This window comes from Streptomyces sp. NPDC031340 (genome assembly GCF_055569945.1).
In genome coordinates this window covers 112,129-169,799 of the sequence record NZ_JBVIIE010000014.1, presented here as the reverse complement: position 1 = coordinate 169,799, position 57,671 = coordinate 112,129, and the positions used below count along the sequence as shown (strand labels likewise).

The 57,671-nt window shown below is 71.9% G+C and carries 46 protein-coding genes and 1 pseudogene (2 of these 47 only partly in view); 12 read left to right on the top strand and 35 right to left on the bottom strand.

What is annotated here, in order from left to right; translation table 11 throughout:
- The 8 genes from ACZ5GT_RS13710 to rimP form a co-directional block, all read right to left on the bottom strand.
- On the bottom strand, positions 1-901 hold the 5' end (the start) of the coding sequence (locus tag ACZ5GT_RS13710) for a trypsin-like peptidase domain-containing protein (protein ID WP_469020772.1). It extends 2,894 nt beyond the left edge of the window; 901 of the gene's 3,795 nt are visible here — the first part of the coding sequence; the start codon lies at positions 899-901; its stop codon lies off the left edge, out of view.
- 258 nt (positions 902-1,159) lie between these two features.
- Complete coding sequence (gene truB / locus ACZ5GT_RS13705) at positions 1,160-2,065, bottom strand: tRNA pseudouridine(55) synthase TruB (protein ID WP_469020769.1); 906 nt, start codon at positions 2,063-2,065, stop codon at positions 1,160-1,162.
- Positions 2,062-2,508: a 30S ribosome-binding factor RbfA gene (gene rbfA / locus ACZ5GT_RS13700; protein WP_469020766.1), complete on the bottom strand. Its 447-nt coding sequence runs from the start codon at positions 2,506-2,508 to the stop codon at positions 2,062-2,064. Before rbfA ends, truB begins: the two co-directional genes overlap by 4 nt.
- A 38-nt stretch (positions 2,509-2,546) precedes the next feature.
- Positions 2,547-2,840 carry a DUF503 domain-containing protein gene (locus ACZ5GT_RS13695; protein ID WP_324790263.1) on the bottom strand — a complete coding sequence of 98 codons (294 nt, stop codon included), beginning with the start codon at positions 2,838-2,840 and terminating at the stop codon, positions 2,547-2,549.
- Between the two features lie 153 nt (positions 2,841-2,993).
- Positions 2,994-6,077 carry a translation initiation factor IF-2 gene (infB, locus tag ACZ5GT_RS13690; protein ID WP_469020756.1) on the bottom strand — a complete coding sequence of 1,028 codons (3,084 nt, stop codon included), beginning with the start codon at positions 6,075-6,077 and terminating at the stop codon, positions 2,994-2,996.
- Between the two features lie 145 nt (positions 6,078-6,222).
- Entirely contained in the window at positions 6,223-6,519 is a 297-nt protein-coding gene (locus ACZ5GT_RS13685; RefSeq protein ID WP_469020754.1) for a YlxR family protein, read from the bottom strand.
- A 101-nt stretch (positions 6,520-6,620) separates the two neighbouring features.
- Positions 6,621-7,610 (bottom strand): transcription termination factor NusA, encoded by a 990-nt coding sequence (gene nusA / locus ACZ5GT_RS13680; protein ID WP_469020751.1) that lies wholly within the window; start codon positions 7,608-7,610, stop codon positions 6,621-6,623.
- A 2-nt stretch (positions 7,611-7,612) separates the two neighbouring features.
- Positions 7,613-8,119, bottom strand: a complete 507-nt coding sequence (rimP, locus tag ACZ5GT_RS13675; RefSeq protein ID WP_469020748.1) for a ribosome maturation factor RimP — start codon at positions 8,117-8,119, stop codon at positions 7,613-7,615.
- 509 nt (positions 8,120-8,628) lie between these two features.
- On the opposite strand from rimP, the gene ACZ5GT_RS13670 reads away from it, so the two are divergent.
- From ACZ5GT_RS13670 to ACZ5GT_RS13660, 3 genes are read left to right on the top strand one after another with little or no spacing between them, the layout of a single operon-like run.
- Positions 8,629-9,180 carry a hypothetical protein gene (locus ACZ5GT_RS13670; protein WP_469020745.1) on the top strand — a complete coding sequence of 184 codons (552 nt, stop codon included), beginning with the start codon at positions 8,629-8,631 and terminating at the stop codon, positions 9,178-9,180.
- Positions 9,177-9,635 (top strand): ferritin-like domain-containing protein, encoded by a 459-nt coding sequence (locus tag ACZ5GT_RS13665; protein WP_469020742.1) that lies wholly within the window; start codon positions 9,177-9,179, stop codon positions 9,633-9,635. Before ACZ5GT_RS13670 ends, ACZ5GT_RS13665 begins: the two co-directional genes overlap by 4 nt.
- A 27-nt stretch (positions 9,636-9,662) precedes the next feature.
- A complete protein-coding gene (locus ACZ5GT_RS13660; protein WP_469020739.1) occupies positions 9,663-10,562 on the top strand; it encodes an aminoglycoside phosphotransferase family protein in 900 nt (299 codons plus the stop codon).
- A 702-nt stretch (positions 10,563-11,264) separates the two neighbouring features.
- Here ACZ5GT_RS13660 and ACZ5GT_RS13655 read toward each other — a convergent pair.
- From ACZ5GT_RS13655 to dxr, 6 genes are all read right to left on the bottom strand, one after another.
- Positions 11,265-12,965 (bottom strand): proline--tRNA ligase, encoded by a 1,701-nt coding sequence (locus ACZ5GT_RS13655; protein ID WP_469020736.1) that lies wholly within the window; start codon positions 12,963-12,965, stop codon positions 11,265-11,267.
- A gap of 76 nt (positions 12,966-13,041) precedes the next feature.
- Positions 13,042-13,614 (bottom strand): GNAT family N-acetyltransferase, encoded by a 573-nt coding sequence (locus ACZ5GT_RS13650; protein ID WP_469020733.1) that lies wholly within the window; start codon positions 13,612-13,614, stop codon positions 13,042-13,044.
- Positions 13,615-13,667: 53 nt separating this feature from the next.
- A complete protein-coding gene (locus ACZ5GT_RS13645; RefSeq protein WP_469020727.1) occupies positions 13,668-14,516 on the bottom strand; it encodes a GNAT family N-acetyltransferase in 849 nt (282 codons plus the stop codon).
- A 148-nt stretch (positions 14,517-14,664) separates the two neighbouring features.
- Positions 14,665-15,822, bottom strand: a complete 1,158-nt coding sequence (ispG, locus tag ACZ5GT_RS13640) for a flavodoxin-dependent (E)-4-hydroxy-3-methylbut-2-enyl-diphosphate synthase (protein WP_469020720.1) — start codon at positions 15,820-15,822, stop codon at positions 14,665-14,667.
- Positions 15,823-16,019: 197 nt separating this feature from the next.
- On the bottom strand, positions 16,020-17,312 hold the full coding sequence (locus ACZ5GT_RS13635; RefSeq protein ID WP_469020816.1) for a M50 family metallopeptidase: 1,293 nt from the start codon (positions 17,310-17,312) through the stop codon (positions 16,020-16,022).
- Between the two features lie 8 nt (positions 17,313-17,320).
- The gene (gene dxr / locus ACZ5GT_RS13630) at positions 17,321-18,577 is read right to left on the bottom strand and encodes a 1-deoxy-D-xylulose-5-phosphate reductoisomerase (protein ID WP_469020717.1); all 1,257 of its coding nucleotides are present in this window, start codon (positions 18,575-18,577) and stop codon (positions 17,321-17,323) included.
- A gap of 186 nt (positions 18,578-18,763) precedes the next feature.
- Between dxr and ACZ5GT_RS13625 the strand changes: the two genes are divergently transcribed.
- Positions 18,764-19,213 carry a lamin tail domain-containing protein gene (locus ACZ5GT_RS13625; RefSeq protein ID WP_469020714.1) on the top strand — a complete coding sequence of 150 codons (450 nt, stop codon included), beginning with the start codon at positions 18,764-18,766 and terminating at the stop codon, positions 19,211-19,213.
- 20 nt (positions 19,214-19,233) lie between these two features.
- Here the strand turns inward: ACZ5GT_RS13625 and ACZ5GT_RS13620 are convergent, their stop codons facing one another.
- Positions 19,234-21,168, bottom strand: a complete 1,935-nt coding sequence (locus ACZ5GT_RS13620) for an acyl-CoA dehydrogenase family protein (protein ID WP_469020711.1) — start codon at positions 21,166-21,168, stop codon at positions 19,234-19,236.
- A gap of 416 nt (positions 21,169-21,584) precedes the next feature.
- On the opposite strand from ACZ5GT_RS13620, the gene ACZ5GT_RS13615 reads away from it, so the two are divergent.
- Both ACZ5GT_RS13615 and ACZ5GT_RS13610 read left to right on the top strand, forming a co-directional pair.
- Positions 21,585-22,601: a LacI family DNA-binding transcriptional regulator gene (locus ACZ5GT_RS13615; protein ID WP_469020708.1), complete on the top strand. Its 1,017-nt coding sequence runs from the start codon at positions 21,585-21,587 to the stop codon at positions 22,599-22,601.
- Positions 22,602-22,654: 53 nt separating this feature from the next.
- A complete protein-coding gene (locus tag ACZ5GT_RS13610) occupies positions 22,655-24,694 on the top strand; it encodes a glycoside hydrolase family 31 protein (protein WP_469020705.1) in 2,040 nt (679 codons plus the stop codon).
- Positions 24,695-24,746: 52 nt separating this feature from the next.
- Here the strand turns inward: ACZ5GT_RS13610 and ACZ5GT_RS13605 are convergent, their stop codons facing one another.
- From ACZ5GT_RS13605 to ACZ5GT_RS13580, 6 genes are all read right to left on the bottom strand, one after another.
- Entirely contained in the window at positions 24,747-25,463 is a 717-nt protein-coding gene (locus ACZ5GT_RS13605; RefSeq protein WP_469020702.1) for a glycoside hydrolase family 12 protein, read from the bottom strand.
- Between the two features lie 35 nt (positions 25,464-25,498).
- A complete protein-coding gene (locus ACZ5GT_RS13600) occupies positions 25,499-27,685 on the bottom strand; it encodes a glycosyl hydrolase family 95 catalytic domain-containing protein (RefSeq protein WP_469020700.1) in 2,187 nt (728 codons plus the stop codon).
- Positions 27,682-29,673: a beta-galactosidase gene (locus ACZ5GT_RS13595; RefSeq protein WP_469020697.1), complete on the bottom strand. Its 1,992-nt coding sequence runs from the start codon at positions 29,671-29,673 to the stop codon at positions 27,682-27,684. The genes ACZ5GT_RS13600 and ACZ5GT_RS13595 overlap by 4 nt, the downstream gene beginning before the upstream one ends.
- Positions 29,674-29,834: 161 nt before the next feature.
- The gene (locus ACZ5GT_RS13590; RefSeq protein ID WP_469020694.1) at positions 29,835-30,761 is read right to left on the bottom strand and encodes a carbohydrate ABC transporter permease; all 927 of its coding nucleotides are present in this window, start codon (positions 30,759-30,761) and stop codon (positions 29,835-29,837) included.
- Positions 30,758-31,813: an ABC transporter permease gene (locus tag ACZ5GT_RS13585; RefSeq protein WP_469020691.1), complete on the bottom strand. Its 1,056-nt coding sequence runs from the start codon at positions 31,811-31,813 to the stop codon at positions 30,758-30,760. The genes ACZ5GT_RS13590 and ACZ5GT_RS13585 overlap by 4 nt, the downstream gene beginning before the upstream one ends.
- Complete coding sequence (locus ACZ5GT_RS13580; RefSeq protein WP_469020688.1) at positions 31,813-33,492, bottom strand: extracellular solute-binding protein; 1,680 nt, start codon at positions 33,490-33,492, stop codon at positions 31,813-31,815. The genes ACZ5GT_RS13585 and ACZ5GT_RS13580 overlap by 1 nt, the downstream gene beginning before the upstream one ends.
- 381 nt (positions 33,493-33,873) lie before the next feature.
- Here ACZ5GT_RS13580 and ACZ5GT_RS13575 point away from each other — a divergent pair, with 381 nt between their 5' ends.
- A complete protein-coding gene (locus ACZ5GT_RS13575) occupies positions 33,874-36,765 on the top strand; it encodes a glycoside hydrolase family 3 C-terminal domain-containing protein (protein ID WP_469020684.1) in 2,892 nt (963 codons plus the stop codon).
- Between the two features lie 88 nt (positions 36,766-36,853).
- Here ACZ5GT_RS13575 and ACZ5GT_RS13570 read toward each other — a convergent pair whose 3' ends face one another.
- The 3 genes and pseudogenes from ACZ5GT_RS13570 to ACZ5GT_RS13560 form a co-directional block, all read right to left on the bottom strand.
- Positions 36,854-38,299 (bottom strand): aldehyde dehydrogenase family protein, encoded by a 1,446-nt coding sequence (locus ACZ5GT_RS13570; RefSeq protein ID WP_469020680.1) that lies wholly within the window; start codon positions 38,297-38,299, stop codon positions 36,854-36,856.
- A 162-nt stretch (positions 38,300-38,461) separates the two neighbouring features.
- On the bottom strand, positions 38,462-38,647 hold the full coding sequence (locus ACZ5GT_RS13565; protein WP_469020677.1) for a DUF397 domain-containing protein: 186 nt from the start codon (positions 38,645-38,647) through the stop codon (positions 38,462-38,464).
- Positions 38,644-39,536, bottom strand: a pseudogene (locus ACZ5GT_RS13560) (helix-turn-helix domain-containing protein). The gene ACZ5GT_RS13565 and the pseudogene ACZ5GT_RS13560 overlap by 4 nt, the downstream one beginning before the upstream one ends.
- Before the next feature lie 168 nt (positions 39,537-39,704).
- On the opposite strand from ACZ5GT_RS13560, the gene ACZ5GT_RS13555 reads away from it, so the two are divergent.
- Positions 39,705-40,214 carry an ATP-binding protein gene (locus ACZ5GT_RS13555; protein ID WP_469020674.1) on the top strand — a complete coding sequence of 170 codons (510 nt, stop codon included), beginning with the start codon at positions 39,705-39,707 and terminating at the stop codon, positions 40,212-40,214.
- Positions 40,215-40,258: 44 nt separating this feature from the next.
- On the opposite strand, the gene ACZ5GT_RS13550 is transcribed toward ACZ5GT_RS13555, so the two are convergent.
- From ACZ5GT_RS13550 to ACZ5GT_RS13535, 4 genes are all read right to left on the bottom strand, one after another.
- Positions 40,259-40,744, bottom strand: a complete 486-nt coding sequence (locus ACZ5GT_RS13550; protein ID WP_469020671.1) for a hypothetical protein — start codon at positions 40,742-40,744, stop codon at positions 40,259-40,261.
- Positions 40,741-41,070: a plasmid mobilization protein gene (locus ACZ5GT_RS13545; RefSeq protein WP_469020669.1), complete on the bottom strand. Its 330-nt coding sequence runs from the start codon at positions 41,068-41,070 to the stop codon at positions 40,741-40,743. Before ACZ5GT_RS13545 ends, ACZ5GT_RS13550 begins: the two co-directional genes overlap by 4 nt.
- 64 nt (positions 41,071-41,134) lie before the next feature.
- Positions 41,135-42,814: a PucR family transcriptional regulator gene (locus ACZ5GT_RS13540; RefSeq protein ID WP_469020665.1), complete on the bottom strand. Its 1,680-nt coding sequence runs from the start codon at positions 42,812-42,814 to the stop codon at positions 41,135-41,137.
- Between the two features lie 146 nt (positions 42,815-42,960).
- On the bottom strand, positions 42,961-45,372 hold the full coding sequence (locus ACZ5GT_RS13535; protein ID WP_469020661.1) for an ATP/GTP-binding protein: 2,412 nt from the start codon (positions 45,370-45,372) through the stop codon (positions 42,961-42,963).
- 452 nt (positions 45,373-45,824) lie between these two features.
- Between ACZ5GT_RS13535 and gabT the strand changes: the two genes are divergently transcribed.
- Entirely contained in the window at positions 45,825-47,159 is a 1,335-nt protein-coding gene (gene gabT, locus ACZ5GT_RS13530; RefSeq protein WP_469020657.1) for a 4-aminobutyrate--2-oxoglutarate transaminase, read from the top strand.
- A 511-nt stretch (positions 47,160-47,670) separates the two neighbouring features.
- The gene (locus tag ACZ5GT_RS13525) at positions 47,671-48,234 is read left to right on the top strand and encodes a phosphatase PAP2 family protein (protein WP_469020654.1); all 564 of its coding nucleotides are present in this window, start codon (positions 47,671-47,673) and stop codon (positions 48,232-48,234) included.
- On the opposite strand, the gene ACZ5GT_RS13520 is transcribed toward ACZ5GT_RS13525, so the two are convergent.
- From ACZ5GT_RS13520 to ACZ5GT_RS13495, 6 genes are read right to left on the bottom strand one after another with little or no spacing between them, the layout of a single operon-like run.
- The gene (locus ACZ5GT_RS13520) at positions 48,231-49,649 is read right to left on the bottom strand and encodes an NAD(P)/FAD-dependent oxidoreductase (RefSeq protein ID WP_469020651.1); all 1,419 of its coding nucleotides are present in this window, start codon (positions 49,647-49,649) and stop codon (positions 48,231-48,233) included. The genes ACZ5GT_RS13525 and ACZ5GT_RS13520 overlap by 4 nt on opposite strands.
- Before the next feature lie 31 nt (positions 49,650-49,680).
- Positions 49,681-50,481, bottom strand: coding sequence for an ABC transporter permease (locus tag ACZ5GT_RS13515; RefSeq protein ID WP_469020646.1), 801 nt, complete (start codon positions 50,479-50,481; stop codon positions 49,681-49,683).
- Positions 50,482-51,417, bottom strand: coding sequence for an ABC transporter permease (locus ACZ5GT_RS13510; protein ID WP_469020641.1), 936 nt, complete (start codon positions 51,415-51,417; stop codon positions 50,482-50,484).
- Positions 51,417-52,571 (bottom strand): ABC transporter ATP-binding protein, encoded by a 1,155-nt coding sequence (locus ACZ5GT_RS13505; RefSeq protein WP_469020638.1) that lies wholly within the window; start codon positions 52,569-52,571, stop codon positions 51,417-51,419. The genes ACZ5GT_RS13510 and ACZ5GT_RS13505 overlap by 1 nt, the downstream gene beginning before the upstream one ends.
- An 8-nt stretch (positions 52,572-52,579) precedes the next feature.
- Positions 52,580-53,827, bottom strand: coding sequence for a polyamine ABC transporter substrate-binding protein (locus ACZ5GT_RS13500; RefSeq protein ID WP_469020634.1), 1,248 nt, complete (start codon positions 53,825-53,827; stop codon positions 52,580-52,582).
- A gap of 55 nt (positions 53,828-53,882) precedes the next feature.
- Positions 53,883-55,418, bottom strand: a complete 1,536-nt coding sequence (locus ACZ5GT_RS13495) for a gamma-aminobutyraldehyde dehydrogenase (RefSeq protein ID WP_469020630.1) — start codon at positions 55,416-55,418, stop codon at positions 53,883-53,885.
- 209 nt (positions 55,419-55,627) lie between these two features.
- On the opposite strand from ACZ5GT_RS13495, the gene ACZ5GT_RS13490 reads away from it, so the two are divergent.
- A complete protein-coding gene (locus tag ACZ5GT_RS13490; protein WP_469020623.1) occupies positions 55,628-56,200 on the top strand; it encodes an NADAR family protein in 573 nt (190 codons plus the stop codon).
- Positions 56,201-56,258: 58 nt separating this feature from the next.
- On the opposite strand, the gene ACZ5GT_RS13485 is transcribed toward ACZ5GT_RS13490, so the two are convergent.
- Positions 56,259-57,059 carry a DUF4190 domain-containing protein gene (locus ACZ5GT_RS13485; protein ID WP_469020619.1) on the bottom strand — a complete coding sequence of 267 codons (801 nt, stop codon included), beginning with the start codon at positions 57,057-57,059 and terminating at the stop codon, positions 56,259-56,261.
- 56 nt (positions 57,060-57,115) lie between these two features.
- On the opposite strand from ACZ5GT_RS13485, the gene ACZ5GT_RS13480 reads away from it, so the two are divergent.
- Positions 57,116-57,671 carry the start of an adenosine deaminase gene (locus tag ACZ5GT_RS13480; RefSeq protein ID WP_469020616.1) on the top strand. 608 nt of this gene lie beyond the right edge of the window, so the window shows 556 of its 1,164 coding nt (coding positions 1-556); the start codon lies at positions 57,116-57,118; its stop codon lies off the right edge, out of view.

The following is a 57,671-nucleotide window of genomic DNA, read 5'->3' as shown; positions in this document are numbered from 1 at the left end:
CCCATGACGCGTACGGTGGCGCGTACGGCGACGCGTCCGATGCCATGCCTGGTGGCGCGTCCGATGGCATGTCCGACGACGGATCCGGTGGTGCGTCCGGGCCGGACGAGGCGGCCGTCAGGCGGAGGACTCCGGCCAGGTTCAGGTCGGCGCCGTACGCCGGCACCGTGGCGGCGTTCTCGGCGAGCAGTGCGGCCAGCGGGCCCTCGGCTGCGTGCGGTGGCACGGCGAAGCCGGTGTCGCGGTGGCCGGACCGCAGCGCGGTGCCGAGGACGCCGGTCACCGCGCCGGTCGCGGCGTCCAGCACCGGTCCCCCGGCCGCCCCGCCGCCGGGCCGCAGCGCGTCCCGGCCCGCCGTGCCGACGGCGAGTTCCAGCGCGTCGCCGAGGTGGTACAGACGGTCGCCCGTCGTGTACGTCACCGGCGTCGCGCCGAGCACCCGCGCCGCGCGCCAGCAGCCGGCCGCGATGCTGACGTACGTGCCGCTCTCGACGCGGTCCCGCACGCTGATCGGAAGCGGCTCGAGGCCCAGGCCCTCGGTGCGGACGAGGGCCAGTCCCAGCGCGGGCAGCGCGGTCACCGCGTCCGCTGTCACCCGGCAGCGTCGGTCACCGGCGCCGTGCAGCACCAGCCCGGCCAGGCCGTCGACCACTTCGTGGGCGGTGATCAGGGTGCCGTGGTGGTCGGCCGCGAACGCGGTGCCCCGGGGACGGCCGGCAAGGTCGTGGACGCGGGCGAGGGCGGCGTCGGGGGCCCGAGCGGCCTCGCGGGCCAAGGCACCCTCACGGGCCAAGACGTCCGCGCCCTCGCGGGCGAAGGCACCCTCGAAGGCCAGGGCGGCCTCGGGGGCCGGCCGGGCGCGCCACGGAGCCCGTTCGTGCCGAGGGACCTCTCCCGCCATGGTCGAACCTTCCGCCGTACATCCGCCGTACATCTGTGCACCGACCTCGACGGTAGGCACGACATGATCGGCGCGACAGAGCGCGGCGGGAACGCGCCCCCTCGCACTCCCTCGGTTCACTCCGAGCGCCTGCCCGGACGGGTGAATGGACGGGGCCGGTCGGACACAACCTGGATGTGGGGGAACCGAGGGGGGACCGTGGAGCGGCGGGCACATCGAACCCCGTGACCGCCGCTCCACGGGCAGGCCGCGGCCGGCTCAGCCGAAGACGGCCAGGCTCTTGGCCTTGCCCTTCTGTTCCTCGACGAGCGCGAGGAACCGGCCCTCGGGGTCGAAGACGGCCACGGCTCCGGCGCCGGCGTACACGTCCGGCATCTCCAGGCGTACGCCGTTGAGGAGCAGCCCGGCCCGGCGGGAGTCCACGTCCCAGCGGGGGAACGCGGCGGCGGCCGCCTCGGCGATCGGCATCACGGTCAGCTCCTGCTGGAGCTGGTCCAGCGTCCTGGCGGCGTCCAGCTTGTACGGGCCGACGCGGGTGCGGCGCAGCGCCGTGAGGTGGCCGCCGACGCCCAGGCCGGCGCCCAGGTCGCGGGCCAGCGCCCGGATGTAGGTGCCGGAGGAGCAGACCACCGACACGACCAGGTCGAGGACCGGGGTGCCGTCCTCGGCGACGGCGTCCCGGACGTCGTACACGGCGAACGACGAGACGGTGACCGGGCGGGCCGGGATCTCGAAGTCCTCGCCCTCGCGCGCCCGCTTGTACGACCGCACGCCGTCGATCTTGATGGCGCTGACCTTGGACGGCACCTGCATGATGTCGCCGGTCAGCGCGGCGATCCCGGCGTCGACGGCCTCGCGGGTGATCTTGGAGGCGTCGGTGGACGCGGTGATCTCGCCCTCGGCGTCGTCGGTGACCGTGGTCTGGCCGAGGCGGATCGTGCCCAGGTACTCCTTCTCGGTCAGCGCCAGGTGGCCGAGGAGCTTGGTCGCCTTCTCGACGCCGAGGACCAGGACCCCCGTCGCCATCGGGTCGAGGGTGCCCGCGTGGCCGACGCGCCGGGTCCGGGCGATGCCGCGCATCTTGGCGACCACGTCGTGCGAAGTGAAGCCCGACGGCTTGTCGACGATGACGAGGCCGTCGGGCGTCCGGTTGTTCTGGGTCATTCGGCGGTTTCGTCCTCGTCCTCACCGGGCTTCTTGTACGGGTCCGCGCCACCGGCGTACGCGGCGCCCGCGGACGCCTCGCGCACCTTGGCGTCGGACTCGCGCGCCCTGTCGAGGAGGTCCTCGATGGTCCGGGCGGTGTCCGGGAGGGCGTCCGCCACGAAGGTCAGGGTCGGGGTGAACTTGACGCCCGCCGCCGCGCCGACCGCGGAACGGAGCACGCCCTTGGCGCTCTCCAGACCGGCGGCCGCGGCCTTGCGCTCCTCCTCGTCCCCGTACACGGTGTAGAAGACGGTCGCCTCCCGGAGGTCCCCGGTGACCCGGGTGTCCGTGATGGTGACGTGCGAGCCGAGCCGCGGGTCCTTGATCCCGCGCTGCAGCTTCTGGGCCACCACCTCTCGGATGAGGTCCGCCAGCCTCTTAGCCCGCGCGTTGTCGGCCACTGGTCGTCTCCCGTTCTTTCTTTCTCTGCGTTCTGTGGTCAGTCGTCGTCGCCGTGGAAGCGGCGTCTCACCGACAGCAGCTCCACCTCGGGGCGCCCGGCGACCAGCCGCTCGCACCGGTCCAGTACGTCGGTGACGTGGCCCGCGTCGCCTGCGACGACCGCCAGGCCGATGCCGGCCCTGCGGTACAGGTCCAGGTGGTCGACCTCGGCCGCGCTCACGGAGTACTTCCGCTGCAGCTCGGCGACGATCGGACGGACGACGGAGCGTTTCTCCTTCAGCGACCGTACGTCGCCGAGGAGCAGGTCGAAGGACAGAGTCCCCACATACATGTGTGCCCGGATGACCCGCCGGTACGGGATTGATGGGCCCGCCGGACCACCGGCGGGAACATCAGCACCGTACAACGAACGGCCGGGGCCGATCGACGGAAATTACTCTCCGTCGACCGGCCCCGGACCGGACCGTCTCGGAAGGCCGGGCGCTTACGCGCGCGGCTTCTCCCGCATCTCGTACGTCGCGATGACGTCGTCGACCTTGATGTCGTTGAAGTTTCCGAGGTTGATACCGCCCTCGTAGCCTTCGCGGATCTCGGTGACGTCGTCCTTGAAGCGACGCAGACCCTCGATGTTGAGGTTCTCCGCGACCACCTTGCCGTCGCGGATGAGGCGCGCCTTGGTGTTGCGGCGCACCTCGCCGGAGCGGATGAGCACACCGGCGATGTTGCCCAGCTTGGACGACTTGAAGACCTCGCGGATCTCCGCCGTGCCGAGCTCGACCTCCTCGTACTCCGGCTTGAGCATGCCCTTGAGGGCCGCCTCGATCTCCTCGATCGCCTGGTAGATGACCGAGTAGTACCGGACGTCCACACCCTCGCGCTCGGCCATCTGCGCCGCGCGGCCGGCCGCGCGGACGTTGAAGCCGATCACGATGGCGTCGGAGCCCATCGCCAGGTCGATGTCCGACTCCGTGACCGCACCGACGCCGCGGTGCAGGACCCGGATGTCGACCTCTTCGCCGACGTCCAGCTGGAGCAGGGAGGACTCGAGCGCCTCGACCGAACCGGAAGCGTCACCCTTGATGATCAGGTTCAGCTGCTGGACCTCGCCGGCCTTCAGCACCTTGTCCAGGTCCTCGAGGGACACACGACGCGTGCGCTTGGCGAAGGCCGCGTTGCGCTCGCGGGCGGCGCGCTTCTCGGCGATCTGACGGGCCGTACGGTCCTCGTCGACCACCAGGAAGTTGTCGCCCGCACCCGGGACGTTGGTCAGGCCCAGGACCTGGACCGGCGTCGACGGGCCGGCCTCGGCGACGTTGTTGCCGTTGTCGTCGAGCATGGCGCGCACCCGGCCGTAGGCGTCGCCCACGACCATCGTGTCGCCGACCCGCAGCGTGCCGCGCTGGACGAGGACCGTCGCCACGGCACCGCGGCCGCGGTCGAGACGGGACTCGATCGAGATGCCCTGCGCGTCCTGGTTCGGGTTGGCCCGCAGGTCGAGCGAGGCGTCGGCCGTGAGGATCACGGCCTCCAGCAGCGAGTCGATGTGCAGACCCTGCTTGGCGGAGATGTCGACGAACATGGTGTCGCCGCCGTACTCCTCGGCCACCAGGCCGTACTCGGTCAGCTGACCGCGCACCTTGGTCGGGTCGGCGCCCTCGACGTCGATCTTGTTGACCGCGACGACGATCGGGACGTCGGCCGCCTTGGCGTGGTTGAGCGCCTCGACCGTCTGCGGCATGACGCCGTCGTTGGCCGCGACGACCAGGATCGCGATGTCGGTCGACTTCGCACCGCGGGCACGCATGGCGGTGAACGCCTCGTGACCCGGGGTGTCGATGAAGGTGATCTTGCGCTCTTCGTCGTTGACCTCGGTCGCGACCTGGTAGGCACCGATGTGCTGGGTGATGCCGCCGGCCTCGCCCGCGATGACGTTCGTCTTGCGGATGGCGTCGAGCAGGCGGGTCTTGCCGTGGTCGACGTGACCCATGACGGTGACGACCGGCGGACGGACGACCAGGTCCTCCTCGCCGCCCTCGTCCTCGCCGAACTCGATGTCGAAGGACTCGAGCAGCTCGCGGTCCTCCTCCTCGGGGCTGACGATCTGAACCGTGTAGTTCATCTCGCCGGCGAGGAGCTGCAGCGTCTCGTCGGAGACGGACTGCGTGGCCGTGACCATCTCGCCCAGGTTCATCATCACCGCGACGAGCGACGCCGGGTTGGCGTTGATCTTCTCGGCGAAGTCGGTGAGCGACGCACCGCGCGACAGGCGAATGGACTCGCCGTTGCCGCGAGGCAGCATCACGCCGCCGACCGACGGGGCCTGCATGGCCTCGTACTCCTGGCGCCTCTGCCGCTTCGACTTGCGGCCACGGCGCGCGGGACCACCGGGACGGCCGAACGCGCCCTGCGTGCCACCGCGACCGCCCGGACCACCGGGACGACCGCCGAAGCCGGGACGGCCACCGCCGCCGGCACCGGGACCACCCGGACGGCCGGCGAAGCCACCGCCGCCGCCACCGGGACCACCGGGACGACCGGCGAAGCCACCGCCGCCACCGCCGCCGGGACGACCGGCGAAGCCGCCGCCGCCCGGACGACCGGCACCGCCGGGACGACCGGCACCGCCGGGACCGCGGCCACCGGGGCCACCGCCGCCGGGACGCGGACCCGCGGCGGGACGCTGCGGCATCATGCCGGGGTTCGGACGCGGGCCGCCGGGGCCGCCGCCGGGACGCGGACCGCCCTGCGGACGGGGCATGCCGGCCGGCGACGGACGCGGACCGCCCGGAGCCTGCGGACGCGGACCGCCGCCCTGGGCGCCACCGGGCGCCTGGGGACGGGGACCGGCGCCGGGGGCACCGGGACCGCCCGGACGGGCTCCCTGCGGCCGGGGCGCCTGCGGGCGCGCCATGCCGGTGGAGCCACCGGAGGTGAAGGGGTTGTTGCCCGGGCGCGGACCGGCCGGGCGTCCGCCCGGACGCGGGGCCTGACCGCCGGGACGCGGAGCGCCCTGACCGGGACGGCCCTGACCCTGACCCTGACCGCCGGCCGGACGGCCGCCGGGCTTGGGGGCACCGGGACGCGCGCCGGGGCGCGGACCCTGGGAGGCCGGCGAGGACGGGGCCGGAGCCGGCGCCGACGGCGGAGCGGTGAACTCCGGCGTGGTGGGCGCGGCCGGAGCCGGACGCGGTGCGGGCCTGGGGCCCGGCGTCGGGCGCGGTCCCGCAGCCGGCGCGGGGGCCGACGACGGGGCCGCGGGCTGCTGCGCCGCGGCGGGCCTGGGCGCGGCCGGAGCCGGCGCCGGCGGCCTCGGGGCAGCCGGACGGGCCGCCTGCGCCGGAGAGGGCGCGCCGGGCTTGGGGGCGGCCTTCCGGGGCGCGGGGCGGCCGGCGGACTTGCCGTTGCCGCTGCCCGCCTGGAAGGCGTCAGTCAGTTTGCGTACTACGGGCGCTTCGATGGTCGAAGACGCCGAACGGACGAATTCACCGAGTTCCTGGAGCTTGGCCATGACGACCTTGCTCTCGACACCGAACTCCTTGGCGAGTTCGTAGACCCGGACCTTAGCCACTTCGCTCCTTTGAGGTCCGGGTTGCGGCCGGACCGTCGCTAGTTCATGGGCGTACTCATCGCGTACTCATCGAGTGCTCATCGCAATCTCGACCTGCTTTCGACTCGCGAGGTACCAGGCCGCACGGGGTTCCGCGCGGCACGACTTACGGTGTTGCCCGATCGGCAACTGTCGTCTGCTCGACGTATCGGCGCAACGCCTTTGTGTCGAGCGCTCCCGGGGCGCGCAGTGCCCGCGTGAACGCCCGACGGCGTACCGCCTGGTCGAGACAGACCGAGGCGGGGTGCACATAGGCACCCCGGCCGGGCAGCGTACCGCGAGGATCGGGGACGCACTCGTCCTCGATCGCCACGATGCGCAGTAGGTCGACCTTGGCCGCTCGCTCCCGGCATCCCACACACGTGCGTTCAGGGCATGTTCGGGTGCGCGTCCGGCCAGACACTCTTAAGTCTACCTCCCCGTACCGACCTCACCCCTTTGGGGCTGAGATCGAACGTTGCTGCGCACATAACTGTCGTGATCTAAGCGACCTGCGGCTTGGAACTATTCCCCGGCCGTCTGCTCGGTGTCCGGGCGGATGTCGATACGCCATCCGGTGAGCCGGGCGGCGAGCCGGGCGTTCTGCCCCTCCTTGCCGATGGCCAGGGAGAGTTGGTAGTCCGGCACGGTCACCCGGGCGGACCTGGCGGCCATGTCCACGACCTCCACCTTGGAGACGCGGGCCGGCGACAGCGCGTTGGCGACCATCTCCGCCGGGTCGTCCGACCAGTCGACGATGTCGATCTTCTCGCCGTTCAGCTCGCCCATGACATTGCGCACACGTCCGCCCATGGGGCCGATGCAGGCGCCCTTGGCGTTCAGGCCCGATCGGGTGGACCGGACGGCGATCTTCGTGCGGTGACCGGCCTCGCGGGCGATCGCGGCGATCTCGACGGATCCGTCGGCGATCTCCGGCACCTCGAGCGCGAACAGCTTCTTCACCAGGTTCGGGTGCGTGCGGGAGAGCGTCACGGACGGGCCGCGGACGCCCTTCGCCACCCGGACGACGTACGACCGCAGGCGCGTGCCGTGCTGGTACGTCTCGCCGGGCACCTGCTCCTGCACCGGCAGGATGGCCTCCAGCTTGCCGATGTCCACGAGCACGTTCTTCGGGTCGCGGCCCTGCTGGACCACGCCGGTGACGATGTCGCCCTCGCGGCCGGCGTACTCGCCGAGCGTCGCGTCGTCCTCGGCGTCGCGCAGCCGCTGCAGGATCACCTGCTTGGCGGTGGTGGCGGCGATACGGCCGAAGTCGGACGGGGTGTCGTCGAACTCGCGGGGCTCCTGCCCCTCCTCGAGGTCCTCGGGGTCCTCCTTCGCCCACACGACCACGTGACCGGACTCCCGGTCGAGCTTCACACGCGCGTGGCGGTGGCTTCCCTCGGTGCGGTGGTAGGCGATGAGGAGGGCCGACTCGATCGCCTCGACCAGCAGGTCGAAGGAGATCTCCTTCTCCCGTACCAAGCCCCGCAGGGCACTCATGTCGATGTCCACGGCTACGCCTCCTCTGCGTTCTCTTCGTGCTTGTCCTTACGGCTGAACTCCACCTGCACGCGGGCCTTCTCGATCTCGGGGAAGGCGACTCTGCGTGTGGTGGCCTTGCGCCCCTTGACCCCGGGCACCTCGAGGTCGAGTCCTTCGTCGTCGACCCGCAGGATTCTGGCGACCAGCTCGCCGCCCTCGGCCAGCTGGAACTTCACCAGCCGGTCGATCGCGCGGACGTAGTGCCGGTGTTCCGTGAGGAGGCGTTCCGCGCCCGGGGTGCCGACCTCGAGGGTGTACTCGCCCTCGCCCATCGCGTCCGTCTCGTCGAGCTTCGCCGAGAGCGCGCGGCTCACATCGGCGATCTTGTCCAGATCGGCACCGGTGTCGGAGTCGACGACGACGCGCAGCACCCGCTTGCGTCCGACCGAGTCCACCGCGATCTCCTCGAGATCCAGGCCCTGGGAGCTGACGAGCGGTTCCAGGAGCTCTCGCAGCCTCTCGCTGTGGGTGGTGCTCATCCGGGTGACTCCTCGGCCGCGTGTGCTGTTGTGGGATGGGTCGCGTGTCTGGTCAAAGGGTATCGGGTCGCGGGGGGTGTTGCCGTCCACCTGCGCACGGGCGGGCGCCGGTGCCGGCGCCTGGCGGCGGGCGGAGGCGGGGACAGTGCCGGCACACCGCGACGGACACAGGCACGGCCGGTCCCGGCGGCGCGGAGACAGGACCGGGCGCCGGTGCCCGGCGGCGGGCGGGGGCGCGGCCGGTCCCGGCGGCGCGCGCGGCGGACGGTGACACGGCCGGTCCCGGCGCCTGGCGGCGGGCGGAGGCACGGCCGGTCCCGGCCGCGCGGAGACACGACCGGGCGCCGGTGCCCGGCGGCGGGCGGGTGCACGGGCGGTGCCGGTGCCCGGCGGCGGGCGGGGGCGCGGGCGGTGCCGGTGCCCGGCGGCGGGTGGGGGCGCGGGTACCGTGATCACGGCGGGCGGCCCTCCCGCCCGTTTGTTCGTACGAGCCTCCGAGGACGTCAGCCGTGCCGTACCCCCCGCCGTCGCGCGCCCTGTCCGCGCCGCGCAGAAGATCCCTGCTCGCCTCGGCCGCCGGGGCCGCCCTGCTGGCGGGCTGCTCGTCCGGAGCCGGCCCGTCGGAGGAGGGCGGGGGCGGCCGTCCGTCGGCCGCCGAGCGGGCTCGCGCGCGTGCGGCCCGGGACAGCGCGGGCCTGCTGGAGCGGTACGACGGTGCGATCGCCGCGTTCCCGGGGCTCGCGGAGCGGCTGGCACCGCTGCGGGCGGAGGTCGCGCGGCATGCGGAGGCGTTCGGCGGCAAGGGCGGGACGGCGTCGCCGTCCCCGTCGGTCCCGTCGGCCACCGCGTCCGCGTCGGTGACCGCGTCCGCGTCGGCGTCGGCCGCCGCGCCCGCCGACGAGAAGTCCGCCCTGGCCGGGCTCGCCGCCGCGGAGCGCGCCCTGGCCGACCGCCGCACGGCCGCGCTCGACGGCCTGCCGGGCGAACTGGCCCGCCTGCTCGCCTCGGTGGCGGCGGCGGGCGCCGCGCACGCGTACCTGCTGACGGAAGGCGCCCGGTGAGCGAGCAGAGGCGGTTGCAGGCCCTTCAGGCGGCGCTGGCGGCCGAGCATGCCGCCGTGTACGGGTACGGGGTGGTCGGCGGGCGGATCGGTGAGCGGCGCCGGGCGGAGGCCAGGTCCGCCTACGACGCCCACCGGGCCCGGCGGGACACGCTGGTGCGCGAGGTGCGCGACCTGGGCGGCACCCCGGTGGTCGCGGCGGCGGCGTACGCGCTGCCCTTCCCGGTGCCTGACTCGGCCGCGGCCGTGCGGCTGGCCGCCGAGCTGGAGGACCGGGTGGCCGGGGTGTACTCCGACCTGGTGCGGGCGGCCGGGGGCGAGTTGCGGCGCGGCGCGGCCGAGGCGCTGCGCGAGGCGGCGGTGCGCGCGGTGCGCTGGCGCGGGGAGAGCGTAGCCTTCCCTGGTCTCGCCGAGCGGGCGGCCGGTGCCGGCCCGTCGGCGACGCCGACCGCGTGACCGGGACTGGAAGGGGACGACTCGCGCATGGCCTTGGAACCCCCGCGACGCCTGGTCAGGGCGCTCGGTGAGAGCGCGCCGGGCGGTGACGGATGGCTGGAGCGGCTGCCCAGGACGGTCCAAGAGGCCGTTGCCGTGCGTGAGTTGACCGTCGAGCGGGTCCAGGTGCCGGGCGGGCGCAGCAGTCTGGTGGTGCTGGTGCGACGGCCGGACGGCACTCCCGCTGTGCTCAAGCTGGCGCCGCCCCGGGCGCGTCCGGAGAGTGAGCGGGCCGCGCTCGCGCACTGGAGCGGCCTGGGTGCCGTGCAGTTGCTGGAGCCCTTCGTGACCGAGGGCGTACTGCTGCTGGAGCGGCTGCACCCTGACGTCTCGGTGCGGTCCCTGCCGGAGGCGAGGGCCCAGCTGGAGGCGGCGGGCACGCTGCGGCGGCTGTGGGTCGGGCCGCCCGCCGGACACGCCTTCGAGACGGTGGCCGGGCGGACCGGCCGGCAGGCGGCGGCGATGCGGGCGAGCGCGTCGGCGGACCCCGAGCTGGCCCCGCTGGTCGACGCGGCGCTCGCGGCCCGCGAGGAACTGCTGGCGGCACCGCCCGAGCAGCGGCTGCTGCACGGGACCTTCCGGCAGAGCAAGGTGCTCGCCGGGGAGCGGATGCCGTGGCTGGCGGTGGGCCCGGACCCGGTGGTCGGCGAGTGCGCCTTCGACCTGGCGCGGCTGGTGCGGGACCGGGTGGAGGACCTGATCGCCTCGGCGTCCGGGGCCACCACGACCCGGCGGCGCGTGAAGCGGCTCGCCGAGGCGCTGGAGGTCGACCGGGAACGGCTGCGCGGGTGGACGCTGTTCCGGGCCGTGGAGTCCGGCGTGCGGGCGCGCAGGGTCGGCCGGGAGCGGGACGCCGAACTGCTGCTGGAGTTCGCGAGCTGGCTCTGACCCCGGCCCACCGGCCGGCCGCCAGGCCGTAGGGAAGACCCGGCCGCCTCGCCGCCCGGACCCCGGCGACCCGCGGCACCTTCGGCCCGGACTCCGTGGACGGGCCCGCACGCCAGGCCGGCGCCGAGGCACGAGCACGCTGCCGCTGGGCGCGGCGAGGTGACGACCGGCGACCCGGCGCCGGCGGAGACGGGCGGCGAGCACGGGCTCGGCCCGCGACGCGCGCCCTCCTCATCGCGCGACCGCGACACCGACCGGACGTCACAGCCTGCGCGGACCGACGCCACCGGGTCCGGATCCCCCGGCGGCCGAGTGCGGCGGACCCCCGCCTGGAGGGGACCGGAACCCGCCGGGAGCGGACCGGACTCCACCGCGAGCCGGACCGGAGCCCGCCAGGAACGGCCCGGACTCCACCGGGGGCACGGACCCCAACGCCGCCACAGCCCGCAACGCCACCGGGGAACGGACCGGAACACCCCTCGCAGCCCTCAATGCCGCCCCGGAACGGACCGGAAAGCCGCCACGGCCCGGAATGCCGTCGCGGCCCGGAATGCCGCAGGGAGACAGCCCGACTCCGCCAGGGGGCCGGCCCGGAATGCCGCAGGGAGACAGGCCGACTCGGCCAGGGGGCGGACCCGGAACCCCGCCGGGGAACGGGACCGTTAGGGTCCCGAGGGCCCGCCCACGCCCCCGAGGGTCAGCTCACGCGGTGAGGCGGGCGATGGCCTCCTCGACCGTCAGTTCCTCGCGCTCGCCGGTCCTGCGGTCCTTCAGCTCCAGCACGCCCTCGGCGGAGCGGCGGCCCGCCACCAGGATCTTCGGTACGCCGATCAGCTCGGAGTCCGTGAACTTCACGCCCGGGGAGACCCCGGCCCGGTCGTCGACCAGGACGCGCAGGCCGGCGGCGCGCAGCCGCTCGGAGACGTCGAGCGCCAGCTCGATCTGCAGGGCCTTGCCCGCGGCCACCACGTGCACATCGGCCGGGGCGACCTCCTCGGGCCAGCACAGGCCCTGCTCGTCGGCGGTCTGCTCGGCGAGGGCGGCGACGGCGCGGGAGACGCCGATGCCGTAGGAGCCCATGGTCACGCGGACCGGCTTGCCGTTCTGGCCGAGGACGTCGAGCTTGAGGGCGTCGGCGTACTTGCGGCCCAGCTGGAAGATGTGGCCGATCTCGATGGCGCGGTCCAGCTTCAGGCCGGTGCCGCACTTGGGGCAGGGGTCGCCCTCCCGCACCACCACGACGTCGGCGTACTCGTCGACCTCGAAGTCACGACCGGCCACCACGTTCTTGGCGTGCAGGTCCGGCTTGTTGGCGCCGGTGATCCACGCGGTGCCCGGGGCGACCCGCGGGTCGGCGATGTACTTGGTCTTCTCCAGGCCCTGCGGGCCGACGTAGCCGCGCACCAGGTCCGGCCGGCCCGTGAAGTCCTCCTCGGTGACCATCTCGACGACGGCCGGGGCGAAGTGCGCCTCGACCTTGTCCAGGTCGACCTCGCGGTCGCCGGGGACGCCGACGGCGACGATCTCGCCGTCGACCTTCACCAGGAGGTTCTTCAGGGTGGCGGAGGCCGGGACGCCGAGGGAGGCGGCGAGGGTCTCGATGGTGGGGGTGTCCGGGGTCGGGATCTCCTCGGGGGCCGGGACGCCGGAGGCGTCCTGGGGCCGCAGCTCGTAGGTGATCGCCTCGGTGTTGGCCGCGAAGTCGCAGTTCGGGCAGTCCGCGAAGGTGTCCTCGCCGGCCTCGGCCGGGGCGAGGAACTCCTCCGACTTCGAGCCGCCCATCGCGCCGGCGGTCGCCGCGCAGATGCGGTAGTCGAGGCCGAGACGGTCGAAGACCCGGCGGTAGGCCTCGCGGTGCAGGGCGTACGACTGGGCGAGCCCCTCGTCGGTCAGGTCGAAGGAGTAGGAGTCCTTCATCAGGAACTCGCGGCCGCGCAGGATGCCGGCCCGCGGGCGGGCCTCGTCGCGGTACTTGTGCTGGACCTGGTAGAGGATCACCGGCAGGTCCTTGTAGGAGGACGCCTGGTCCTTCACCAGCAGCGTGAAGATCTCCTCATGGGTCGGGCCGAGGAGGTAGTCGCCGCCCTTGCGGTCCTTCAGGCGGAACAGCTCGGCGCCGTACTCCTCCCAGCGGCCGGTCGCCTCGTACGGCTCCCGCGGCAGCAGGGCGGGCAGCAGGACCTCCTGCGCGCCGATGGCGTCCATCTCCTCGCGGACGATCCGCTCGACGTTGGCGAGGACCTTCCGGCCCAGCGGCAGCCAGCTCCAGACGCCGGCGGCGGTCCGGCGGACGTAGCCGGCGCGGACGAGGAGCTTGTGGCTGAGCACCTCGGCGTCCGCCGGGTCGTCGCGCAGCGTCTTGGCCATCAACTGGGACATGCGCTGGACCGGTGTGTTCGCCATGGTTCTCGTACTCCTGCTGCGGCGTAAGGGTGATGCCTAGGAGGTTAGCCGGGCGGCCGGGGGCGGCGGAAATCCGTTACCGGCGGCGGAGCAGCGGCAGGGGGGCGCCCATCACGGCGTAGGGCTTCGCGGCGCTCGGGAAGAGGACCTGGCGGGCGAGGTCCTGGTAGCCGAGGGAGCGGTAGAGGCCGCGCGCCGGGCTCTCGATGTCGATCGCGGACAGGATCGAGCGGGGCTCGGTGGCGCCGTCGGTGATCGTGGTGATGAGGGAGCGGCCGATGCCGCGGTTCTGGTAGCGCGGGTGGACGTGCAGCTCGGTGATCACGAAGGAGTCGTCGAGCCAGTCGTCGTGGCCCTGCGCCCGCAGGTACGGCTCGACGACGGTGGACCACCAGTGGGTGCGGTCGTTGGGCATGCCGTACACGAATCCGACGAGGGTGTTCCCGGCGGTGGTGGCGCCCAGGGCCCGCGCGCCGGGGAAGGTCATGTGGCGCAGGACGATCTGACGGCGTACGGCGACTTCTTCCGCGCCGAGTCCGAAGGCGACGGCTTGGACGTCGAGCGCTTCGTCGACCCGGGCGGGAAGGTCGAGCGGGCCGATGACGACGTCGTCGGGCCGGGAGTGACCGTGACCGGGAAAGCGCAGCATGCGGGGAGACTACAGGGCTCGTGACAGCGACGGGTCCCGGAGTCGGGCCGAGGCTAGAACAGCACGCTCATGAACGCGCCGACCTCGCGGAAGCCGACTCTGCGGTACGTCCTGCGCGCGGCGGTGTTGAAGTCGTTGACGTAGAGGCTGACGACCGGCGCCACGTCGGCCAGCGCGTACCGCAGGACCGCCGCCATGCCGGGGGCCGCCAGGCCCTTGCCCCGGTACTCGGGGGCCACCCATACGCCCTGGATCTGGCAGACCTGCGGCGTCGCCGCGCCGATCTCCGCCTTGAAGGCGACCTTGCCGTGTTCGTCGAGGCGGGCGAAGGAGCGGCCGGAGCCGACCAGTTCGGCGACCCGGGCCTGGTAGAGCAGCCCGCCGTCGCCGGCCAGCGGGGAGACGCCGACCTCCTCGGTGAACATCGCCACGCAGGCCGGCATGATCGTCTCCATCTCGTCCTTGCGGATGCGGCGGACGTAGGGATCCGGGGCTATGTCGGCGGGCATGCGGTCGGTGACCATGAGGGGCTGGTGTCTGCGGACCTCGCGGGCCGGTCCCCAGCTCGGTTCGAGGAGGCGCCAGAGCAGGGCGGTGGGCTCGGCGGGGCCGACGACGGAGGAGCAGCGGCGGCCGGCCCGGCGGGCCCGGTCGGCGAAGGCCCGCACGGCACGCGGGGTGGCGCAGATGGGGACCAGGTTGGCGCCCGCGTAGCACAGGGACGTCAGTATTCCGTCCTCGTAGAAGCCCCACATCTCGCCGCCGAGCCGCCACGGGTCGAGGCCGGCGACCTGGACGCGGGAGGTCACGAAGGCGTTCGCGACCGGCTCGCGGTCCAGGACGGCGAGCGCGGCGTCCAGGTCGCTCGGTTCGAGGACTCTGGAGGTGGTCTGCGTCAACACGTGCGGGGCCTCACCCTGAGGGTTCGCTGATCTCCGCACTGTACCTGGCGATTTTCTGCCGCGCCGCCCCGCGGGGCGGCCCGGTGGGACGGGTGCGGCGGCCGTGGCCCGCGGACGTTCCGCGAGGTCGGCCGCGCAGGTGCCGTGGTCAGCCGGCGACCGACACCGAGGGCTCGCCGGAGGCGACGCCCTCGGCCTCCATCCGCTCCGCGAGCTTCATGGCCTCTTCGATGAGGGTCTCGACGATCTTCGACTCGGGGACGGTCTTGATGACCTCGCCCTTGACGAAGATCTGCCCCTTGCCGTTGCCCGAGGCGACACCGAGGTCGGCCTCCCGCGCCTCGCCGGGACCGTTGACCACGCAGCCCATGACCGCCACCCGCAGCGGCACCTCCATGCCGGTCAGACCCGCGGTGACCTCCTCTGCCAGCTTGTACACGTCGACCTGCGCGCGCCCGCAGGACGGGCAGGAGACGATCTCCAGCCCGCGCTGCCGCAGGTTCAGCGACTCCAGGATCTTCAGGCCGACCTTGATCTCCTCCACCGGCGGCGCGCTCAGCGACACCCGGATCGTGTCCCCGATGCCCTGGGAGAGCAGCGCGCCGAAGGCGACGGCCGACTTGATGGTGCCCTGGAACGCCGGGCCCGCCTCCGTCACGCCGAGGTGCAGCGGGTAGTCGCACTGCGCGGCGAGCTGCCGGTATGCCTCGATCATCACGACCGGGTCGTTGTGCTTGACGGAGATCTTGATGTCCCGGAAGTCGTGCTCCTCGAACAGCGACGCTTCCCACAGCGCGCTCTCCACCAGGGCCTCCGGCGTCGCCTTGCCGTACTTCTGCAGCAGCCGCCGGTCCAGCGAGCCCGCGTTGACCCCGATCCGGATCGGCGTGCCGTGGTCCTTCGCCGCCCGTGCGATCTCCTTGACCTTGTCGTCGAACTGCTTGATGTTGCCCGGGTTCACCCGGACCGCCGCACAGCCCGCCTCGATCGCCGCGAACACGTACTTCGGCTGGAAGTGGATGTCCGCGATCACCGGGATCTGCGACTTCCGCGCGATCGTCGCCAGCGCGTCCGCGTCGTCCTGCGTCGGACACGCCACCCGCACGATCTGGCAGCCGGAGGCGGTCAGCTCCGCGATCTGCTGGAGCGTGGCACCGATGTCGGAGGTACGCGTCGTCGTCATCGACTGCACCGACACCGGGGCGTCGCCGCCGACCGGCACGGAGCCGACCTGGATCTGCCGGCTCTTGCGGCGCTCGGCGAGCTTGGTCGGAACGGACGGCATGCCGAGAGAAATCGCAGTCATCTGCTGTGCAACCCCAAGTCGTGATCCAAGGTCCGGTCCCGTCAGCCCCGGGCTCCGGGCTCCGGGCTCCGAGATTACGGCACCGGCGAGGCCCCGGGCACATCACGCCCCGCGATGCCGCCCGACGCATGACGGCCCGGCACAGAGTGTGCCGGGCCGTCATGAACTCCCGATGGCTACGGGATTCCGGCTGATGGCTACGAGATCCTGACCGGGTTGACGACATCGGCCACCAGGACGAGCAGGGTGAAGCAGACGAAGATCCCCGCCACCACGTACGCCACCGGCATCAGCTTCGCCACGTCGAACGGTCCCGGGTCCGGGCGGCGCAGCAGCTTCGCCGTGTTGCGGCGCAGCGACTCCCACAGGGCCCCGGCGATGTGGCCGCCGTCCAGGGGCAGCAGCGGGAGCATGTTGAACAGGAACAGGGAGAGGTTGAAGCCGGCGACCAGCATGACGAACATCGCCAGTTGCTGGCTGGCCGGGATGTCGAGGGTGAAGATCTCACCGCCGACCCGGGCCGCGCCGACCACGCCCATCGGGGAGTCCGCCGCGCGCTTGCCGTCGCCGAAGGCCGCGTCCCACAGGCCGGGGATCTTGGCGGGCAGGCTCGCGATGGAGTCGACGGCGTCCCCGACCCGGTCGCCCATCCAGGTCAGCGACTCGCCGAAGTCCTGCCGGACGATGCCGCTGGCGGCGCTGAAGCCGAGGAAGCCGGCGGTGACGTACTTGCCCTGGACGATCTGGCCGCTGGAGTCCTTCTTGGCGACCTGGTTGCTGGCGATCGTCGCGTGCAGGGTGACCTGCTCGCCCTTGCGCTCGACGACGATCGGCACGTTCTTGCCGGGGTTGGCGCGGATCAGGTCGGAAAGCTGGTTCCAGTCGTCGGTCCGGACGCCGTTGAAGGAGACGATCTTGTCGCCCGCCTTCAGGCCGGCCGCGGCGGCCGGGGAGGCGGGGTCGCCCTTCTTGCAGGTGTCGCGGTTCTCGCTCTGCGCGATGACGCACTGGGAGACCGAGCTGACGCTGGTGGTCTGCTGCGAGATGCCGAAGCCCATCAGGACGGTGAGGAACAGCGCCACCGCCAGGATCAGGTTCATGAAGGGGCCCGCGAACATCACGATGACCCGCTTCCAGGGGGCGCGGGTGTAGAAAAGGCGGTTCTCGTCGCCCGGCCGCAGCTCCTCGAAGGCCGCCGTGCGGGCGTCCTCTATCATCCCGCGCCAGGGCGAGGTGGAACGCGCCTCGAGCCGGCCGTCGGGGCCGGGCGGGAACATGCCGATCATGCGGATGTACCCGCCGAACGGGACGGCCTTGATCCCGTACTCGGTCTCGCCCTTCTTCCGCGACCAGACGGTCGGGCCGAAGCCGACCATGTACTGCGGCACGCGGATGCCGAAGAGCTTGGCCGTGGACAGGTGCCCCAGCTCGTGCCACGCGATCGAGACCAGCAGGCCGAACGCGAAGACCACTATGCCGAGGAAGAACATCAGGGTCGTCATGCACTGGCCTCCGCCGTGTGTGCCGCCAGTTCCCTGGCCCGGGTCCGGGCCCAGGTTTCCGCTTCGAGGACGTCCGACACGGTGAGCGAGGTTCCCGTGCGCGGGGTGCCGTGCTCCTCGACCACCCGGGTGACGGTCTCCATGATCCCGTTGAACGGCAGGGCGCCGCCGCGGAACGCCTCCACGCACTCCTCGTTGGCCGCATTGAACACCGCCGGGGCGGTGCCCGCGAGCTCGCCCACGTGCCGGGCGAGGTTCACCGACGGGAACGCGTCGTCGTCGAGCGGGAAGAACTCCCACGTCGAGGCCTTGCTCCAGTCGAAGGCGGGCGCCGCGTCGGGGACGCGCTCGGGCCAGCCGAGACCGATGGCGATCGGCCCGCGCATGTCGGGGGGCGTCGCCTGGGCCATCGTGGATCCGTCCGTGAACTCGACCATCGAGTGGACATACGACTGCGGGTGCACGACCACCTCAATCCGATCGAAGGGAATGTCGTACAGCAGGTGTGCCTCGATGACCTCCAGGCCCTTGTTCACCAGCGTCGCGGAGTTGATCGTGATCACCGGGCCCATGGCCCAGGTGGGGTGGGCGAGGGCGTCCTCGACGGTGACGTGGGCCAGTTGCTCCTTGGTGCGGCCGCGGAAGGGGCCGCCGGAGGCCGTGACGACGAGCTTGCGGACGTCCGCGCGGGTGCCGGCCGCCAGGGCCTGGAAGAGGGCGGCATGCTCGGAGTCGACCGGGATGATCTGCCCGGGCTTGGCGAGGGCCTTGACCAGGGGGCCGCCGACGATGAGCGACTCCTTGTTGGCGAGCGCGAGGGTGCGGCCCGCCTCCAGGGCGGCGAGGGTGGGGGCCAGGCCGATCGAGCCGGTGATGCCGTTGAGCACGGTGTGGCAGTCGGAGGCGGCGACCTCGGTGGCCGCGTCGGGCCCGGCGAGTATCGCGGGGAGCGGCTCCCCCGCGCCGTACCGGGCGGCGAGCGCCTCGCGCAGGGCCGGCACGACGTCCTCGCGGGCCACCGCGACGGTCCGCACCCCGAGCCGGTGCGCCTGCTCGGCGAGGAGGGCCACGCGGCCGCCGTTGGCGGACAGGGCGGTGACCCGGAAGCGGTCGGGGTTGCGCAGTACGAGGTCGATGGCCTGGGTGCCGATCGAGCCGGTGGAGCCGAGGATCACCACGTCCTTCGGTCCGTCGCCCGCTACGGGGTCGTAGACGAGGTGGGGATCGGCGAGTGGGGCTGGACTGTCGCTCATCCCCCCATTGTGGCCGAGGCAGGCCCCGGGAAGGACAGGGCGTCCCTCGGTCGGGCGGGTTGTCGCGCACTGCGCGGATCGCAGCGAAAACACCCTTTGTGAAACCCGCGTGAAGATCATGTGATAACACTTCTTCACCGGCCGTGAACGACCGGCCGGCAGACGGAAACCTCTGGGGGGAATTCCATGCGGACACGCGCCGCCCTGCCCGCGCTCGCGGGCGCCGCGCTGCTCACCGGCACGCTGCTCAGCTCTCCGGCCGAGGCGGCCGGGAGCGTCCACATCTACGAGGTGTACTACGACAGCCCCGGCTCGGACACCGGCTCCAACACGAGCCTCAACGCCGAGTGGGTCAAGATCAAGAACTCGACGTCGTCGACGGTCTCCCTGAAGAACTGGAAGATCAAGGACGCGACGGGCTACACGTACACCTTCGGCGACGTGAAGATCGGCGCGGGCAGCACCAAGAAGGTGCACACCGGCAAGGGCACCAACACCGGGACCGACAAGTACTGGGGCCGTTCCTGGTACGTGTGGAACAACACCGGTGACACCGCGAAGCTCTACCGGGCCAGTGGCACGAAGGCCGACTCGTGCACCTGGTCGTCGCGGGGCAGCGGCTACAAGTACTGCTGAGCCGCCGCCCCGCGCGGTTCTCACCTGATGGGCCGGTGCACGTTCTCCTTCCGCGCCGGTCCGGGGGACGCGTCGGCGATCCACGGGCCATCGCCCGACGGGTCGACGACGCCCTCCTCCAGCCAGGTGTACGTGCCGGACATGACGCCCTTGACGACCTTGCGGTCGACGTCGTCGGTGTTGGTCCACAGCCGGCCGAAGAGTTCCTCGACGCGGACCCGGGACTGCCGGCAGAAGGCGTCGGCGAGCTGGTAGGCCTCGCGGCCGTGGTCGCCCTCGCTGCGCAGCAGTTCGGCCCGGACGCAGGAGGCGCTCATCGCGAACAGCTCCGCGCCGATGTCGACGACGCGGCCCAGGAAGCCCTGCTTGGTCTCCATCCGGCCCTGCCAGCGGGACATCCCGTAGAAGGTGGCGCGGGCCAGCCTGCGGGCGCTGCGCTCGACGTAGCGCAGGTGCCGGGAGAGGTCGGCCCCGTGGCGGAACCCGGCGTAGGCGCCGGGGACCTGCCCCGGCCCTGCGACCAGTTTGGGCAGCCACTTGGCGTAGAAGACGCCGGCGTTCGCGCCCGCCTTCGCCTTGTCCGACAAGGACTTCTCGGGGTCGATCAGGTCACCGGCGACCGACAGGTGGGCGTCGACCGCCTCGCGCGCGATGAGCAGGTGCATGATCTCGGTGGAGCCCTCGAAGATGCGGTTGATGCGCAGGTCGCGCAGCAACTGCTCGGCGGGGACGGCGCGTTCCCCGCGGGCCGCCAGGGAGTCGGCGGTCTCGAAGCCGCGTCCGCCGCGGATCTGGACGAGTTCGTCGGCCATCCGGTACGCCATCTCGCTGGCGTACAGCTTGGCGAGGGCGGACTCGATGCGGATGTCCTTGCGGTTCTCGTCGGCCATCTGCGAGGACAGGTCGACGATCGCCTCCAGGGCGAACGTCGTCGCGGCGATGAAGGAGATCTTGGAGCCGACGGCCTCGTGATCGGCGATGCGCCTGCCCCACTGCGCGCGGACGTCGGCCCACTCGCGGGCGATCTTCAGACACAGTTTGCCGGCGCCCGCGCACATCGCGGGCAGCGAGAGTCGGCCGGTGTTGAGCGTGGTCAACGCGATCTTCAGGCCGGCGCCCTCGGGGCCGATGCGGTTCGCGGCGGGCACCCGGACCTGGTGGAAGCGGGTGACGCCGTTCTCGATGCCGCGCAGGCCCATGAAGGCGTTGCGGTTCTCGACGGTGATGCCGGGCGACGACGCCTCCACGATGAAGGTGCTGATGCCGCCGGGGTGGCCCTCGGACTTCGGGACCTTGGCCATGACGACGAGGAGGTCGGCGACGACGCCGTTGGTGGTCCACAGCTTCACGCCGTCGATGACGTAGTCGTCGCCGTCCGGGACCGCGACGGTGGCCAGCCGGGCCGGGTCGGAGCCGACGTCCGGCTCGGTGAGCAGGAAGGCGGAGATGTCGGTCCGGGCGCAGCGCGGCAGGAAGGTCTCCTTCTGCTCGTCGGTGCCGGCGAGCTTCAGGGGCTGGGGTGCGCCGATGGACTGGTGGGCGGAGAGCAGGGTCGCGATGGCCGGGCTGGCGGTGCCGACCAGGGCGAGGGCCTTGTTGTAGTACACCTGGGTGAGGCCGAGGCCGCCGTACTTGGTGTCGATCTTCATGCCGAAGGCGCCGATCTCCTTCAGGCCGCTCACGACCTCGTCGGGGATCTTCGCCTGGCGCTCGATCAGGGCGCCGTCGATCTTCGTCTCGGCGAAGTCGCGCAGCTTGGCGAGGAACTCCTCGCCGCGCTGGGCGGTCTCGTCGGCGGGCCGTGGGTGTGGGTGGATGAGATCGAGGCGGAAACGGCCGAGGAACAGTTCCTTGGCGAAGCTGGGCTTGCGCCAGTCCTGCTCCCGGGCTTCCTCCGCCACCTGCCGGGCCTCACGCTCCGAGACGGTCGACCGGGGTGGTGTTGGTGCGGACATCGAGGCTCACCTCGCCGCGAATTGGGGATCTTGGTCCGTTTTGGTTACCGACGGGTTCTACGGGATCGTATGTACCCGATCCGGGGGGCGGGCACCACCCTTCGTGCAATCGTTCAGCCGATATGACGGGACCACTGGTCCGGACGGACGCCGCCGGTGGCGGAGTTGCCCCGGGGCGGCTTCCGGGGGACGGTTCGGGGTACGGACCAGCGGCGGGCGTCCGCCGCCCGCCGGGGCGCCGGGGCACCGGCTCCCCGGCGCGGAGGATCGCGCGGGGACCCACCCCGGAAAAGCTGTCGAAGCGCTTCGATAACCTATGGACACTCGATCTCGCTGGAGCTAGGGTCGAACCACCCCTCACCCTCCCTTGTTCGCACTGCGCACTGTCGAAGCGCTTCACACGCTTGGAGAGCTGGATGGTCACCCTCGCCGAGGTCGCCCAGCACGCCGGAGTCTCGGCGAGCACGGTGAGCTATGTCCTCAGCGGCAAGCGGTCCATCTCCGCGACCACCCGGGAGCGGGTCGAGCAGAGCATCCGCGAGCTGGGCTACCACCCGAACGCGGGCGCCCGGGCACTGGCGAGCAACCGTTCGAACATCATCGCGCTGATGATCCCGCTGCGCACCGACATGTACGTGCCGGTGATGATGGAGATCGCCATCGCGGTCGCCACCACCGCCCGCACGCACGGGTACGACGTACTGCTGCTCACCGGCGAGGAGGGCCCCGACGCCGTCCGCCGCGTCATCGGCAGCGGGCTCGCGGACGCGATGATCCTGATGGACGTCGAACTCGACGACGAGCGGCTGCCGCTGCTGCGGGAGACCGACGAGCCGTCGGTGCTGATCGGGCTGCCCGCCGACACCGCCGGGCTCACCTGCGTCGACCTCGACTTCCGGGCGACCGGCGCGCTGTGCCTGGAGCACCTGGCGCTGCTCGGCCACCGCGACATCGCCGTCATCGGCGAGGCCCCCGCGGTGTACGAGCGGCACACCGGCTTCGCCGAGCGCACCCTCGACGGGCTGCGCTCGCGCGCACGGGAGCTGGGCATCCGGCTGCTGCACCGTCCGTGCGAGGGCGGGTACGACGCGATGACCGTCACCCTCGCCCGCATCCTCGACGAGCGCCCGGGCACCACGGGCTTCGTCGTCCAGAACGAGTCGGCCGTGGAACCGCTGCTCGCCCTGTTGCGCCAGCAGGGCCGCGCCGTGCCCGAGGACGTGTCGGTGGTCGCGATCTGCCCGGAGCAGCTCGCCGTCCAGGCGTCGGTGCGGCTGACGTCCGTCGCCATCCCCGCCCAGGAGATGGGCCGGCACGCCGTGGAACGCCTGGTCGCCAAGCTCGACGGCCACGGTTCGGACGAAGTGGTGCTGATCGCACCGGAGTTGACGGTACGGGCGAGCACGGGACCGGCGCCCTCCGCCACCTCCTGACCCAGCTCTCGCTGCCCTCCGGGGCACCTTCACGTCCTTCAGGAGCACCCCACGTGAATCAGCCTGCCCAGAACCAGACCCAGGTGAGCCTGGCCCAGTCCGCACCCACCGTCGGCACCTTCCGCGAGCGGGACGGCGCGCTGGAGTGGAGCGGCCGTCAGGAGACGGTGCGCGTGGAGCCGTGGGGGCCGGACGCCGTCCGGGTCCGTGCCCGGCTCGGCGGCCCGGTCCTCGACGGCCTGCCCGGCGCCCTGCTCGACGACCCGCCGGCCGCGTCGTCCACCGTCAAGATCGAGGACGGACGGGGGCGGCTGACCGTCGGCTCCCTCACCGTCGAGATGGACGCCGAGGGCCTGGTCCGCTTCCTGCGCACCGACGACCTCTCGGAACTGCTCGCCGAGGAGCGCGCCCACTTCTGGTGGCCCGGCCCCCGCCTCTACACCGCCGTCGGAGGCGGCCACCACCGCCTGGAGCAGCGGTTCGCCGCCTACGACGACGAGAAGCTGTACGGCCTGGGCCAGCACCAGCACGGCCGCCTCGACCAGAAGGGCCTGGTCGTCGACCTGATCCAGCGCAACGCCGAGGTCGGCATCCCGGTGCTCAGCTCCAGCCGCGGCTACACCCTGCTGTGGAACAACCCGGCGATCGGCCGGGTCGAGCTCGCCCACAACGGCACCCGCTGGGTGGCCGACTCGGCCCGCCAGATCGACTACTGGATCACCGCGGGCACCCCGGCCGACGGCCAGCGCCGCTACAGCGCGGTGACCGGCCGCACGCCGATGCTGCCGGAGTGGGCGGCGGGGTTCTGGCAGTGCAAGCTGCGCTACCGCACGCAGGACGAACTCCTCGCCGTGGCCCGCGAGTACAAGCGGCGCGGGCTGCCGATCTCGGCGATCGTGTGCGACTTCTTCCACTGGACGCACCTGGGCGAGTGGAAGTTCGACCCCCGCGAGTGGCCCGACCCGGCGGCCATGGTGCGCGAACTGGAGGAGCTGGGCATCAAGCTCGTCGTCTCCGTCTGGCCCTCGGTGTCGCCGCTGAGCGAGAACCACCAGCTCATGGAGCAGCGCGGCTACTTCATCGGGACGCAGTACGGCCCGATGGCGCACGCCGACTGGCCGGACAAGGAGGTCGCCTCCACCGTCCAGGTCGCCTTCTACGACGCCACCAACCCGGAGGCCCGGGAGTTCGTGTGGTCGCGGGTGAAGGAGAACTACCTCGACCCGTACGGCATCACGGCGTTCTGGCTGGACGCCTGCGAGCCGGAGCTGAAGCCGGGCTTCCAGGAGAACCTGCGCTACTGGGCGGGCCCCGGCCTGGAGGTCGGCAACATCTACCCGGCGGAGAACTCCCGCACCTTCCACGAGGGCCTGCGCGCCGAGGGCGAGGAGGTGATCACCCTCAACCGCTCGGCGTGGGCGGGCAGTCAGCGCTACGGCGCGGCCCTGTGGTCCGGCGACATCGGCACCGACTTCGCGACCCTGCGCCGCCAGATCGCGGCCGGCCTCAACACCGCGCTGTCCGGCATCCCGTGGTGGAACACCGACATCGGCGGCTTCCACGGCGGCGACCCGGACGACCCGGCCTACCGCGAGGTGCTGGTCCGCTGGTTCCAGTTCGGCGCGCTGTCCCCGCTGATGCGGCTGCACGGCTTCCGCGACCCGGGCATGCCGCTCGGCCCGGACATGACCGGCGGCCCCAACGAGGTGTGGTCCTACGGCGAGGAGGCCGGCGCGGTCCTGGAGAAGTACCTGCGGCTGCGCGAGCGTCTGAGGCCGTACGTGCTGCGGGTCATGCGGGAGGCGCACGAGGAGGGGCTGCCGGTGATGCGGCCGCTGTTCCTGGAGTTCCCCGGCGACCCCGGCGCCTGGTCGGTCGACGACGCCTACCTCTTCGGCCCGGACCTGCTGGTCGCCCCGGTGCTCACGGCGGGCGCGACGACCCGCACGGCGTACCTCCCGGCGGGCGCGCGCTGGACGGACGCGTGGACGGGCGAGACGTACCAGGGCGGCGCTTCCGTCACGGTCGACGCTCCGCTGGACCGCATCCCGCTGTTCCTGCGGGACGGGGCGAGCCTGCCGGTGGCGGAGTAGCCACGCCCGGCCGGAGGGGAGCCGCCGCGGTCCGCGGCGGCTCCCCCGGTGATCAGCTGCTGCTGACGCTCTCGCTGTTGACGGTGAAGTTCAGGCCGCCGGAGGAGGACGTGATCTCGAAGCCGAACTGCACGTCACCGATGGTCACGTCGCCGAACCAGCCCTTGGTGTCCTTGATCCACTTCAGGATCGGCAGGATGTTCACCGTGCCGGAGCTGGAGTTGGACGTGCGCACGAACGAGAACACGTCGTTGTAGCCGTTGTTGCCCTTGTAGACGGTCCAGGTGTGACCGCCGAGCGTCAGGTTGCCCTGCGAGGTGCCGAGCGGGCCGACGGCTCCGGTCTTGTTGACCCAGAGCATGATCTCGTACTTGTAGCCGGTGTCCCAGATGTCGTACGACGTGTTGTACGCGCCGGACGACGGGACCGTGACGTTGTAGCTGCTGGAGAGCGAGCCGAGCGAGGTGATCGACTTGTTGATCACCTTCTTGGCGTTGGGGTAGGACTTGATGCCGCCGGTGTTGGGGTGGTTGGCGTTGACGCCCCAGTTGGTGCCGGAGTTGGCCCAGATGCACTGGGAGCCGGCGCCGGAGCCCCAGATGTTGTTGTAGAGCGTGTAGCCGTTCAGGGTGGTGTTGCCCCACTGGTCGCAGGAGCTCCAGACGGCCGCGGAGGCGGGGGCGGAGGCGGCACCGACGGTGATGCCGAGGGCCAGGGCGGGTGCCGCCAGCGCGGTCGCGACCCTCTTCTTCAGCGTGCGTGTTGCCATGGTGTCCCTTCCATGGGTGGGGGGATTGCGGGGAGTTACCACGCCCCCAGGGTGAGGACGTGGTCTTCTCCGGCGACCAGATCGAGCGGCCGGCCGCCGGAGGAAGTCCGGAGTTCGACCCGGTGGGTGCGGCTCGGCCGCAGCACCGCGGTCACTTCGTGGGGGCTCCAGGTGAGGTCGAGTTCGGCCCCGAACCGGGTGCGCACGCCGTACAGCCGGCCCGTCGGGTACGCCGCCGGCAGCGCCGGCAGCAGGACCAGCCGGTCGGGGGTGGACTGCACGAGCGTCTCGATCAGCACGGCGGGCAGGGTGTGCGCGGCGTCCGCGTTGTAGACGTCGCGGCGCGGATAGTGGGCGCTCATCAGCGAGGCGTGGAAGAAGTCGCCGTCGAGGACCCGGCCCAGGGCGTGCGCGACCCGTTCGCCGTCGCGCAGCCGGGCGGCGATGAGGGCGTGGTGGAGGTGCCCGTGCGCCGAGTCGTTCTCGGCGCCGCGCAGTTCGAGGGCGCGGTGGGCGGCGGCGGCCAGGTCGGGGGTGTCGTAGGGGTTGATCTCGTCGAGCGGCCAGACGCCGTAGAGGTGGCTGAGGTGCCGGTGGTCGTAGGTGTCCTCCAGGCCGGGCCAGGCCCACTCGGCCAGGGCGCCGTCGGCGTTGATCCGGTGCGGCGGCAGCCGGTCGGCGAGGGCGCGCCACCGCTCGGCGTGCCGGGGGTGGTAGTCGGCCGCGGTGCGCAGCGCGTGCCGGGCCGCCGAGAGGTCCATGGCCGCGTCGATCGCGCCCCAACTGCCGTTCGCGGGACGGTTCTCGGGCGAGTAGGAGGGGACGACGACCAGTCGGCCGTCCGGGTCGGTGCGGGTGAGGAAGTCCTCGTAGAACAGGGCGACCTGGGCGAGGACGGCGGCGGTGCGCGGATCGCGGGTGCCGTGGGTCTCGTCGTGGTGGACGAGCGGCGCCAGCAGCCAGTCGGCGCCGGCCGTCCACAGGTGCAGCGGGTACTCGCGGCTGAAGTGGTACGACAGTCCGGACTCGCCGTCGGTATGGGCGGGGGCGACGACGCCGCGGCAGCCGAAGACGGTCCGGGCGTTCTCGGCCCAGTCGGCCTGCTGGCGGTGGATCAGGGCGGCGTGCGCCTCGGTGACCTCGGGGAGCGCGGCGGCGGCCGCCGAGGCGGTCTGGAGGTTGAGGTTGGCGTCGTTGGTGAAGGCGCCGGACCAGGCGGTGGCCCAGTCGCCGGTCCACAGGCCGGTCAGCCGGGGCGGGAAGAGGCCGCTCGCGGAGAGCAGGTGGTAGCGCCCGGCGGCGAAGAGCCGCTCCAGCAGGGCGGGGCTGTCCGGGCGGGTGAGCAACTCGGAGCCGGGCAGGGCGCGTTCGGCCGGGTCGGCGTCCAGGTCGAGGGTCACCCGGGCGTACGCGGTGCCGTGCAGGCCGGTATGGCGCTCCAGCAGGCGGGCGCAGGGGTCCGCGTCCCGCGGCAGCAGCGCGCGCAGTTCGGCGGCGAGCGCGGCCACGTCCGCTTCGGCGGTGTGCCGCACGACGCGGGTCAGCAGCAGCACCGACGCGGCGCCGGTGACCCGCAGGGCGGGCGGCGTCAGGGACGCCCGGCCGCCGGTGACCGCGACCAGGGTGACGCCGGTGTAGGCGGTGTCGCTGCCGGGGTAGCGGACGCGCAGGGTGAGCAGGGCGCCCTCGGCGGTGAGGACCGCGCTCTCGCCGACGGCGAGCCCGAGGGGCGCGCCGGGGAGCCGGTGGTCGAGGGTGATCAGCAGGTCGGACCCGGTGAGGTGCTGGACGATCACGTCGTCGGCGCGGGAGACGAACACCCGTCCGCCGCCGCCCTCGCAGCGCGTCTCGGCGACTCCGGTGGTGAAGTCGACGCCGCGGCGGTAGTGGCCGGCCGGGGTGTCCGGGCGGCGGACGCGGATCTGGAAGGCCGGGTGGAAGGGCCGTACCCACTGCAGGGGGCGTCCGTCGGTGAAGTCCTCGGCCGCGTGCAGGTCGCCGTCGAGCAGCCGGTCCTGCAGGCCGGGCAGCCGGTCGGCCAGCTCGGGCGGGCGGGGCGGGGCGCCGCAGACCGGGCGGACGAGGGTGTGATGGGTGACGACGACCCGCTCGTCGTCCGGAGGACCGAACACGAGGGCGCCGTGGCGGCCGTTGCCGCTCAGGAAGCCGTCCTCCCAGCGGGTGGCGGGCGCGGGTTCCCAGGTGCCGTGGACGACGCTCATGGCCGCAGCACCGCCACCCCGTAACGCTCCAGGGTGAGCCGGTCGGTGACGGTGGCCCGGGTCAGCAGGTCGTGGTGGGTGCCGGGCACCTCCACGGTCACCGGCTCGCGCCCGTGGTTGAGCACGAAGAGCAGGTCGCCGCGGCGGACCGCCTCGACCCGGTCGGGCAGGCCGTCCAGGACCGGGCGGACGCCGGCCTCGGCCGCGATGCCGGTGAGGAGGCCGCGCAGCGCGTCGGGTTCGGGAAGCGTGGAGAGGTACCAGGCGCGGCCGTTGCGCAGGACGGCGGGCCGGCCGTCGAGTTCGCCGCCCCGGTAGGCGGCCTCGACCGAGGCGTCGCCGGTTTCCTCGATCTCCTCCGACCACAGGGTGCCGGTGAACCCGTCGGTCCGGACGGTCTCCCCCGCTTCCAGCGGCCACCATTCGTGCAGCGTGCGGATGCCGAACAGCTCGCGCAGCCGGGCGTCCATGCCGCCGGCCCGCACCCGGTCGTCCTGGTCGGCCACGCCGGTCAGGAAGCCGCTGACCAGGACGCCTCCGCCGCGCACATGGGCGAGGAGGTTGTCGATCGCCGCGTCGGTGAGCGCGTACAGCTGGGGGACGACGACCATCCGGTAGGCGGAGAGGTCGTGCTCGGGGTGGGCGAAGTCGGTGGCGAGGCCGGCCTGCCACAGGGCGCGGTGCCAGGTGGTGAGCACGTCGGCGTAGTCGACGCGGGTGGAGAGGCGGGCCTCGTGCGCGCCGGCCCACCAGGAGTGCCAGTCGTGCAGGACGGCGATGCCGGCGTCGCCGTGCCGGCCCGCCACCTCGGCGCCGACCGCGGCCAGTTCCGCGCCGATCCGCTTGACCTCCTGGAAGGTGCGCCCGTGTTCTCCGGCGTGGCCGACCATCCCGGAGTGGAACTTCTCCGCGCCCTGCCGGGACTGGCGCCACTGGAAGTAGCAGACGGCGTCGGCGCCGCGGGCGACGGCCTGGAAGGACCACAGGCGGTTCAGGCCCTGCGGCTTGGGGTGGTTGACGCCGCGCCAGTTGACCGCGCCGGCCGCCTGCTCCATCAGCATCCAGGGTCCGCGCGCCTGGGAGCGGGTCATGTCCTGTACGAGAGCCGCGTGCTGGGCGGCGAACGGATCGCGTGGGTCGGGGTAGATGTCGACCGAGACGACGTCCTCCTCCTCGGCCCAGCGCCAGGCGTCCTGGCCGGCCCACAGCGGCATGAAGTTGGTGGTGACCGGGAGGTGCGGGGTGTGCCGGCGGACGATGTCGCGCTCGGCGGTGTAGCACTCCAGGAGCATGTCGGAGGTGAACCGCTTGAAGTCCAGCACCTGCGTGGGGTTCTTCAGGTAGTGGGCGTGGCGGGGCGGCAGGACCTCCGCCCAGTCGCCGTAGCCCTGGCTCCAGAAGGCGGTTCCCCAGGCGGTGTTGAGGGCGTCCAGGTCGCCGTACCTGTCGCGCAGCCAGGTGCGGAAGCGGGCGGCGGCCTCGTCGCCCCAGTCGTAGGTGCAGTACTCGTTGTTGATGTGCCACATGGTGAGCGCGGGGTGGCTCGCGTAGCGGGCGGCGAGGTCCTCGGTGATCTCGGCGGCGTGGCGACGGTAGGCGGCGCTGGAGTGGGAGAAGTGCTGGCGGCCGCCCCACCACTCGGTACGGCCGTCCTCGTCGCGGGGCAGCGTCTCGGGGTACAGGCGGCCGAGCCAGGGCGGGGGCGACGCGGTGGGGGTGGCGAGGACGACGCCGATGCCGCCCTCGTGCATCAGGTCCATGAGGGTGTCCAGCCAGCCGAACTGCCGCTCGCCCGGACGGGGTTCGATTCTCGCCCAGGAGAAGACGCCGAGGGTGACGGAGTTGACGCCGGCGTCCCGCATGAGGCGGACGTCCTCGTGCCAGGTCTCCTCGGGCCACTGCTCGGGGTTGTAGTCGCCGCCGAAGAGGACGCGGCCGCGGGTGGCGCCGGCGAGGGTGGGCGTCGGCCGCCGGGGGGTGGATGACATGGGAGCCTCGCTGGGCGTGGTGGGTTGGCTGAGCGGTGAGGGTGCGGTGCGCGCTCTTGCTCAGAGGGGTGCGCGCCCCCTGCTCGGGGGCGCGGGGAACCGGTCCGGGGCGCGGGGAGCCGGTCCGGGCGGTGCGCCGCCCGGACCGGAAAGGGCGCGGTTCAGCCCTTGACCGCTCCGGTGAGCATGCCCTTCTTGAAGTGCCGCTGGACGAACGGGGAAGCGACCGCGACCGGTATCAGGGCGAGCACCATGACGGCCATCTGCAGCCCCAGGGACGAGAGTTGCCCGGTACGGACGGCCTGCTGGAGGCCGGTCGGCGCCTCGCTGTTCTTCTGGACCAGCTGGATGAGCACGTTCTGCAGCGGCATCATGTCCTGGTCGGAGAGGTAGATGGAGGCGTTGAACCAGGCGCTCCAGTACCCGACGGCGTAGAACAGCGAGATGACGGCCAGCACCGCCCGCGACAGCGGCAGGATGATGGTGAGCAGGATGCGCAGGTCACTGGCGCCGTCGATGCGGGCCGACTCGGTGAGTTCCGGCGAGATCCCCATGAAGAAGGCACGCAGCACAAGGATGTTGAAGACGCTCACCGCGCTCGGCAGGATCAGCGCCAGGTAGGTGTCGGTGAGTCCCAGGGACTGCACGAGCAGGTACGTCGGGATGAGGCCGACCCCGAAGAACATGGTCGCCATCATGATCATCAGCAGCACCCGGTGGCCCAGAGTGCCCCGCCGGGACAGGCCGTAGGCCGCGAGCACCGACACCGTCATCGAGAACAGGGTGCCGACGAGCGTCACGCCGACCGAGACCATGATGGCCCGACTGACCTGGCCGCCGCTGAGCAGCTCCTTGTAGTTGATGAAGGTGATGCCCTGCGGAATCACGACGAGACCGCCGACCCGGTCGATCACGGGCTTCGGGGACAGGCTGGTGACGATCACGATCCACAGCGGCCCGAGCACCCCCAGGCAGCACAGGGCGAGGAACGCGCCCTTCGCGGTGAGACCCGCCTTGCCCGGCGGCTCCTCCCACACGGGGCGGGCCGGAGCCTTGAGGCTGCGGATGAGCTGGGTGTTGAGGCTCACTTCTGGTACACCCCCTGCTCGCCCAGCAGGTGCGCGAACTTGTTCGCGGCCAGGACGAGACACAGTCCGATGGCTCCCTTGACGAGGCCCACCGCGGCCGCGTAGCTGAAGTCGCCGTTCTGGATACCCATGTTCCACACGTACGTGTCGAGGACCTCACTGGCTCCCACGCCGACCGCGTCCCGCTGGAGCAGGAACTGCTCGAAGCCGACGCTCAGCGCGTCGCCCACCCGCAGCACCAGCAGCAGGGCGATCACCGGGCGCAGCGCGGGCAGCGTCACGTGCCACATGCGCCGCCAGCGCCCGGCGCCGTCCATGGCGGCGGCCTCGTACAGATCGGTGCTGACGGCGGCCAGCGCGGCGAGGAAGACGATGATCCCCCAGCCGGCGTCCTTCCACACGGCCTGCGCGGTGACCAGGTACTTGAACAGGCTCGCGTTGGTCATCAGGTCGAAGCCGCTCCACCCGTGGTCCTCGAGGGTCTGGGCGATGACGCCCGCGCCGCCGAAGATCTGCTGGAACACGGTGACCACGAGGACCCACGAGAAGAAGTGCGGCAGATACATGACCGCCTGCGCCACGGCCCGGACCCGGGGCCGGATCACGCTGTTGATGACCAGCGCGAGGGCCACCGGGACCGGGAAGAACAGCACCAGTTGGAGCACGAACAGCACGATGGTGTTCTTGACGGCGTCCCAGAACAGCGGGTCGTCCAGCATCCGGGAGAACTGCTCCACGCCGACCCAGGGACTGTGGAAGATCGCCGTGACGCCGTTGCTGGAGACGTACGGGTCGTAGTCCTGGAAGGCGACGACGTTGCCGAGCAGCGGAACGTAGTTGAAGAGCAGGAGCAGGACGATGACGGGCAGCGTCATCAGGACGAGCGCGCGGTCCCGGCGCCACCGGACCCGCAAGGGGATCCGGCCGGCCGTGCCCGCTTTGCGGGGCAGCACCCGCCCCTTCGCCGCGGCCGCGGTGACCGCGGCCGTCGGTTCCTCGACGGCCGCAGGGGGACGAGTCCCGTCGGGCCTGCTCCCGGCGGTGAGAGACATCAGTTGGCGCTGCCGTTCTTGTCGATGAGCTGCTTGTACCAGTCGCGCAGCTTCTCGCCGCCGGAGGACTTCCAGGTGGAGATGGCGGCCTGCACGTCGGACAGCTTCTTGTTGCCGCGCACGTAGTCGATCTCCATCTGCTCGAACTGGCTGGAGAGGTTGGCGAAGCGGCTCGGCTCGACGATGTTCATGCCGTACGTGGACGACTTCTTCATGAAGGCGCCCATCCGCTGCTGCCACTCGACCTGCTTGCGGGCGACGTCGGGGTAGTCGGGGTGGGCGAAGTAGGGAGCCGGGGCCGCCAGCATCACCCAGGCGTTGATGACCTCGCTGTTGCCCTGGTCGGTCTTGACCGGGACGCCGTCCTTGACCGTGTAGTGGGTGCCCTCGACGCCGTAGTCGACGAGCATCCGCTCCTTGGTGCCGTAGGGGGCGGCCGAGAAGTCGGCGGCGGCCAGGGCGTTCTCGATCGTCGTCTTCGAGGCGCCCTTGCGGATCAGCGACCAGATGGTGGCGGGCGAGGAGGCCCACAGCTTCGGGTCGCCGCCGTCGGCGCCGAAGATGTCCATGCCCTCGATCTGGAAGTCCGGGTTGGCCTTGGCCTGTTCGGCGGTCTTCCCGTACCACGCGGAGGTGTCGCTGTTGAAGACCAGGATCTGCCCGGCGGTGAACCGCTGGCCGGCGTCGCCCGAGCGCGCCTTGTCGTCGGGGTGCACCACGCCCGCGTCGAACAGCTTGCGGGTCCACTCCAGGGCCTCGAGGTACTCGGGCTGCTCGATGCGGTACGTCAGCTTGCCGTCGGACCCGATGTTCCAGCCGAGCGGGCCGGAGGCGCGCACGCCGAAGATGTTGAAGGCGGTCCAGGACATGTCGCCGCAGGCGTACACCTTCGCCTTGGCGCTGGTGACGTCCTTGGCCCAGCTGAGGAACTCGTCGGGCGACTTGGGGACCGTGTAGCCCTTCTTGTCGAAGATGTCCTTGCGGTAGTAGGGCACGATGAAGGTGGCGGCGGCCGAGGGCATCGGGATGCCGCGCAGCGCGCCGCCGAAGATGCCCATGCGCCAGGAGTCGGAGGGGATCGCGGCCAGGTTCGGGTACTTCTTGACCTTGTCGCCCGCGAGGTAGGGGCCGAGGTCCATGAACTTCGCGGTGACCGCGTTCGCGATCTTGCCGACCAGCTCCCAGCTCGGCACCACGACCATGTCGGGTATGGAGCTGGAGGCGAGGACGGCACCGAGCTTCTGGCCGTAGGTGTTGCCGTCCTGGTTCTGCCAGGTGATCTTGGTGCCCGCGGCGGAGTCGAGCGCCTTGTAGTAGGCGCAGTCGCCCTTGGGCGGAGAGCCCCAGAAGGGGGACATGATCTTGATGGGGGCCCCGGTGCCGAGCTTCTTCGGCACGGAGGTCTCGAGGGCCGAGAGGTCGACCTTGCCGGTGTAGCCGGCCGCCGAACCGTTCTTCGAGGGAAGGTCCGGCTGGGCGAGCTTGGCGGCGACGTACGCGGGCAGCAGCTTGTCCGCCGCCTTGCCCGACGTGGTGCCCTCGCGTGACCCGCTGTCCGACCCCCCGCAGGCGGCGAGCAGCGGCATCCCGCCCGCCACCGCTGCGGTGGCAACCGCCGTGGAGGCGAGGAAGCTTCTCCGGCTTGGCCCGGAGGAGGCGGAAGCGGTGTTCGGCGTCATTGCGTCAACCCTTCATGGCGCACCAGGACACCCGGCGGTGGCCGTCGGCTGTGGTGTCTTGAGTGAAACTGGCTGAGCCGAAGCGGGTCGCCGTCCGTCGCCGGAGGGCCGGACACCGTCCCGGTGTGGCCCTCTTCGGATCGAAACAGTCGAAGCGCTTCGATGTTGCTGCGAGGTTAAGTGAACGACAGGGGGTACACAAGGGTCGATCCCGAGATTCCTCGGATGTATCCAGCAAGTGCATACGCGCATACGCTGCTTGAGATACCGCCCGGGAGCCGGATCTGCTGCCCCGGGGCGTCTTGACACCCACCCGGTCGTCGAACCAGCATCGAAGCGCTTCGAAAGAGCTCCACCGCTCCATCGCAAGGGGATCCACACGTGACCGCTCACCCGCCGCCCGTACCGCCGTTCCGCGATCCGCAGTTGCCGTTCGCGAAGCGCATCGACGACCTGTTGCAGCGGCTCACGCTCGACGAGAAGGTCTCCTTCCTGCACCAGTTCGCGCCCGCCGTCGACCGCCTGGGCGTCGCGGCGTTCCGCACCGGCCAGGAGGCCCTGCACGGCGTGGCCTGGATGGGCCCGGCGACGGTGTTCCCGCAGGCCGTCGGCCTCGGCGCGACCTGGAACCCCGGCCTGGTGCGGCAGATCGGCGAGGCGGTGTCCCAGGAGGTCCGGGCGATGCGCGCCCGCGACGACCGCGTCGGCCTCAACGTGTGGGCGCCGACGGTGAACCTGCTGCGCCACCCCCTGTGGGGCCGCAACGAGGAGGGTTACTCCGAGGACCCGAAACTGACCTCCGCCATCGCCACCGCGTACACCCACGGCCTGCGCGGCGACCATCCGGCGTACTGGCGCACCGCCCCCGTCCTCAAGCACTGGCTGGCGCACAACAACGAGACGGGCCGGGACGTCACCTCGTCGTCCGTCCGCCCGCGCGTGCTGCACGAGTACGACCTGCGCGCCTTCCGCGAGACGGTCGAGGCGGGCGCGGTGTCCGGGGTGATGCCGGCCTACAACCTGGTCAACGGCCGCCCCAACCACGTCTCCCCCTACCTGGGCGAACACCTGCGCCGCTGGACGGACGAGGAACTGCTGGTCTGCTCGGACGCGGGCGCGCCCTCCAACCTGGTCGACTCCGAGCACTACTTCGACACGCACGAGGAGGCCACCGCCGCCGCGCTGCTGGCCGGCGTCGACAGCTTCACCGACCACGGCACGGACGGCTCGAAGATCACCGCCCGCGTGCACGGCGCCCTCGCCCGGGGCCTGCTGACGGAGGCCGACGTCGACACGGCCGTGCGCCGCCAGCTCGCGATCCGCTTCCGCCTCGGCGAGTTCGACCCGGAGCACGACCCGCACGCCGGCGCCGCCGACTTCGACACCCCGGCCCACCGGGCGCTCGCCCAGGAGGCCGCCGAGCAGGCGATCGTGCTGCTGAAGAACGACGGACTGCTGCCGCTGCCCGCCACAACCCGCGTCGCCGTCGTCGGCCTGCTCGCCGACGAGTGCAAGCTCGACTGGTACAGCGGCACGCTGATCCACCGCTCCACCCCGCTGGAGGGCCTGTACGAGCGGTTCGGCACCCAGCGCGTGGAGTACGCGGAGGGCGTGGACCGGGTCCGCCTGAAGACCTCGGCGGGCGCCTTCCTGAGCGTCCCCGAAGCCGACGCCGACGACGAGGTGCGCGGCGCCGAGGGCGCGCTGGACCCCGCCCAGCTCGCGGGCCGCACCGACCTGCCGCCGCTCACCACCGACGCCACCGGCACGGAACTCGCGCTGGTCGACTGGGGCGAGGGCGTGCTGACCCTGCGCGCCCCCGACGGCCGCTACCTCTCGGTCGCCGACGACGGCTACCTGCGCGCCTCCGCCGACCAGCCGGGCGGCTGGGTCGTACAGGAGACGTTCCGACTCGAACCGCACGGCAGCGGGCACCTCCTCAGGCACATCGGCACGGGTCGCCATGTCTCTGTCGCCGCCGACGGCGTGAAGGTTGCCGACGCGGACCAGGAAATCCCGGAGCTCCCGGAGGTCTTCGAACTGGTCGTCGTCGAGCGCGGCGAGGACGCGGTGGCCGCGGCGGCGGCACGGGCCGACGTGGTCGTGGTCGTCGCGGGCAACGACCCGCACATCAACGGCCGTGAGACCGAGGACCGCACGACCCTGCGCCTGCCCCTCCACCAGGAGCGCCTGCTGCGGGCCGCCCGCACCGCGAACGAGCGCACGGTGCTGGCCCTGGTCTCGGCGTACCCGTACGCGTTCCAGACCGCCGGCCTGCCCGCGGTGCTGTGGACGGCGCACGGCGGGCAGGCCGCGGGCACCGCGCTGGCCCGGGTCCTGGCCGGCGACGTCTCACCGGCCGGCCGGCTCCCGCAGACCTGGTACGAGGACGACGCCGACCTGCCCGACCTGCTGGACTACGACATCGTCGGCGCCCGGCAGACGTACCTGTACTTCGAGGGGACCCCGCTGTTCCCGTTCGGGCACGGCCTGTCGTACGCCTCCTTCGCCTACGACGGCCTGGCGGTACGGGTCGACGGCGAGACGGTGCACGTCTCCTTCACGGTCACCAACACCGGTGACGTCACGGCCGACGAGGTGGCCCAGCTGTACACCCGCGCGGTCGAGCCGTCGGTGCCGCGCCCGCGCCGCGAACTGGTGGCACACCGCCGGATCACGCTCGCGCCGGGCGAGCGGGCGGACCTCTCCTTCGAAGTCCCGACGCGCGCCTTCGAGTTCTGGGACGTCGCGCACGGCGGGTGGCGCGTGGAGCCGGGCGCCTACGACATCCTGGCCGGCGCCTCCAGCGAGGACATCCGCCTGCGTACGGCGGTCACCCTCGACGGCGAGCCCGCCGCACCGCGCCCCGTCCTCGAACGGGGCCTGGCGGCCGCGGACTTCGACGAGCAGAGCGGCATCGTCATCGTCGACCGCACGAAGACCTCCGGCGACGCGGTGACGCCCGCGCAGGACACCGAGGAGACCAAGGACGCCGAGGACGCCACGGGCGAACTGATCTACCGCGCCTGCGACTTCGGCGACGGCGGCATCACGGCGGTGACCGCCGACCTGGCGGGCGAGGGCACGCTCGAACTCTCCCTGGACGGCGGCCCGGCACTCGCCGAACTGACCCTGGGCACGCCCACGCAGAGCGTGTACGACTACGTCCCGGTCGGCGCGGAGATCGCCGCCGATGGAGTACAGGGCGTGCACGACGTGCACATCAGGCTGCGCGGCCCGCTGCGGCTCGCGCACGTCGGCTTCTCCGGTTGAGGGTCCGGAACAGGCCGACGAGAAGGGGCCCGGCACCGGAAGTCATCGGCGCCGGGCCCCTTCGGGTCGATCGGACGGATCAGATCGCTCAGAGCGCGAGACCGGTGAGCACCAGCACCCGCTCGTAGGTGTAGTCGTCCATCGCGTACTTCACGCCCTCGCGGCCCACACCGGACTGCTTGGCGCCGCCGTACGGCATCTGGTCGGCGCGGTAGGACGGGACGTCGCCGATGACGACGCCGCCGACCTCGAGAGCGCGGTGGGCGCGGAAGGCGACCTGGACGTCGTGCGTGAACACGCCCGCCTGAAGGCCGTACTTGGAGTCGTTGACGGCTGCGAACGCCTCGGCCTCCCCGTCCACCTTGCGCACGGTCAGGACGGGCCCGAAGACCTCCTCGCAGGCGATCGTCACGTCGGCCGGCACGTCGGCGAGGACGGTCGGCGCGTAGGAGGCGCCGTCGCGCTTGCCCCCGGTGAGCAGCTGCGCCCCCGCGGCGACCGCCTCGTCCACCCAGGACTCGACGCGCTTGGCCGCGTCCTCGCTGACGAGCGGGCCGACGTCCGTCTTGTCGTCACTCGGATCGCCGGTGACCTGGGCCTCGACGGCGGCGACGATGCGCGGCAGCAGACGGTCGTACACCGAGGCGTCGGCGATCACGCGCTGCACGGAGATGCAGGACTGGCCGCCCTGGTAGTTGGAGAAGGTGGCGATGCGGTTCGCGGCCCAGTCGAGGTCGGCGTCGCTCGCCCAGTCGGCCAGCACGACGGCCGCGCCGTTGCCGCCCAGCTCCAGGGTGCAGTGCTTGCGGGGCACCGAGTCCATGATCGCGTAGCCGACCTTCTCCGAGCCGGTGAAGGAGATCACGGGCAGGCGCGGGTCCTGGACCAGGGCGGGCATGCGGTCGTTGGCGACCGGCAGGATGCTCCACGACCCGGCCGGCAGCTCCGTCTCGGCGAGCAGCTCGCCGAGGATCAGTGCGGACAGCGGGGTGGCGGGCGCCGGCTTGAGGATCATCGGCGCGCCGGCCGCGATCGCCGGAGCGATCTTGTGGGCGCACAGGTTCAGCGGGAAGTTGAAGGGCGCGATGCCGAGGACGACGCCCTTCGGGAAGCGGCGGGTGAGGGCGAGCCGGCCCTGGCCGCCTGCGTCGGTGTCGAGCCGCTGGGCCTCGCCGCCGTTGAAGCGGCGGGCCTCCTCGGCGGCGAACCGGAACACCGACACCGCGCGGCCGACCTCGCCGCGGGCCCACTTGATCGGCTTGCCGTTCTCGGCGGAGATGAGCTGCGCGATCTCCTCGGTGCGCTCGACGAGCCGCCGGCTGACGTGGTCGAGGGCGGCGGCGCGGGCGTGGGCCGGGGTGGCGGCGAACTCGTCCCGTACGGCGTACGCGGCGGCCACGGCCTCCTCGACCTGCGCGTCGGTCGGCACGCTCACCTTGCCGACGACCCGGCCGTCCCAGGGCGAGGTGACGTCGAAGCTGTCCTCGCCGGTGACCTGGCGGCCGGCGAGCCAGAAGGCGTGGGTGGAAGTCATAGTCGAGTCCCGGCCCTTCCGCGTTGGGGATGTGTGCATGGCTTTCGCCATAACGGTAGGGGCGGGGTGGCCAGGGAGCGTTTGTCCGGGGTGGAGAAGTGGGGGCGGGGGGTGCGCCGGATTGTCCTGGGCGCAGCCAGAGCCCCGCGGCACCGGTGTCCCTTACGCCTCCGTCACGAACCCCACGAACCGCGACCACTCAGCACGGCCGACGGCGAAGTGAGGGCGCGCCGTGTCCTTGGAGTCCCGTACGCATATGGCCTGCTCGGTGACGGCGATCTCGATGCAACTGTCACCAGAGCTACCGCTGTAGCTGGACTTGAACCAGGCGAGTGCCGTCGTGCTCATAGCTCTCCTCGGAGTCGCTCCAGGAGGCCCCGCGAGTCTTGGGGGGTCAGGGCCTGCGAGCGCAGTGTGTCATAGCGCTGGTAGAGGAGGCGTACCTCTTTCCGGTCGGAGATCAGCCGACCGTTCTCCTGCCCTTCGGAGTACGCCAGCCGTCGGCCTTCCGCCGTCTCGAGGAGCTGTACCGGGCCATCCATGCAGGCGTGGAACTCGGCCTCCGTCGGCATGACCTGCAACGTCACGTGACGGGGTGCCGTCAGCTCCAACACATGGTCCAGCTGGCCCAGCAGCACTTCGCGACCACCCAGCCTGCGCCGGAAGACAGCCTCCTCCACGATGAAGTGGTACGGCACCGTCGACCGCTCGTTCAGCGCCATCTGCCGCTCCAGCCGCGCCTCGACCTGAGCAGGGGAAGCCGGTTCTCGAAGAGGGCCCGCGCATACCACTCCGACTGCAACAGCCCAGGCACCAGCCTGCACTCGTAGGTACACAGGCTCACCGCCACCCGCTCCAGCCGAGCCCACTCCCGGAACCACGCCGCGAGTCCCACATCGGCCCGCCCCCGCGTCACGTACTTCGACGACTTCAGCAGCGCCCCGGTGCTCCCCAGCACCTCGTCGGCGCGCTCGACGAACGCCACGTCGGGCATCCGCCGCCCCCGCTCCACCGACTCCACGGTGTGCTTGGAGAAGCGCACCAGGTCCGCGAACTCGGCTCTGCTGTAACCGGCGTGCTCGCGCAGCGCCTGCTGGAAGGCACCCCAGGTGCGCAGACTGTCCGAGGGGTCGGGCTCACGGTCCGTCGCGCAGTCGGCCGGGCCGCCGTCATGACCGTCGTCGCAGCCGTTGCCGCCACTGTGGCCGTTGCCTACGCTGTCGATGCCGCTCGTCATACGCGGCCACCTCCGCTTCCGTGCACCCGCTGTCCGTCGCCCCGCGCGCGACGACACCCAGAGTGACGGACGAAGCGGCGTACCGTCCACAGAATGTGTCCGTACGCTGACTCAACGTACGGACCGGCCCCCTGGAAAGCGCCCCCGCGCGCCGGTCACCGTGGACCCATGAGCACAACCGCACCCCAATTCACCGCCACCGTACGCACGTTCGCCCAGCTCCTGTCGTCCACGCGCCGCGGAGCCCGCCTCGCCCGCCTGCTCGCCGCCGAACAGCTCCGCGCCTGGGACATGTCACCCGACGTAATCGAACGCGCCGAACAGATCGTCGCGGAACTCGCCGCCAACGCGGCCCTGCACGGCAGCGTCCGGGGACGCGACTTCCGCCTCGCCCTCACCCTCGACACCGAGACGGGCATCCTCCGCATCGCCGTCACCGACGCACGCGGAGACCAACTCCCCTCACCATGCGCAGACTCCGAGGAGGTACTGGACGGCGAATCCGGGCGCGGCCTGCTCCTGGTCGCCACCCTCGCCGACCGCTGGGGCATCGACCCGTACCCGCCGGGCGGCAAGACGGTCTGGGCCGAGTGCGCAGAGAATCCCGTGTTCCGCAGCGGGGCGCCTTTGGACTGGTCGGCGGGCCGCGGCGACCGTCTCGAGGGATTCGGGGCGTGACCCGCCGACGCTTTGGAGAGCACTCGCTCGGGGAACACCTGGTGTCAGACCGCGACCACGTGCACGTCCGTAGGTGCGAGGACCGTCAGGTAGGCGTGGATGTCCCCCGGGTCGGTGGTGAAGATCACCGCACTGCCGTGCCTGGCCGCTGCCAGCGCCACCCAGGCGTCCACCGCGTCCGGCCGCTTCTTCGTCGGCAGGGCCGCCCGCCCGAGAGCGGTTCCGATGCGCCGCCAGTCCGCGAGGTCCGGGCCCGTCGCGCAGGCCAGACACTCCGGACGACCCGCCTTCGTCTCACGCACGGGCGGCTCCGACGTACGCGCCTGAGGGACAGTGCAGTCCTTCAGCACCCCGGACAGCGCGTGCACCAGCGTCGGCTGGGGGCGCCACACCTGGGCGAGCACCGGGCCGAGCACCAGCGCCCGGTGCGGTACGGTGCGCAGTCCCGCGTGAAGAGCCATCGCCTTCGCCTTGCGGTCGGCGAGTGCGATGAGCATGCCGGTGTCGTAGACCGGCACCCGTGCGCTCACGCCGCGTGTCCCGGACGGCGCGCATGACGGTCATGGCCTCGGACGAGGCCCAAGGCATCCTCGACCTCGCGGCGTTCCTGCTCCGTCAGTTCCGCGGCCGGTTCCGCGGCGGGTTCGGTGGGCAGGCCGCCCGCTGCCCGTTCCGCCTTGGCGATGAGCGCGTCCACTTCGGCGAACTGTTCCTCTATGGCATCGCTCTCGGCCATCTGACGCGTCGCGGCATGCACCAGGTAGGCCGAGACGTCCATGCCCGCCCGTTCCGCGTGCTGTCTGATGCGTTCGGCCTGCTCCTGCTCCAAGCTGATACTGATCCGCGTCTTTGCCACACCAGGATCGTAATACGCGTATGACGACAATTGCGAGGACGATCACTCCTCAAGCCGCGGCCCCTCAGTCGCCCGAAGTCGCCTTCAGCGCCAGCCACAGTTCCATCCGTACGTCCGGGTCGTCCAGGCTGCGGCCGAGGATCTCCTCCACTCGGCGCATGCGGTAGCGGAGGGTGTGGCGGTGGACGCCCAGGTCGGCGGCTGCGGCGTCCCACTGGCCGTGGCGGGAGAGCCAGGCACGCAGTGAGGCCACCAGGTCGCCGCGGCCGGTCGCGTCGTGGTCGCGCAGCGCGCGCAGCAGGCCGTCGGCGAACGCCCGCACCGCGTCGTCGGCCAGCAGTGGCAGCAGCGATCCGGCCGCCAGTTGCTCGTGCTCCACGCACACCCGGCCCCGGCGCCGTGCCACCGACAGCGCCTGTTCGGCCTGCTTGTACGCCACCGTGGCCGCGGTCGGTCCGGCCGGGGCGGACAGGCCCACGACCAGTTCGTGACCGTCGGCCGTCCGGTCCCCCGTCCCCGCCGCCCGCCGGTCCCCCGTCCCCGCCGCCCGTTCGCGCGCCGTCTCCTGCGCCGTCGCGTACCGGCCGCAGGCGGCGACCGCCGCGCCCCCGTCCGCGGCCAGCACCACCAGCCGCTCCCCCTCGGGCACGACCAGCACGGCCTCCCCGGCGCGGGCCGCCGCCGACTCCACGGCCTCGGCGAGCGCGGCCGGCGGGTCGCCGTCCGTGCCGTCGGCGGTGCCGCCCCGGGCGCCCGGGGGACGGGCGGCCGGGTCGGCGGCCGCCCGCGCGGCCGACGCGGAGGCGCACTCGGCGACGATGATCCGGAACGGGGCGTCCAGCAGTCCGCCGTACAGGTCACCGGCGACGGTGCGCGCGTGCTCGGGCTCGCCCGCGAGCAGCATGCGCAGCACCGCCGCGCCGATGCGCTGCTCGGCGGCGTGCAGGGAGCGGGAGCGTTCCGTGGTCAGGGTCAGCAGCGCGATCGCCGAGTGGACGGCGTACCGTTCGGCGGTGCCGGGGGCCGCGGCGGTGCCCACCGCCAGCGCGGCCCGCGGGCGCCGACCGGTGCCCAGGGAGTGCAGCTCGACGCGGTCCTCGTGGTCCGGTCCGCCCACCACCGAGGACGCGGGCGCGGGCCGCTCTCGCAGCCGTTCCACGTCCGCCCTGAGCCGCGCCGCCCTGCGGCCCGCCCACTCCGGTGCGGCGGCCACGACGGCGCCCGAGGCGTCGTACAGCGCCGCCCAGCCGTCGACCTGCGAGGCGAGCGCGGCGAGCAGCCCCTCCGGGCCGTCCGTCAGGGCCTGCTTCGTCAGCTCGCGCTGCGCGGCGAACCCGGCCGTCACCGCCCGGTACTGTTCGGCCGCGATCGCCGCGGAGACGGCCTTGCTGATGGCGATGAAGGGCGTGCGGCGCGGCACCTCCAGCAGCGGCAGCCCCTCGGCCCGCGCCGCGTCGACGAGGGCCTCGGGGATCTCGTCGTAGTTGACGCCGATGGCGAAGCCGAGGCCGACGACGCCGGCTCCGGCCAGCCGCCGCACGTACCGCCGCATCGCCTCGCGGTCCTCGGCGTCCAGCTTCAGCGCGGTGATCAGCAGCAGCTCCCCGCCCTCCATGTACGGGACGGGGTCGGCGAGCTCGCTGACGTGCGCCCAGCGGACGGGCACGTCCAGGCGGTCCTCGCCCGCCCGCACGGTCAGCTTCAGCGCCGAGTGGTGGACGAGCGAGGCGAGCGTCGGGGGCATGAGGCGCCTTCAGATCTGGGTGAGCGGCATGATCCCTGTGATCATTTGGCCGTGGTGTATGAACGACCTGTCCCGATTCTGCCTCACCGTACGGTCGACCGGCCTCCCGTTCGTACGGTCGGCCGGCCTCTCCGCACGGCCGGAATTCAGCCCCGCAGATCCACCAGCAGCGGCGGCGCGTGCTCGCCCTGCACCGTGGTCAGCGACAGCACCGCGTGCCCCGGCGGCACCCCGTGGGCCAGTTCGGACGCCGACCACCGCTCCCGCTCGACCTGGCGCACGGTCACGGCATCCGTCGTCACCGCCTTGCCGGTGACCAGCTTGCGCAGTGCGTGGACGGCCCGGGTCATCGGCTGGTCGGCGAAGACGGTGTGCTTGGCGACCTCCGTGGTCTCCACCCACTCGGTGCCCCAGGTCTGCGCGAACCGGCTGCCGTCCCAGGTGGTGACGCCGCAGAAGGCCATGCGGCAGCCCACCGCTCCGTACAGCGGGCCGTGCAGCGCCTCGGGGACGTCACCGATGGTGCGCAGTGCGAGCAGCACGCCCGCGTTCTGCGCACGCAGCCGCTGGATGTGGCGTACCGACTCCTTGGTGATCGTGCCCGTCGCATCGTCCAGGACGAGGTAGGCGAAGTGCCCGCGCCGACGCTCCCGGGCGATGGCATGGAACTGCGCGAGGACCAGCCGTGTGATGATGCGGCCGGCTTCTTCGTTGCCGCGCTCGGGCAGGTCGATCCGCACGCGCAGGGGGTGATCCGCTACCGCGCGCAGTGAGAACGGCCTGCCCCTGCCGCCGCCGAAGAATTCCGCGAACACCGGCCGGTTCAGCAGCGAGAGCCGGTCGGCGAGGGCCCGGCCCGCGTCACCCGGCGTGCCGGCCAGCCGGACGCGCGCGTCGAGCTCGCGGCGCATGACCTCGTTTCCGCTCGCGGCAAGCGCCTCCAACAGCCGAGCCAGTGTCCCTTCCTCGCCTTCCAGCAGCTCGCGCAACTCCGGCAGGGTGGGGAAGCGGCCGTGCACCGCCCGGAAGGGGCCGAGTGTCTGCGCCAGCGCTGTCACGGCACTCTGCGCACCGACTGTGTCGAGATCGCCCACCAGCGCTTCGGCGAGGATGGCGGCCGCCTCGTCCGGGTCGTTGGACTCGGCGTACGGGTCGAGATCGTGGACCGAGGACGGATCACCGATCCGCACGATCACGTCGAACGCCTCGTCCACGCCGAGCGGACTCCCGGCGGCGGAGACCGCGACCACGGCACAGCGTCCGGTGAGCGCTTGGAGCGCGAGTGCCTCGGTCACGGGTTCGACGAGGGTGCGGGTCTTGCCGGACCCGGAGGGGCCGACGGCGAGCAGTGACGTGCCGAGCTCTTCCGGACCGAGGGCGACCCCGGAATCGTGGTAGGGCTGCGGGGCCCGCTCGGCCGCCACCCACCGCCCGATACGCACCTGAGCGACGAGCAGGTCGTGAGGGACGGTCCGGCGTGGCAGGTCCCGGTCACCGGACGGATGCGTCCAGGCGGCGCCGCCCTGGCGCAGGACCGTGTCGCGGAAAGCGTCCAGCGTGGCACTGCGCCGCGCGACACCGAAGGCGTACTCGATGCGGGCACAGTCGACGTCGTTCATACGTTCGCCGACGACTTCGGCGGTAAGCAGGTCCGCGGCCTCGTGCTGGCCGGCGTCACGGAGTTCGGGCCACCGGGAACGCGGGCGAACCAGCACGGGAGTGCTGGGTGCGGTACTCGCCCGGTCGGTCGCCGACCGCTCCTTCACGTACGGCAACCAGTCGCCGAGGCGGGCGAACGGCCACACCACGAGCAGGGCGACGACCGCGTAGAGCAGGTCCGTGTAGAGCGAGGAACTCACCAGACCGTAGCCGTCCGAGACCAGCACGGTCAGTGAGAGCAGCGGATCGACGACCGGCACCGCGGACCATCCGACGCCCGGGAAGGCGTCGGGGAAGACGAAACTGAGGGCGACGAGGGCGAGGAGGGCGGCCACCAGGGCGCGTACCGGCTGGGACAGGCGGCTCATGTAGTGGCGGACGATCGCGCGCCAGCTGCCGAGTGTGCCCACCGCGAGAACGAGTACGGCGAAGAAGACACCGTCGTAGATCATCAGGGCGTCCCGCCCCGGTTCCTCGATCGTCCACCCCGGGACCGGCTTGGGCGCGACCACCGAGCCGCCCCACCACCAGTCGTCAGGCGTGAACATCCTCAATGGAACAGCCTGGTACGGGAACTCGCCGCGCCGCCAGAAGGACCACACCCCCATCGCCAGGACGAGCGGGATCAACATGCCGGCGGCCGTCATCGGAGCGAGCCGCTCGGGGGTCTCCTTCGGACGGTAGCCGTACCGCCAGATCCCCGGCCGGGCGGTCGGCCTTGCCGCATCGAGCCAGGCGGCAAGGGTGGAGGAGGAGCGGTGAGGCCCTTCCGGCGCGGGTGGCGTCCCCGGTGGCCGTGCGGGCCTCGGCGGCATCGCCGGAATCTCCGGCGGACCTGCCGGGCGCGGCACCGGGTTCGCATGCGTGCCCCGCGCGTCCTGCGTCCCGTCGCTGTCCATCGCCCTCGCTCCCCGACCAGCCGTTTGGTGCACCATCAGCGGTCAATCTAACGCCCCGGCAAGGGGAGTTCACCGATTGCGCGGCCGAGCGCACCGGCCGGGTCCGGACCGGACCGTGCGGGTGCGCTTGCGCGGGCGCCGCATCCGCTCGTTCAGGGCGTCCGGGAACGCGGCCGTGGGCGTGCGCGGGCGCCGCAGGCGGGTACACGGGGGCCGTCGGGCGACCACCGGCGGCGCGCGCCGCCTCCGCCGTCGCGACGGCCGCTCGCCATCGCCATCGCCATCCGTATACGGCCACTCGCCACGGCGGCCCGCCATCGGCCACTCGCTATGGCCACGGCGGACAATCCGCCGTCCCGACAACGCCCACATGGAGCATGCCCACCCCCCGCTCCCCGTCCTAGCCTGCGAGGAAAGAGTTCGTAAGGCCGTAAAACCCCACAGGAGCCCCCATGAGCGCACTTCCGCAGGAGCGCCGCCTCGTCACCGCCATCCCCGGTCCGAAGTCGCAGGAACTGCAGGCCCGCCGGGTCGCCACGGTGGCGCAGGGCGTGGGCTCCACGCTGCCCGTCTTCGCCGCCCGCGCGGACGGCGGCATCATCGAGGACGTCGACGGCAACCGGTTCATCGACTTCGGCTCGGGCATCGCGGTGACGACCGTCGGCGCGTCCGCCGAGGCCGTCGTGCGCCGGGCGTCCGCGCAGCTCGCCGACTTCACCCACACCTGTTTCATGGTCACCCCGTACGAGGGCTACGTGGCGGTCGCCGAGGCGCTCGCCGAGCTCACGCCGGGTGACCACGCCAAGAAGTCCGCGCTGTTCAACTCCGGCGCCGAGGCCGTCGAGAACGCGGTGAAGATCGCGCGTGCGTACACCAAGCGCCCGGCGGTCGTCGTCTTCGACCACGGCTACCACGGCCGGACCAACCTGACGATGGCGCTGACGGCGAAGAACATGCCGTACAAGCAGGGCTTCGGCCCGTTCGCGCCCGAGGTCTACCGCGTGCCGGTCGCCTACGCCTACCGCTGGCCGACCGGTCCGCAGAACGCCGGCCCCGAGGCCGCCGCGCAGGCCATCGACCAGATCACCAAGCAGATCGGCGCGCAGAACGTCGCCGCGATCATCATCGAGCCGGTGCTCGGCGAGGGCGGCTTCATCGAGCCGGCCAAGGGCTTCCTGCCCGCGATCCGCCAGTTCGCCTCCGACAACGGCATCGTCTTCGTCGCGGACGAGATCCAGTCCGGCTTCTGCCGCACCGGCCAGTGGTTCGCCTGCGAGGACGAGGGCATCGTCCCCGACCTGATCACGACGGCCAAGGGCATCGCGGGCGGTCTGCCGCTCTCCGCCGTGACCGGCCGCGCCGAGATCATGGACGCCGCGCACGCGGGCGGCCTCGGCGGCACCTACGGCGGCAACCCCGTCGCGTGCGCCGGCGCGATCGGCGCGATCGAGACGATGAAGGAGCTGGACCTCAACGCCAAGGCGAAGAACATCGAGGCGATCATGAAGGGCCGCCTCACCGCCATGGCCGAGAAGTTCGACATCATCGGCGACGTCCGGGGCCGCGGCGCGATGATCGCCATCGAGCTGGTCAAGGACCGCGCGACCAAGGAGCCGAACCCCGAGGCGGCCGGCGCGCTCGCCAAGGCCTGCCACGCCGAGGGCCTGCTGGTCCTCACCTGTGGCACCTACGGCAACGTGCTGCGCTTCCTGCCCCCGCTGGTGATCGGCGAGGACCTGCTGAACGAGGGCCTCGACATCATCGAGCAGGGTCTCGCGGGCGTCTGAGAGCGAGCTCTCGCGGGTGCCTGAGAGCGAGCTCTCGCGGGTGCCTGAGAGCAGGCTCTCAGGCACCCGAAGGCAGGTTCTCGCGGGCATCTGAGCGCCCGCCCGCACAGCTGATCCCAGGGCTGGGGCGGCCAACGGCAGAGCGTGTGAAGAACGTGTGCGAGGTGGATGTCGGGGTGCGATTCCGTCTGTCGCCGCCCCCGGCCCTGCCGTAGGTTCTACGCAGATGAGAGAAACACCCCGTCCGCAGGGGACTGCGGACGACCTCAGGCCGGGGCCTCCCCAGCTTCGACCTGGTCGTGCCCTCGCGCACACAACCGGGGCCTCCGGCTCCGGATCTCCTCACCGATCGGACAGTCGCCCGCCCCAAACCCCCCGGGGTGGGCGTCCTTCCGATCCGATCGGCCGCTCCGGAACCACCCCCCCTGTTCCGGGGCGGCCGGCCTCCTTCCTCTCCTTCCTCCTTCTCGGGCTACCCGCTCTCCTCTTCGCGCTGATCACCTGGCAGGTCGTGGCCGACGGTCCGCTGGTGCGCGTGGACGAGCGGGTCAGCCGCGTGCTGGTGCACCCGGACCGCGTCTCGGAACTGCTGTCCGACCTCGGCGGTGTCGGGGTGGCGCTGCCGGTCCTCGCCCTCGTGCTGGCCGACGTGGCCCGGCGTGGCCGTCGGGCGGGCGCCCGGCGCTGGTGGCTGCCGCCGCTCGGCGCGGCCGTCTTCATGGCGCTGGTGCCGGCCCTGGTGGTGCCGCTCAAGGAGTTCACCGCCCGCCCGGGCACCCCGGCCGTGCCGCCGGGCACCGGCTACTTCCCCTCCGGTCACACGGCGACCGCCGCCGTGGCCTACGGCGCGGCGGCGGTGCTGCTGCTGCCCTGGCTGGCCTCGGTGACCGCCCGCCGCGTGGTCGTCGTCGCCTGCGCCGCCGCCAATCTCGCCGTCGCCTTCGGCCTGGTCCGCCGCGGGTACCACTGGCCGCTGGACGTCCTGGCGAGCTGGTGCCTCGGCACGGTGCTGCTGACCTGCCTGACGCTGGTGGTCTCCCGCTGGGCGCGGGAGACCACAGGCCAAGAGCGCTAACTGTCGAAGCCGAGGCCCAGCCGGTCCATGGTCCGCAGCCACAGGTTGCGCCGGCCGTCGTGCGCGTCGGCGCGGGCGAGGGACCACTTGGTGAGCGCGATGCCGGTCCAGGCGAAAGGCTCGGGCGGGAAGGGCAGCGGCTTCTTGCGGACCATCTCCAGCGAGGTGCGCTCGGTCGTCTCCCCCGCCAACAGGTCCAGCATCACCTCGGCGCCGAACCGGGTCGCGCCCACGCCGAGGCCCGTGTAGCCCGCGGCGTACGCCACCTTCCCCTGGTGCGCGGTGCCGAAGAACGCCGAGAAGCGCGAGCAGGTGTCGATCGCGCCGCCCCAGGCGTGCGTGAAGCGGACGCCCTCCAGTTGCGGGAAACAGGTGAAGAAGTGTTCGGCGAGCTTGGCGTAGGTCTCCGGGCGGTCGTCGTACTCGGCGCGCACCCGGCCGCCGTAGGGGTAGACCGCGTCGTAGCCGCCCCACAGGACGCGGTTGTCGGCGGACAGCCGGAAGTAGTGGAACTGGTTGGCGCTGTCCCCGAGGCCCTGGCGGTTCTTCCAGCCGACCGACGCGAGCTGCTCGTCGGTCAGCGGCTCGGTCATCAGCGCGTAGTCGTAGACCGGGACGGTGTACGGGCGCACCCGCCGGACCAGGCTCGGGAAGATGTTCGTGCCGAGCGCGACCTTGCGGGCGCGCACCGAACCGTACGGGGTGCGTACGGCCATGCCGGCGCCGTACGGCTTGAGGGCGAGCGCGGGCGTGTGCTCGTGCACGCGGACGCCGAGCCGCAGGCAGGCCCGCTTCAGGCCCCAGGCGAGCCGGGCCGGGTTGACCATGGCCACGCCGGTGCGGTCGTGCAGGCCGGCCTGGAAGGTGGGCGAGTCGACGTGACTGCGCACCGCCTCGGCGTCCAGGAACTCGACGCCGTCGGCGAGGCCGCGGCGCTCCATCTCCTCGTACCAGTCGCGCAGCTCCCACGCCTGGTACGTCTCGGTGGCGACGTCGATCTCGCCGGTGCGCTCGAAGTCGCAGTCGATCCCGTACCGGGCGACCGCGGCCTCGATCTCGTCGAGGTTGCGGGCGCCCAGCTCCTCCAGCTTGTGGATCTCGTCCGGCCAGCGGGTCAGCCCGTTGGCCAGGCCGTGGGTGAGGGAGGCGGCGCAGAAGCCGCCGTTGCGGCCGGAGGCGGCCCAGCCCACCTCGCGGCCTTCCAGCAGGACGACGTCCCGCCCGGGGTCGCGCTCCTTGGCGATCAGCGCGGTCCACAGTCCGCTGTACCCGCCGCCGACGACCAGCAGGTCGCAGGTCTCGGCGCCGGTGAGGGCGGGCTCGGGACGGGGCTTGCCGGGGTCGTCCAGCCAGTACGGGACCGGCTGGGCGTCGGAGAGTGCTCTTGTCCAACGGCTCATGGCGCTTGGGGCCATGATTTTCAACTCCCTACAGGGTTGCGGCGGGTCACGCCTTCTGCTTGTTGCGGCGGTTGCCGACGACCATCGAGACCAGCACGAGCAGCACGGCGATGAGGAACATGGCGGTGCCGATGACGTTGATCTGGACGGGCGTTCCGCGCTGCGCCGAACCCCAGACGAACATGGGGAAGGTGACGGTCGAGCCGGCGTTGAAATTGGTGATGATGAAGTCGTCGAAGGAGAGCGCGAAGGCGAGCAGCGCGCCCGCCGCGATGCCGGGGGCGGCGATGGGCAGCGTGACCCGCAGGAACGTCTGCACCGGACCGGCGTACAGGTCCTGCGCGGCCTGCTCCAGCCGCGGGTCCATCGACATCACGCGCGCCTTCACCGCCGTCACCACGAAGCTCAGGCAGAACATGATGTGGGCGATCAGGATCGTCCAGAAGCCCAGCTGGGCGCCCATGTTGAGGAACAGGGTGAGCAGCGAGGCGGCCATGACGACCTCGGGCATCGCCATCGGCAGGAAGATCAGCGAGTTCACCGCGCCGCGCGCCCGGAAGCGGTAGCGGACCAGTGCGAAGGCGATCATCGTGCCGAGGACGGTGGCGCCGATCGTCGCCCAGAGCGCGAGCTGGAGGCTGAGCGACAGCGAGCCGCACATGTCGGCGACGCCGCACGGATCCTTCCAGGCGTCCGTGGAGAACTGCTGCCACTCGTAGTTGAAGCGCCCCTTCGGCTTGTTGAAGGAGAACACCGTCACGACGACGTTCGGCAGCAGCAGGTACCCGAGAGTCAGCAGTCCCGCGATGACGACGAGGTGGCGCTTGAGCCAGTTGACGAAGGCCATTTAAACCAGATCCTCCGTGCCGGACTTGCGGATGTAGAACGTGACCATGACGAGGATCGCGGCCATCAGGATGAACGACAGCGCCGCCGCCGTCGGGTAGTCCAGGATCCGCAGGAACTGGGTCTGGATGACGTTGCCGACCATCCGGGTGTCGGTCGAGCCGAGCAGGTCGGCGTTGACGTAGTCACCGGCCGCCGGGATGAAGGTCAGCAGCGTGCCGGAGACCACGCCCGGCATCGACAGCGGGAAGGTGACCTTGCGGAACGTGGTGGCCGGGCGCGCGTACAGGTCGCCCGCCGCCTCGTGCAGCCGTCCGTCGATGCGCTCCAGCGAGGTGTAGAGCGGCAGGATCATGAACGGCAGGAAGTTGTACGTCAGACCGCACACCACCGCGAGCGGGGTGGCGAGCACCCGGTCGCCGGCCGTCATGCCGAGCCAGTTGGTGACGCTCAGGATGTGCAGCGAGTCCAGGGCGCCGACGACCGGGCCGCTGTCCGCGAGGATGGTCTTCCAGGCGAGCGTGCGGATCAGGAAGCTGGTGAAGAACGGCGCGATCACCAGGACCATGATCAGATTGCGCCAGCGGCCCGCGCGGAACGCGATCAGGTAGGCCAGCGGATAGCCGAGGATCAGGCACAGGATCGTCGCCGAGCCGGCGTACAGCACCGAGCGCAGGAACTGCGGCCAGTACTCGGACAGCGCGTCCCAGTAGGTCGCGAAGTGCCAGGTGACCTGGTAGCCCTTTTCCAGGGAGCCCGTCTGCACGGACGTGGACGCCTGGTAGACCATCGGCAGCGCGAAGAAGACCAGCAGCCACAGGATGCCGGGCAGCAGCAGCCAGTACGGCACCAGGCGGCCCCGCTTGCGTGGCGGCTTCGTCTTCGCGGTGGTGGGGGCGAGCGGCGGAGGCGCCTCCGCCTCGGTGATCGTCGTCATCAGGCCGCCTCTTCCTCGACCGTCTCGACGCCCGCGTCGATGTCCTGAGCAGCGTCCAGGCCGAAGGTGTGGGCCGGGTTCCAGTGCAGGACGACCTCGGCGCCGGGCGCGAGCCGGTGGTCGCGGTCGATGTTCTGCACGTAGACCTCGAAGTCGGGGCAGACCGGGCTGTCGACGACGAACTGCGTGGAGACGCCGATGAAGCTGGAGTCGGCGATCGTGCCGGTGATCCGGTTGCGGCCGACGGGTATCTCTCCGGCGTCCTCGACGGGGACGACGGAGATCTTCTCCGGGCGTACGCCGACCAGCACCTTGCCGCCGGTCGTGGTGGGCGCCGAACAGCGCGTCCCGGGCAGCACGAGCTTGCCGCCGCCGGCCCGCAGGACGATGTCGTCGCCGCTGATGGTGTCGACCTCGGCCTCGATGAGGTTGGAGGTGCCGAGGAAGTTGGCGACGAAGGTGGTCTGCGGGTTCTCGTACAGGTCGGCAGGCGAGCCGAGCTGCTCGACGCGGCCCCCGTTCATCACGGCGACGGTGTCGGCCATGGTCATGGCCTCCTCCTGGTCGTGCGTGACGTGGATGAAGGTGATGCCGACCTCGGTCTGGATCCGCTTGAGCTCCAGCTGCATCTGGCGGCGCAGCTTCAGGTCGAGGGCGCCGAGGGGCTCGTCGAGCAGGAGCACCTTGGGGTGGTTGATCAGCGCGCGGGCCACCGCGACACGCTGCTGCTGGCCGCCGGAGAGCTGGTGCGGCTTCTTGCGGGCCTGCTCGCCGAGCTGGACGAGCTCCAGCATCTCCTCGACCTGCTTCTTCACCGACTTGATGCCGCGCCGGCGCAGACCGAAGGCGACGTTCTCGAAGATGTCGAGGTGCGGGAAGAGGGCGTAGGACTGGAAGACCGTGTTGACCGGCCGCTTGTAGGGCGGCAGGTGCGACACGTCCTGGTCGCCGAGGTGGACGGTGCCCGTGGTGGGCTCCTCCAGGCCGGCGATCATGCGCAGGGTGGTGGTCTTGCCGCAGCCGGAGGCGCCGAGCAGGGCGAAGAAGGAGCCCTGCGGCACGGTCAGGTCGAGCGGGTGGACGGCGGTGAAGGAGCCGTAGGTCTTGCTGACGCCCGTCAGTCGGACGTCGCCGCCGGTGTCGTTCTTGTTCATCACGGTGATCACGCCCCAGTCAGCTTCGCGAACTTCTGTTCAAACTCGGTCTCTTCCTTCGAGCTCAGCGAGCGGAAGGCGTGGGACTTGGCGGCCGTGGCCTTGTCCGGAAGGATCAGCGGGTTGTCGGCCGCGCCCTTGTCGATCTTGGTGAGGTAAGGCCTCACACCGTCGACCGGGGACACGTAGTTGACGTAGGCGGCGAGCGCCGCGGCCTGCTCGGGCTCGTAGTAGAAGTCGATGAGCCGCTCGGCGTTGGTCTTGTGACGCGCCTTGTTCGGGATCAGCATGTTGTCCGTCGACGTCATGTAGCCGCTGTCCGGGAGGACGAAGTCGACGTCCGGGCTGTCCGCCTTGAGCTGGACGATGTCACCGCCCCAGGCCACACAGGCCGCCAGGTCGCCCTTGGTGAGGTCGGACGTGTAGTCGTTGCCGGTGAAGCGGCGGATCTGCCCCTTGTCGACGGCCTTCTGCAGCCGGGCGATCACCTTGTCGTAGTCGTCGGCGGTGAACTTGCCCGGGTCGATGCCCATGTCCAGCATGGTCATGCCGACGCTGTCACGCATCTCCGACAGGAAGCCGACGCGGCCCTTGAGCTTGGGGTTGTCGAGCAGGTCGGAGACCGACTTGACCTCGATGCCGTCGAGCGCCTTCTTGTTGAACGCGACGACGGTGGATATGCCCTGCCAGACGTAGCTGTAGGCGCGGCCGGGGTCCCAGTCGGGGCTGCGGAACTGCGGCGACAGGTTGGCGTAGGCGTGCGGCAGGTTGGACGGGTCCAGTTTCTGGACCCAGCCGAGGCGGATCAGGCGGGCCGCGAGCCAGTCGGTGAGCACGATGATGTCGCGCCCGGTGTCCTGGCCGGCCGCCAGCTGCGGCTTGATCTTGCCGAAGAACTCGACGTTGTCGTTGATGTCCTCGGTGTACTTGACCTTGATGCCGGTGCGTTTGGTGAACCGGTCGAGCGTGGGGTGGTGCTTCTCGCTGTCGTCCACGTCGATGTACTCGGTCCAGTTGGAGAAGTTGACGACCTTCTCCTCGGCCGAGTGGTCCTCCGCGGAGACGCCGCCCTTGGTGTTGCCCGCCGCGGGGATCCCGCAGGCGCTGAGTGCCCCGAGTCCGCCGACCGCGAGCGCGCCGCCCGCGGAGGCGCGCAGCAGCGAACGGCGGGTGAGTGAGGCCCTGCCGTTGCGGAAGCTGCGCCGCATGGCGGCCACCTGGGCCGGGGACAGGCGGTCGGGCTCGTACTGCTCCATGCGCGTGGTGCCCTTTCGGGAGGGTGAGGGGCCGCGGGTCAGGCGGCCGATTCTGCTATCGGTCCCCGAAGACGGTGCGGTGCCAGTCCTTCCGGGCCACCGCCGTGTTGTCGAACATGACGTGCTTGACCTGCGTGTACTCCTCGAAGGAGTAGGCAGACATGTCCTTGCCGAAGCCGGACGCCTTGTAGCCGCCGTGCGGCATCTCGCTGATGATCGGGATGTGATCGTTGATCCACACGCAGCCCGCCTTGATCTCGCGGGTGGCGCGGCCTGCCCGGTAGACGTCACGGCTCCACGCGGAGGCCGCGAGCCCGTACGGGGTGTCGTTGGCGAGCCTGATCCCTTCGTCGTCGGTGTCGAAGGGCAGGACCACCAGTACCGGGCCGAAGATTTCGGACTGCACGACCTCGCTGTCCTGGGGCGCGTCGGCGATGAGGGTGGGCCGATAATACGCGCCCTTCGTGAGCTCTCCCTGCGGGGCCTCGCCGCCGGTCACCACGCGCGCGTAGGAGCGCGCGCGGTCGACGAACGCGGCGACGCGGTCGCGCTGGAGGTGGGAGATCAGCGGACCGAGATCGGTGCCCGGCGCGAAGGGGTCGCCGAGCCGGACGGTGTCCATGAGGGCGGCCGTCCGCTCGACGAACGCCTCGTACAGGGGCCGCTGCACGTACGCGCGGGTGGCGGCGGTGCAGTCCTGGCCGGTGTTGATGAGCGCGCCCGCGACCGCGCCGTTGACGGCCGCGTCCAGGTCGGCGTCGTCGAAGACCACGAACGGTGCCTTGCCGCCCAGCTCCAGGTGGAGGCGCTTGACGGTGGCGGTGGCGATCTCGGCGACCCGCTTGCCGACGGCGGTCGAGCCGGTGAAGGAGGTCATCGCCACGTCGGGGTGGCCGACCAGGCGCTCGCCGGCCTCCCGTCCGGTGCCGGTGACGATGTTGACGACGCCGTCGGGGATCCCGGCGGCGGTGACGGCCTCGGCGAACAGCAGCGAGGTCAGCGGGGTCAGCTCGGCCGGCTTCAGCACGATGGTGTTGCCGGCGGCGATCGCCGGGAGGATCTTCCACGCCGCCATCTGCAGCGGGTAGTTCCACGGCGCGATCGAGCCGACGACGCCGATGGGCTCGCGGCGCACGTACGACGTGTGGTCGCCGGAGTACTCGCCGGCGGACTGCCCCTGCAGGTGGCGGGCGGCGCCGGCGAAGAAGGCGGTGTTGTCGATCGTCCCCGGCACGTCGAACTCGCGGGTCAGCTTCAGCGGCTTGCCGCACTGCAGGGACTCGGCGCGGGCGAACTCCTCCGCCCGGTCGGCGAGCACGGCGGCCAGGCGGTGCAGGGCGTCGGAACGCTCGCCCGGGGTGGCGGCCGCCCATTCCGGGAACGCCTCGCGCGCCGCGGCCACCGCCGCGTCCACGTCGTCGGCGCCGGCCAGGTCGTACGTATAGACGTCCTCGCCGGTCGCGGGGTCGACGACCGCGTAGGTGTGGCCCGAGGTGCCCTTCGCCGGGCGGCCCGCGATGTACTGCGCGCCGCCCGCGAAACGGTCCTGGGCGGGGAATCGTTCCGGGGTGGCGATGCCCGGGTTGTGCATGTCGCTCTCCTCCGCCGGGGCACCCGGCTCATGGGGCGGGTGGCGTGGCTCCAGTCCGATTTGAGTGCCGATCCTGACAGAGCAAAGGGACTCCTACAAGTGATTCCGTTGTTGCCTTTCGGTTACGCGACGGAATCTGTCGACCAGGTGTCGAGTCGCCCCTGAAAAGGGAGGACGGAGTGTCAGTGGTGGCTGCGACACTCGCGTGCATGGAACGGGTGACGGGGAAGATCGACTCCAGGGAATCGCTGGTCGAGGCGGTCCGAGCGGGGGCCGGACTCAAGTATCTGCACTTCTGGGGGCATCGGCCGAGAGCCGACGGCCGGGTGGGGCCGGGCTGTCTGAGCCAGTGGTGGCCGTCGCCGTTCACCGTGGACTCGGTGACCTACACGACCGCCGAGCACTGGATGATGGCGGGCAAGGCGCGGCTGTTCGGCGACGCGGAGGCGGAGCGGCAGGTGCTGGCGGCGGGCCACCCCTCGCAGGCGAAGAAGGCCGGGCGCCTCGTGCGCGGCTTCGACGAGGCCGTCTGGGAGCGCGAGCGGTTCGGCATCGTGGTGCAGGGCAGCGTCCACAAGTTCGCCGCCCACGCCGGTCTGCGGGAGTTCCTGCTGAACACCGGCGACCGCGTCCTGGTGGAGGCGAGCCCGGTGGACCGGGTCTGGGGCATCGGCCTCGCCGCGACCGACGAGGCGGCGACGGACCCCGAGCGCTGGCGCGGCGCGAACCTGCTGGGCTTCGCCCTGATGGAGGCCCGGGAGCGGCTGGCCGGGGGCGGGTGACACCGCCGCCCCGGCGGCGTGATCAGGGGGCGGTGATCAGAGGGGTCCGGGGCGCGGGTCAGGGGTTGGCGATCAGCAAGGCGATCACGGCCAGGCCGAGCACGATGCCGACGGCTCCGCAGATGATGCCGGTCAGCGCCTGGCCCGGGTTCGTCGCCTCGCCCCGGGCGGCCTTGGCGCGGCCGATGAAGCCGAAGATCAGGGCGAGCACGCCCAGGATGATGGCGATCGGCCACAGACAGAAGACGACGGCCCCGACGATCCCGGTCACCATCGCGGCGATGCCCATGCCGTTGCTGGGCATCGGCGTCATGCCGGGCCAGCCGTAATGGCCGGGGGCGCCGTAGCCGGACGGGTAGCCGTAGCCGGACGGGCTGCCGGACGGGCTGCCGGACGGGTAGCCGTAGCCGGACGGGCTGCCGTAGCCGTGGCCGCCGGGGTAGCCGTAGGGGACCTGGCCGGGGCCGTCGGGCGCGATGGGGGGCGGGGGGACCGGCTCGGCGTGCGGGTGGACGGCGCCGGGCGACTGGGGCGTCGGGGCCGGCGGTGTCGGCGGGGCGAAGGGGCCGGCCCAGGGCTGGGAGGGGAGCGGCGTGCCGCCGGTGCCGGGCATCGAGACGACCGTCCGCTCGTCGTGCACGGAGGGCGGCGCCGGGAACTGCCCGGCGCCGGTGTGCCGACCGGGGCCCGCCGGGGCGTCGGCGGCGGGCGGCGCCCACGGGTTCGGCTCCGGCTCGGGCACGAGCTCGGGCACGGGCTCGGGCTTGTCCAGGGGAACCCGGCCGGTCGCGTCGCCGGGGGCGGCCGGCCAGTGAACGGCGCCGTTCTCCGGCGTCGGCGGCTGCGCGTCGTCGGACATGCGGCGGGTCCCCTCTCTCGGACGTCCCGTCACTCTACGGCCCGGCCCGGCCACGCGTGGGCTCGGCCTACGATGATCCCCGAGTCACCGATCAGCCGATCACCCGCGTTCCGCCCGGCCGACCGCCGCGGGACGCCGTTCCCGGGGAGGAACCCTTGACCGACCGTCTCGACACGTCCGCCGCCGTCCCGCGCGACCTGCACGCCTTCATCAACGGGCTGCCCAAGGCCGAACTGCACGTCCACCACGTCGGCTCCGCCTCCCCCCGGATCGTCTCGGAACTGGCCGCCCGGCACCCCGACTCGAAGGTGCCCACGGACCCCGAGGCCCTGGCCGACTACTTCACCTTCACGGACTTCGCCCACTTCATCGACGTGTACCTGTCCGTCGTCGACCTGATCCGCACGCCGGAGGACGTACGGCTGCTGACGTACGAGGTGGCCCGCGACATGGCCCGGCAGCAGGTGCGCTACGCCGAGCTGACCGTGACCCCGTGGTCCTCGACCCGGCGCAACATCGACGAACGCGCGTTCATGGACGCGATCGAGGACGCCCGCAAAGCGGCCGAGGCCGACTTCGGGACCGTGCTGCGCTGGTGCTTCGACATCCCGG

Bases quoted from the DNA above. Each gene is read 5' to 3' on its own strand.
- ACZ5GT_RS13655 (WP_469020736.1), bottom strand. From the start codon at position 12,965: ATGGCGAACACACCGGTCCAGCGCATGTCCCAGTTGATGGCCAAGACG.
- ACZ5GT_RS13695 (WP_324790263.1), bottom strand. From the start codon at position 2,840: ATGTATGTGGGGACTCTGTCCTTCGACCTGCTCCTCGGCGACGTACGG.
- ACZ5GT_RS13620 (WP_469020711.1), bottom strand. From the start codon at position 21,168: ATGTCCGCACCAACACCACCCCGGTCGACCGTCTCGGAGCGTGAGGCC.
- rimP (WP_469020748.1), bottom strand. From the start codon at position 8,119: ATGAGCACCACCCACAGCGAGAGGCTGCGAGAGCTCCTGGAACCGCTC.
- ACZ5GT_RS13625 (WP_469020714.1), top strand. From the start codon at position 18,764: ATGCGGACACGCGCCGCCCTGCCCGCGCTCGCGGGCGCCGCGCTGCTC.
- ACZ5GT_RS13595 (WP_469020697.1), bottom strand. From the start codon at position 29,673: ATGTCATCCACCCCCCGGCGGCCGACGCCCACCCTCGCCGGCGCCACC.
- ispG (WP_469020720.1), bottom strand. From the start codon at position 15,822: ATGACTGCGATTTCTCTCGGCATGCCGTCCGTTCCGACCAAGCTCGCC.
- ACZ5GT_RS13570 (WP_469020680.1), bottom strand. From the start codon at position 38,299: ATGACTTCCACCCACGCCTTCTGGCTCGCCGGCCGCCAGGTCACCGGC.
- ACZ5GT_RS13520 (WP_469020651.1), bottom strand. From the start codon at position 49,649: ATGGCCCCAAGCGCCATGAGCCGTTGGACAAGAGCACTCTCCGACGCC.
- ACZ5GT_RS13500 (WP_469020634.1), bottom strand. From the start codon at position 53,827: ATGGAGCAGTACGAGCCCGACCGCCTGTCCCCGGCCCAGGTGGCCGCC.
- ACZ5GT_RS13585 (WP_469020691.1), bottom strand. From the start codon at position 31,813: ATGTCTCTCACCGCCGGGAGCAGGCCCGACGGGACTCGTCCCCCTGCG.
- ACZ5GT_RS13615 (WP_469020708.1), top strand. From the start codon at position 21,585: ATGGTCACCCTCGCCGAGGTCGCCCAGCACGCCGGAGTCTCGGCGAGC.
- ACZ5GT_RS13580 (WP_469020688.1), bottom strand. From the start codon at position 33,492: ATGACGCCGAACACCGCTTCCGCCTCCTCCGGGCCAAGCCGGAGAAGC.
- ACZ5GT_RS13515 (WP_469020646.1), bottom strand. From the start codon at position 50,481: ATGGCCTTCGTCAACTGGCTCAAGCGCCACCTCGTCGTCATCGCGGGA.
- ACZ5GT_RS13635 (WP_469020816.1), bottom strand. From the start codon at position 17,312: ATGTTCTTCCTCGGCATAGTGGTCTTCGCGTTCGGCCTGCTGGTCTCG.
- ACZ5GT_RS13510 (WP_469020641.1), bottom strand. From the start codon at position 51,417: ATGACGACGATCACCGAGGCGGAGGCGCCTCCGCCGCTCGCCCCCACC.
- ACZ5GT_RS13650 (WP_469020733.1), bottom strand. From the start codon at position 13,614: ATGCTGCGCTTTCCCGGTCACGGTCACTCCCGGCCCGACGACGTCGTC.
- ACZ5GT_RS13505 (WP_469020638.1), bottom strand. From the start codon at position 52,571: ATGAACAAGAACGACACCGGCGGCGACGTCCGACTGACGGGCGTCAGC.
- ACZ5GT_RS13600 (WP_469020700.1), bottom strand. From the start codon at position 27,685: ATGAGCGTCGTCCACGGCACCTGGGAACCCGCGCCCGCCACCCGCTGG.
- gabT (WP_469020657.1), top strand. From the start codon at position 45,825: ATGAGCGCACTTCCGCAGGAGCGCCGCCTCGTCACCGCCATCCCCGGT.
- ACZ5GT_RS13490 (WP_469020623.1), top strand. From the start codon at position 55,628: ATGGAACGGGTGACGGGGAAGATCGACTCCAGGGAATCGCTGGTCGAG.
- ACZ5GT_RS13495 (WP_469020630.1), bottom strand. From the start codon at position 55,418: ATGCACAACCCGGGCATCGCCACCCCGGAACGATTCCCCGCCCAGGAC.
- ACZ5GT_RS13555 (WP_469020674.1), top strand. From the start codon at position 39,705: ATGAGCACAACCGCACCCCAATTCACCGCCACCGTACGCACGTTCGCC.
- ACZ5GT_RS13540 (WP_469020665.1), bottom strand. From the start codon at position 42,814: ATGCCCCCGACGCTCGCCTCGCTCGTCCACCACTCGGCGCTGAAGCTG.
- truB (WP_469020769.1), bottom strand. From the start codon at position 2,065: ATGACCCAGAACAACCGGACGCCCGACGGCCTCGTCATCGTCGACAAG.
- ACZ5GT_RS13605 (WP_469020702.1), bottom strand. From the start codon at position 25,463: ATGGCAACACGCACGCTGAAGAAGAGGGTCGCGACCGCGCTGGCGGCA.
- ACZ5GT_RS13535 (WP_469020661.1), bottom strand. From the start codon at position 45,372: ATGGACAGCGACGGGACGCAGGACGCGCGGGGCACGCATGCGAACCCG.
- ACZ5GT_RS13485 (WP_469020619.1), bottom strand. From the start codon at position 57,059: ATGTCCGACGACGCGCAGCCGCCGACGCCGGAGAACGGCGCCGTTCAC.
- ACZ5GT_RS13565 (WP_469020677.1), bottom strand. From the start codon at position 38,647: ATGAGCACGACGGCACTCGCCTGGTTCAAGTCCAGCTACAGCGGTAGC.
- dxr (WP_469020717.1), bottom strand. From the start codon at position 18,577: ATGAGCGACAGTCCAGCCCCACTCGCCGATCCCCACCTCGTCTACGAC.
- ACZ5GT_RS13660 (WP_469020739.1), top strand. From the start codon at position 9,663: ATGGCCTTGGAACCCCCGCGACGCCTGGTCAGGGCGCTCGGTGAGAGC.